This is a genomic window from Arcobacter sp. YIC-80 (assembly GCF_044841725.1).
GTDB lineage: Bacteria > Campylobacterota > Campylobacteria > Campylobacterales > Arcobacteraceae > Arcobacter_B.
In genome coordinates this window covers 1-57671 of sequence record NZ_JBJBSI010000006.1, presented here as the reverse complement: position 1 = coordinate 57671, position 57671 = coordinate 1, and the positions used below count along the sequence as shown (strand labels likewise).

48 protein-coding genes (1 of these 48 running past the window's edge) are annotated in these 57671 nt (G+C 28.5%); 35 read left to right on the top strand and 13 right to left on the bottom strand.

The features are described from left to right. The 3 genes from ACH5BK_RS09270 to ACH5BK_RS09260 all read left to right on the top strand — a co-directional run. Positions 1 to 181, top strand: the end of a protein-coding gene (locus tag ACH5BK_RS09270) for a hydrolase (RefSeq protein ID WP_404306670.1). It extends 362 nt beyond the left edge of the window; only the last 181 of its 543 coding nucleotides appear in the window; its start codon lies off the left edge, out of view; it ends in the stop codon at positions 179 to 181. A gap of 78 nt (positions 182 to 259) precedes the next feature. Next, positions 260 to 1360: a substrate-binding domain-containing protein gene (locus ACH5BK_RS09265; protein WP_404306668.1), complete on the top strand. Its 1101-nt coding sequence runs from the start codon at positions 260 to 262 to the stop codon at positions 1358 to 1360. Beyond that, complete coding sequence (locus ACH5BK_RS09260) at positions 1350 to 3482, top strand: PAS domain-containing protein (protein ID WP_404306666.1); 2133 nt, start codon at positions 1350 to 1352, stop codon at positions 3480 to 3482. Before ACH5BK_RS09265 ends, ACH5BK_RS09260 begins: the two co-directional genes overlap by 11 nt. Before the next feature lie 78 nt (positions 3483 to 3560). Here the strand turns inward: ACH5BK_RS09260 and prpF are convergent, their stop codons facing one another. The 4 genes from prpF to prpB form a co-directional block, all read right to left on the bottom strand. Then, on the bottom strand, positions 3561 to 4739 hold the full coding sequence (gene prpF, locus ACH5BK_RS09255) for a 2-methylaconitate cis-trans isomerase PrpF (protein WP_404306664.1): 1179 nt from the start codon (positions 4737 to 4739) through the stop codon (positions 3561 to 3563). Between the two features lie 108 nt (positions 4740 to 4847). Further along, positions 4848 to 7445 (bottom strand): Fe/S-dependent 2-methylisocitrate dehydratase AcnD, encoded by a 2598-nt coding sequence (gene acnD, locus ACH5BK_RS09250; RefSeq protein WP_404306662.1) that lies wholly within the window; start codon positions 7443 to 7445, stop codon positions 4848 to 4850. A 197-nt stretch (positions 7446 to 7642) separates the two neighbouring features. Next, positions 7643 to 8749 carry a citrate/2-methylcitrate synthase gene (locus tag ACH5BK_RS09245; RefSeq protein ID WP_404306660.1) on the bottom strand — a complete coding sequence of 369 codons (1107 nt, stop codon included), beginning with the start codon at positions 8747 to 8749 and terminating at the stop codon, positions 7643 to 7645. 65 nt (positions 8750 to 8814) lie between these two features. Then, positions 8815 to 9699 carry a methylisocitrate lyase gene (prpB, locus tag ACH5BK_RS09240; RefSeq protein WP_404306658.1) on the bottom strand — a complete coding sequence of 295 codons (885 nt, stop codon included), beginning with the start codon at positions 9697 to 9699 and terminating at the stop codon, positions 8815 to 8817. A 175-nt stretch (positions 9700 to 9874) separates the two neighbouring features. On the opposite strand from prpB, the gene ACH5BK_RS09235 reads away from it, so the two are divergent. From ACH5BK_RS09235 to ACH5BK_RS09190, 10 genes are all read left to right on the top strand, one after another. Next, entirely contained in the window at positions 9875 to 10852 is a 978-nt protein-coding gene (locus tag ACH5BK_RS09235) for a hypothetical protein (protein WP_404306656.1), read from the top strand. A 12-nt stretch (positions 10853 to 10864) separates the two neighbouring features. Further along, complete coding sequence (locus tag ACH5BK_RS09230) at positions 10865 to 11434, top strand: TetR/AcrR family transcriptional regulator (protein ID WP_404306654.1); 570 nt, start codon at positions 10865 to 10867, stop codon at positions 11432 to 11434. Positions 11435 to 11557: 123 nt separating this feature from the next. Then, positions 11558 to 15412 carry a di-heme oxidoredictase family protein gene (locus ACH5BK_RS09225; RefSeq protein WP_404306652.1) on the top strand — a complete coding sequence of 1285 codons (3855 nt, stop codon included), beginning with the start codon at positions 11558 to 11560 and terminating at the stop codon, positions 15410 to 15412. Positions 15413 to 15532: 120 nt separating this feature from the next. Next, the gene (gene recQ, locus ACH5BK_RS09220; RefSeq protein ID WP_404306650.1) at positions 15533 to 17641 is read left to right on the top strand and encodes a DNA helicase RecQ; all 2109 of its coding nucleotides are present in this window, start codon (positions 15533 to 15535) and stop codon (positions 17639 to 17641) included. Beyond that, positions 17638 to 18501 (top strand): thymidylate synthase, encoded by an 864-nt coding sequence (locus tag ACH5BK_RS09215; protein ID WP_404306648.1) that lies wholly within the window; start codon positions 17638 to 17640, stop codon positions 18499 to 18501. The genes recQ and ACH5BK_RS09215 overlap by 4 nt, the downstream gene beginning before the upstream one ends. Positions 18502 to 18515: 14 nt before the next feature. Further along, the gene (locus tag ACH5BK_RS09210; protein ID WP_404306646.1) at positions 18516 to 19022 is read left to right on the top strand and encodes a dihydrofolate reductase; all 507 of its coding nucleotides are present in this window, start codon (positions 18516 to 18518) and stop codon (positions 19020 to 19022) included. A 96-nt stretch (positions 19023 to 19118) separates the two neighbouring features. Beyond that, the gene (locus ACH5BK_RS09205; protein ID WP_404306644.1) at positions 19119 to 20045 is read left to right on the top strand and encodes a D-2-hydroxyacid dehydrogenase; all 927 of its coding nucleotides are present in this window, start codon (positions 19119 to 19121) and stop codon (positions 20043 to 20045) included. Continuing rightward, positions 20042 to 20830: a class I SAM-dependent methyltransferase gene (locus ACH5BK_RS09200; protein ID WP_404306642.1), complete on the top strand. Its 789-nt coding sequence runs from the start codon at positions 20042 to 20044 to the stop codon at positions 20828 to 20830. Before ACH5BK_RS09205 ends, ACH5BK_RS09200 begins: the two co-directional genes overlap by 4 nt. Before the next feature lie 90 nt (positions 20831 to 20920). After that, the gene (locus ACH5BK_RS09195; protein ID WP_404306917.1) at positions 20921 to 22816 is read left to right on the top strand and encodes a sensor histidine kinase; all 1896 of its coding nucleotides are present in this window, start codon (positions 20921 to 20923) and stop codon (positions 22814 to 22816) included. Positions 22817 to 22833: 17 nt separating this feature from the next. Continuing rightward, a complete protein-coding gene (locus ACH5BK_RS09190; protein WP_404306640.1) occupies positions 22834 to 23499 on the top strand; it encodes a response regulator transcription factor in 666 nt (221 codons plus the stop codon). Positions 23500 to 23544: 45 nt separating this feature from the next. Here the strand turns inward: ACH5BK_RS09190 and ACH5BK_RS09185 are convergent, their stop codons facing one another. Beyond that, the gene (locus ACH5BK_RS09185; protein ID WP_404306638.1) at positions 23545 to 25023 is read right to left on the bottom strand and encodes a hypothetical protein; all 1479 of its coding nucleotides are present in this window, start codon (positions 25021 to 25023) and stop codon (positions 23545 to 23547) included. 193 nt (positions 25024 to 25216) lie between these two features. Between ACH5BK_RS09185 and ACH5BK_RS09180 the strand changes: the two genes are divergently transcribed. The 10 genes from ACH5BK_RS09180 to ACH5BK_RS09135 all read left to right on the top strand — a co-directional run bounded on the left by ACH5BK_RS09180 (position 25217) and on the right by ACH5BK_RS09135 (position 39220). Next, a complete protein-coding gene (locus tag ACH5BK_RS09180) occupies positions 25217 to 26392 on the top strand; it encodes a linear amide C-N hydrolase (protein ID WP_404306636.1) in 1176 nt (391 codons plus the stop codon). 11 nt (positions 26393 to 26403) lie between these two features. After that, a complete protein-coding gene (locus ACH5BK_RS09175; RefSeq protein ID WP_404306634.1) occupies positions 26404 to 27318 on the top strand; it encodes a phytanoyl-CoA dioxygenase family protein in 915 nt (304 codons plus the stop codon). A gap of 45 nt (positions 27319 to 27363) precedes the next feature. Then, entirely contained in the window at positions 27364 to 27981 is a 618-nt protein-coding gene (locus ACH5BK_RS09170; protein ID WP_404306632.1) for a hypothetical protein, read from the top strand. A 104-nt stretch (positions 27982 to 28085) separates the two neighbouring features. Beyond that, entirely contained in the window at positions 28086 to 28793 is a 708-nt protein-coding gene (locus ACH5BK_RS09165) for an aspartyl/asparaginyl beta-hydroxylase domain-containing protein (protein ID WP_404306630.1), read from the top strand. Beyond that, a complete protein-coding gene (locus ACH5BK_RS09160; protein ID WP_404306628.1) occupies positions 28786 to 29271 on the top strand; it encodes a GNAT family N-acetyltransferase in 486 nt (161 codons plus the stop codon). Before ACH5BK_RS09165 ends, ACH5BK_RS09160 begins: the two co-directional genes overlap by 8 nt. 36 nt (positions 29272 to 29307) lie before the next feature. Then, on the top strand, positions 29308 to 29859 hold the full coding sequence (locus tag ACH5BK_RS09155) for a phage tail protein (RefSeq protein ID WP_404306626.1): 552 nt from the start codon (positions 29308 to 29310) through the stop codon (positions 29857 to 29859). 50 nt (positions 29860 to 29909) lie between these two features. Beyond that, entirely contained in the window at positions 29910 to 30488 is a 579-nt protein-coding gene (locus tag ACH5BK_RS09150) for a phage tail protein (RefSeq protein ID WP_404306624.1), read from the top strand. A 160-nt stretch (positions 30489 to 30648) separates the two neighbouring features. Then, entirely contained in the window at positions 30649 to 38328 is a 7680-nt protein-coding gene (locus ACH5BK_RS09145; RefSeq protein WP_404306622.1) for an immunoglobulin-like domain-containing protein, read from the top strand. A gap of 10 nt (positions 38329 to 38338) precedes the next feature. Next, positions 38339 to 38632 carry a hypothetical protein gene (locus ACH5BK_RS09140; protein WP_404306620.1) on the top strand — a complete coding sequence of 98 codons (294 nt, stop codon included), beginning with the start codon at positions 38339 to 38341 and terminating at the stop codon, positions 38630 to 38632. Positions 38633 to 38641: 9 nt separating this feature from the next. Continuing rightward, entirely contained in the window at positions 38642 to 39220 is a 579-nt protein-coding gene (locus ACH5BK_RS09135) for an outer membrane protein (protein ID WP_404306619.1), read from the top strand. 39 nt (positions 39221 to 39259) lie between these two features. Here the strand turns inward: ACH5BK_RS09135 and ACH5BK_RS09130 are convergent, their stop codons facing one another. Together ACH5BK_RS09130 and ACH5BK_RS09125 are read right to left on the bottom strand one after the other, a co-directional pair. Continuing rightward, positions 39260 to 40372, bottom strand: coding sequence for a glycosyltransferase (locus tag ACH5BK_RS09130; RefSeq protein ID WP_404306617.1), 1113 nt, complete (start codon positions 40370 to 40372; stop codon positions 39260 to 39262). Positions 40373 to 40440: 68 nt separating this feature from the next. Further along, the gene (locus ACH5BK_RS09125) at positions 40441 to 41322 is read right to left on the bottom strand and encodes a DMT family transporter (RefSeq protein WP_404306615.1); all 882 of its coding nucleotides are present in this window, start codon (positions 41320 to 41322) and stop codon (positions 40441 to 40443) included. A 163-nt stretch (positions 41323 to 41485) separates the two neighbouring features. Between ACH5BK_RS09125 and ACH5BK_RS09120 the strand changes: the two genes are divergently transcribed. The 9 genes from ACH5BK_RS09120 (at position 41486) to ACH5BK_RS09080 (ending at position 48121) form a co-directional block, all read left to right on the top strand. Then, positions 41486 to 42214 carry an amino acid ABC transporter ATP-binding protein gene (locus tag ACH5BK_RS09120; protein ID WP_404306915.1) on the top strand — a complete coding sequence of 243 codons (729 nt, stop codon included), beginning with the start codon at positions 41486 to 41488 and terminating at the stop codon, positions 42212 to 42214. Between the two features lie 38 nt (positions 42215 to 42252). Then, positions 42253 to 43071 (top strand): transporter substrate-binding domain-containing protein, encoded by an 819-nt coding sequence (locus ACH5BK_RS09115; protein ID WP_404306613.1) that lies wholly within the window; start codon positions 42253 to 42255, stop codon positions 43069 to 43071. Positions 43072 to 43100: 29 nt separating this feature from the next. Then, positions 43101 to 43934, top strand: coding sequence for a transporter substrate-binding domain-containing protein (locus tag ACH5BK_RS09110; RefSeq protein WP_404306610.1), 834 nt, complete (start codon positions 43101 to 43103; stop codon positions 43932 to 43934). Positions 43935 to 43937: 3 nt separating this feature from the next. Then, on the top strand, positions 43938 to 44903 hold the full coding sequence (locus ACH5BK_RS09105; protein ID WP_404306608.1) for an amino acid ABC transporter permease: 966 nt from the start codon (positions 43938 to 43940) through the stop codon (positions 44901 to 44903). After that, the gene (locus ACH5BK_RS09100) at positions 44904 to 45539 is read left to right on the top strand and encodes a MarC family protein (protein WP_404306606.1); all 636 of its coding nucleotides are present in this window, start codon (positions 44904 to 44906) and stop codon (positions 45537 to 45539) included. Continuing rightward, entirely contained in the window at positions 45532 to 46146 is a 615-nt protein-coding gene (locus ACH5BK_RS09095) for a LysE/ArgO family amino acid transporter (RefSeq protein WP_404306604.1), read from the top strand. The genes ACH5BK_RS09100 and ACH5BK_RS09095 overlap by 8 nt, the downstream gene beginning before the upstream one ends. Before the next feature lie 30 nt (positions 46147 to 46176). Further along, complete coding sequence (locus ACH5BK_RS09090) at positions 46177 to 46950, top strand: NUDIX domain-containing protein (RefSeq protein ID WP_404306602.1); 774 nt, start codon at positions 46177 to 46179, stop codon at positions 46948 to 46950. 39 nt (positions 46951 to 46989) lie between these two features. Further along, on the top strand, positions 46990 to 47373 hold the full coding sequence (locus ACH5BK_RS09085) for a RidA family protein (protein ID WP_404306600.1): 384 nt from the start codon (positions 46990 to 46992) through the stop codon (positions 47371 to 47373). 145 nt (positions 47374 to 47518) lie between these two features. Continuing rightward, on the top strand, positions 47519 to 48121 hold the full coding sequence (locus ACH5BK_RS09080) for a hypothetical protein (protein WP_404306598.1): 603 nt from the start codon (positions 47519 to 47521) through the stop codon (positions 48119 to 48121). A gap of 38 nt (positions 48122 to 48159) precedes the next feature. Here the strand turns inward: ACH5BK_RS09080 and ACH5BK_RS09075 are convergent, their stop codons facing one another. Beyond that, the gene (locus ACH5BK_RS09075) at positions 48160 to 50271 is read right to left on the bottom strand and encodes a Tex-like N-terminal domain-containing protein (RefSeq protein WP_404306596.1); all 2112 of its coding nucleotides are present in this window, start codon (positions 50269 to 50271) and stop codon (positions 48160 to 48162) included. After that, positions 50264 to 50998, bottom strand: coding sequence for a phytanoyl-CoA dioxygenase family protein (locus ACH5BK_RS09070; protein ID WP_404306594.1), 735 nt, complete (start codon positions 50996 to 50998; stop codon positions 50264 to 50266). Before ACH5BK_RS09070 ends, ACH5BK_RS09075 begins: the two co-directional genes overlap by 8 nt. A 186-nt stretch (positions 50999 to 51184) precedes the next feature. Here ACH5BK_RS09070 and ACH5BK_RS09065 point away from each other — a divergent pair, with 186 nt between their 5' ends. Together ACH5BK_RS09065 and gshB are read left to right on the top strand one after the other, a co-directional pair. Then, entirely contained in the window at positions 51185 to 51610 is a 426-nt protein-coding gene (locus ACH5BK_RS09065) for a hypothetical protein (protein WP_404306592.1), read from the top strand. A gap of 105 nt (positions 51611 to 51715) precedes the next feature. Continuing rightward, positions 51716 to 52747, top strand: a complete 1032-nt coding sequence (gene gshB / locus ACH5BK_RS09060) for a glutathione synthase (RefSeq protein ID WP_404306590.1) — start codon at positions 51716 to 51718, stop codon at positions 52745 to 52747. Between the two features lie 7 nt (positions 52748 to 52754). Here gshB and ACH5BK_RS09055 read toward each other — a convergent pair whose 3' ends face one another. Genes ACH5BK_RS09055 through ACH5BK_RS09045 form a run of 3 tightly spaced genes read right to left on the bottom strand, consistent with a single transcriptional unit; the run spans position 52755 to position 53967 of the window. Further along, complete coding sequence (locus ACH5BK_RS09055; protein WP_404306588.1) at positions 52755 to 52961, bottom strand: hypothetical protein; 207 nt, start codon at positions 52959 to 52961, stop codon at positions 52755 to 52757. A 10-nt stretch (positions 52962 to 52971) separates the two neighbouring features. Further along, a complete protein-coding gene (locus ACH5BK_RS09050; protein WP_404306587.1) occupies positions 52972 to 53727 on the bottom strand; it encodes a 2OG-Fe(II) oxygenase in 756 nt (251 codons plus the stop codon). Positions 53728 to 53736: 9 nt separating this feature from the next. Next, a complete protein-coding gene (locus ACH5BK_RS09045) occupies positions 53737 to 53967 on the bottom strand; it encodes a hypothetical protein (protein WP_404306585.1) in 231 nt (76 codons plus the stop codon). Between the two features lie 377 nt (positions 53968 to 54344). On the opposite strand from ACH5BK_RS09045, the gene ACH5BK_RS09040 reads away from it, so the two are divergent. Next, positions 54345 to 55919 carry a nitrite/sulfite reductase gene (locus tag ACH5BK_RS09040; protein WP_404306583.1) on the top strand — a complete coding sequence of 525 codons (1575 nt, stop codon included), beginning with the start codon at positions 54345 to 54347 and terminating at the stop codon, positions 55917 to 55919. A gap of 74 nt (positions 55920 to 55993) precedes the next feature. On the opposite strand, the gene ACH5BK_RS09035 is transcribed toward ACH5BK_RS09040, so the two are convergent. Then, positions 55994 to 57671, bottom strand: a 1678-nt coding sequence (locus tag ACH5BK_RS09035) for a T6SS phospholipase effector Tle1-like catalytic domain-containing protein (RefSeq protein WP_404306581.1), incomplete at its 5' end; no start/stop codon positions are given.

The following is a 57671-nucleotide window of genomic DNA, read 5'->3' as shown; positions in this document are numbered from 1 at the left end:
ACTACAACCAATATTAGTTACTGATTGTGTGACTTCAAGAAAACAAAATGATACTGATGTTGCAATTCAAAGATTAATACAAGCAGGTGTTATTCCTACTACTTATGAATCTATTTTATTTGAGTTAACTTTAAATGCTAAAAATCCAGTATTTAAAGAAATATCAAAACTAGTTAAATAAGTAAAAATATCATCATTAAAAGAATTGGTTTGTTATGGTATAATAATTGTAATTCAACTTTATTACTAGGCTAAAACAATGAAAAAGTACCTTTTCAAATTAATTATTTTAATGTTGGCATTTAGTGTTTGTAATGCCCAAAACTCAAAATATTTTGATATTGACGAATACATTGCATTTACAAATCAAGGAAAAATTAGTAAAGACTTTTTTTCTATAATTCAAAAAGATGCAGTAAAAATAAAACAAAAGAATGAAAAAGTAAAAATTGTTTTAGTTTATCCAGGAAAGCAATTGACTGATTATTGGATGAAAAGTAAAGTTTCATTTGAAAAAAGACTTAATGAGTTAGGAATAAACTACGAACTTGTTCTACACTTTACTAGACCTCATGTTGAGACAAGAGTTCAATCAAAACTACTTTTAAAAGCTATAAAAGATAATACAGATTATTTAGTATTTGTATTAGATGCAAGTAAACATGCTAAATTTATAGAAAGAATAATAAGTAGAGAAAAACCAAAATTAATTTTACAAAATATTACTACACCCCTTAGAAAATGGCAAAAAAGACAACCTTTTTTATATGTAGGGTTTGATCACATGATAGGAAGCCAAATGCTTGCTGATTATTATATAAAGCAAACAAAAGGTGAAGGTAAATATGCTGTGCTTTATACAGCAAATGGTTATGTAAGTTATATGAGAGGTACTAAATTTATTGATTATATTTCATCAAATTCTAATTTAAAAGTTGTTCATGAATACTTTACTAATACTAGTAAAGAAAAAGCAAAGTTAGCTACACTTGATTTATTAAAAAGAGATAAAGATATAAAGTTTATTTATGCTTGTTCTACTGATATTTCTTTAGGTGTTATAGAAGCACTTAAAGAAAAAAACTTAATAGGAAAAATTTTAGTAAATGGTTGGGGTGGAGGAACTAGTGAACTTGAAGCTATTCAAAAGGGACTAATGGATGTTACTGTTATGAGAATGAATGATGATAATGGTGTAGCAATGGCAGAAGCAATAAAACTTGATTTAGAAGGTAGTATCCATAAAGTACCTACAATTTTTTCTGGAGATTTTGCATTAGTTAAAAAAGGTATTGATAAAAAAGACTTAGAAAAGCTTAAACAAAGAGCATTTAGGTATACAGCGGATAATGAAAAATAAAAAATTATCACTATCAATACTTAATAGTTTATTACTCTTAGTTTTTTTTATAGTATTAAGTACTGCTTTACTTCTTTCTTCATATATTAATACACAAAAAGTTGTTGATAAAAATATTAATGACTATTTTAATCAAACATATAATATTACAAAACTAATTATTAAAAATGAACAGGAAAATTTAAAAGATATTGCTGTTGAAGTATCAAAAGAATTTAAAAGTATAGATAATTTAGATATTCCAAGGAATGTAACTTATAAGTTGGAAACAATGCCTTCTGTAGATACAATTGACTTATTATTTCTAAAAAAAGATGATTATTTTTATGATTATAGCAACTCTTTATTTGATTCAAAATCAATTATAAATAGTATTAAAAAATTACAGCCTTCAATCAATAATGAAATTATTAGAATTAATATAAATAATGAAAATTTAATTTTAATGTTTAGTAAAGAAAAAATAATTGATAGTACTACAGGAAGAGTTCAAGGTACAGTCTATGTTGGTAAAATATTTAATGATAATTTTAGTTTACTAAATCATATCAAATCAAAATCAAAACTATTGGATATTCACTTATATTTTGAAAATAATTTAATTGCTTCTACTAAAAATAAAGAAGCTATTGATTTATCTATTTTCAAAAAATCAAATGTTTTTGTAAAAGATAGAATAGTGTATTCAAAAATGAAATATGAAATTATGAATGTAAATAGTCTTGATATAGTATTTGTAACAAAAAATAACTCTTTTGAGGTCTTAAAAGAGTCTTTTATTCATCAGACTCTATTTTTAATATTATTAGTTGTGTTATGTTTTATAGTTTTATATTATTTATCAAATCGATTTATTATTAAACCTTTTTCAAAATTAGTTAATTATGCTTATAAAGTAAAAGATGATAAAAATATAAGCTATGAAAATACAAATGTTTTAGAGTTTGATACTTTTGCTAATGAATTAAATGAAATTATATCCGAACTTAGAGATGTAAAAGAACAATACTCAAGAGCTATTGATGGAGTACAAGATGGATTATGGGATATAGATTTAAAAAATAAAAAAATATTTTACTCACCTAGATTTTTATCAATGATAGGTTATGATTTTGATGATAAAATTGCTTATAAAAGTTTTTGGCAAAGAAGTATCCATAAAAAAGATTATGACAAGACTATGGAAGAATTAAGAAAGCATTTAAAAGGAGAATCAGAAATATTTGAGATAGAATATCGATTTAAATGTAAAGATTTTTCATATAAATGGATAAAAATTAGAGGAAAAGTTTTTTATGATTTAAATAACAAGCCTTCTCGTATAACAGGTTTTCATACTGATATAAATGATTTAGTTCTTTTAGAAAAACAAAATCAAGAAAAAGAAAGAATGTTATACCAGCAATCAAAACTTGCATCTATGGGGGAAATGATTGGTAATATTGCTCATCAATGGAGACAACCTTTAACTATAATAAGTGTACTTGCTTCTTCTATGAATATGCAGTTACAATTGGGTAAATTTGATAAAAATAAAGGTCAAGAAAACTTAGAAAAACTTCAAAGAAATATTGAATACTTATCTTCAATAATCGATAAGTTTAGGAACTTTTTTAATCCTAATAATAAGATTGAAGAGTTTTATGTTGATGAGGTAATAAAAGAGAATCTTGTTATTTTTGAATCTTCATATAAGTCAAGTAACATAAAGTTATTTTTAGATGTAGAAAATATAAAATTTAAAGGCTATAAATTTGAGCTAATGCAAGTTGTAATAAATATTATAAATAATGCAAAAGATGCTTTGGTTTCTAAAATGTCTATTAGAGATATGGATAAGTTTATTTTTATAAAATCGAATATAATTGAAGATAAATTAGAATTAATAATTTATGATAATGCAGGTGGTATTGAAGATAAAATTTCAGAAAAAATCTATGAACCTTATTTTACAACAAAACATAAATCACAAGGAACAGGACTTGGTCTTTATATGTCCAATGAGATTATAAAAAAGCACTTTAAAGGTAGTTTATCAAATAAAACTATAGAATATGAATATGATGGAAGAAAGTGTAAAGGTGAAGAGTTTAAAATAGAAATACCATTTTTGTGTGATTAAAGTTTTACTAATAAAAAAAGGGGATTTATAGAGTCAAACTCTGTAAATCCCCTTTTTATTTTATAAATATAGTTTACACTATATATCCATAGTTCCAGCAGGAACGTGAACATTACCATCCATGATGATTCTTGCACTTCTACTCATTGAAGCTTTTTCTACAATATATTTATCGCCATCTTTTGTAATTGTTGCACCAACTTTAATAGCACCACTTGGATGACCAAATGTTACAGTATCTCTTTCTCCTCCACCAGCAGCTAAGTTTACAAGCGTACCTGGAATTGAACCTGCAACACCAATAGCAACAGAAGCTGTTCCCATCATAGCATGGTGTAATTGTTGCATAGATAATGCTCTTACATGTAAGTCCATCTCATTTGCTTTTACCTCTTTTCCAGAAGAAGTTATAAAGTCTTGTGCAGGAGAAACAAATGCAATTTTTGGTGTGTGTTGTTGAGTTTTTGCATCTTCAGGAGATTTCATAACACCCATTTTTAAAGCACCTGCAATTCTAATTTTTTCAAATTTTTCTAAAGCTTCTGTGTCAGAGTTAATATCACCTTGAAGTTCAGTTCCTTTGTATCCAATTTCATCAGCATTTACAAATACAGTTGGAATACCTGCTGTAATCATAGTAGCTTTTAGAGTTCCTATACCTTCAACTTCTAAATCATCTACAAGGTTTCCAGTTGGGAATAACTCTTCACTTGGATCTACTGGCTCAACGAATTCTAAAACGATTTCTTCAGCTGGGAAAGCAACACCATCAATTTCATAATCACCCATTTCTTTAACCATTCCATTTTCCATTTTCACATAACAAAGAATAGTTTTTTTGATATTTGCTTGCCAGATTCTTACACAACAAACACCATTTTGGGGAACATTATCAACTAAACCCTCAGTAATAGCAAAAGGTCCAACAGCTGAGCTTAGGTTTCCACAGTTTCCACTCATATCTACAAAGTCTTTATCAATAGCAACTTGGCAGAAGTAATAATCTACATCGTGATTTGGAACATCAGATTTTCCAACTAAAATAGCTTTAGATGTTGATGAAGAAGCTCCACCCATTCCATCCATTTGTTTTTTATATACATCAGGAGAACCAACGATTCTTTGAAGTAATTTATCTCTTTTAGCTGGATTTTCTTGTGCTTCTTTAGGAAGATCAGCTATATTAAAAAATGTACCTTTTGAAGTACCACCTCTCATATATGTTGCTTTTACTTTAAATTGTGGTTGATAACTCATAATAATTTTCCCTTTTTAATTTTAAATATTTATAGAAAAATCTATATTAATTCTTCTATAAATATTTAAAAAAGAGGAGAACCTCTTTTTTAAATTTAGATGTTAGTCTTACTTAGTTTCAGCAACAACATCTTTAGCGAATTTTTGTAAAATACCACCATTTTTGTAAACTTCAACTTCAGCAGAAGTATCTAATCTACATAATACAGGGAATTTAACAACTTCACCATTTGCTCTTGTCATAACAACAGTTAAGTCACATCTTGGAGTGATTTCACCTTCAATATCAAAAGTCTCAGAACCATCAATATTGTAAGTAAATCTTGTATCACCTTCTTTAAATTGTAATGGTAATACACCCATTCCAACTAAGTTAGTTCTGTGAATTCTCTCAATTGATTCAGCAATTAATACTTCAACACCTGCAAGTCTTACACCTTTTGCAGCCCAGTCTCTAGAACTACCTTGACCATAGTTAGTACCAGCAATGATAATAAGTGGTTGTTTTCTATTGTTATACTCTTCAATAGCTTCCCACATTCTTGACTCAGTACCTTCTGGCATAATCTTAGTTAATGAACCTTGCTTAACATTTCCATTTTCATCTTTAACCATTTCATTGAATAGTTTTGGATTTGCTAAAGTTGCTCTACTAGCAGTATTGTGATCCCCTCTATGCGTTGCATAAGAGTTAAGGTCAGGAATTGGAAGACCTTTAGAGATACAATACTCACCAGAAGCTGAATCTGGTAAAATAGCATTTGATGGCGATAAGTGGTCAGTTGTGATATTATCAGGGAATACACCTAATGGTCTCATACCTTTTAATGCTGGCATTTGCATATATTCATCTTCCCAGTATGGTGGCTTTTGAATATAAGTTGAGTTTGGATTCCATTTATAGAATGGATCAACTTTAATATCTCCTAATGCATCTCTTGCGAACATTGGATCATAAATATTATTGTACATTTCAGGTCTTACAAACTCTTTTTCAACTGCATCAATCTCTTCATCAGAAGGCCAAAGATCAGCTAATTTGATGTCATTTCCATCTTTGTCTTTTCCTAAAACATCATTTTCAATATCAAATCTAACAGTTCCTGCTAATGCATAAGCAATAACTAAAGCAGGAGAAGCTAAAAATGCCTCTTTTACATAAGGGTGGATTCTACCATCAAAGTTTCTGTTTCCAGATAATACAGCTGTAGAGTAAATATCTCTATCTACAACTTCTTGTTGGATTTTTGGATCTAAAGCACCAGACATACCATTACAAGTAGTACAAGCGAATCCAACTACACCAAATCCTAATTTTTCCATTTCAGGTAATAATCCAGCTTCTTTTAAATAAACTTCAATTACTTTTGAACCTGGTGCTAATGAAGACTTAACCCATGGCTTTCTCTCTAATCCAAGCTCATTTGCTTTCTTAGCTAATAAACCAGCAGCAATAACGTTTCTTGGGTTTGAAGTATTAGTACATGAAGTAATAGCAGCAATTAAAATACCACCATCTGGAATTAAATCACCTTCTTGAGTCCACTCTTTTACAATACCTTCATCTTTTAAAGTAGAAGTTGGTACTAATTTATGAGGTTTAGAAGGCCCTGCTAATGATCTTTCAACTTTTGATAAATCAAATGTTAATGTTCTTGCATAAGTAGCATTTTCAAATTGGTCAGCCCATAATCCATTTGCTTTAGCATAAGCTTCAACTAATTCAACTTGTTTTTGCTCTCTACCTGTTACTTTTAAGTAAGAAATAGTTTGCTCATCAATAGCGAACATACCAGCAGATGCACCATATTCAGGAGTCATATTTGCAATAGTAGCTCTATCACCTAAGTTAAGGTATTTAATACCAGAACCAAAGAACTCTAAATATGCAGAGATAACATTGTTTTCTCTTAAGAATGAAGTCATTGAAAGTGCAATATCAGTTGCAGTAATTCCAGGGGCTCTTTCCCCAACAATCTCAACACCGATAATTTCAGGAACTCTCATATATGAAGGGTTACCAAGCATTACATTTTCTGCTTCTAATCCACCAACACCAACAGCAATAACACCAAGTGCATCAACGTGAGGAGTATGTGAGTCAGTACCAACTAATGTATCAGGGCTAGCAACACCATCATTTAAGTGTACAACTGGAGACATTTTCTCTAAGTTGATTTGGTGCATAATACCATTTCCTGGAGGAATAACATCAACATTGTTAAATGCTTCTTTAGTCCAGTTAATGAAGTGGAATCTATCAGCGTTTCTTCTATCTTCAATATCTCTATTTTTTTGGAATGCATCTGGATCAAATCCGCCACACTCTACTGCTAATGAGTGATCAACGATTAATTGAGTAGGTACAACTGGGTTAACTTTATCAGGGTTCCCACCTTTTGAAGCAACAGCTTCTCTTAATCCTGCTAAGTCAACGAATGCAGTAAGTCCTAAGATATCGTGACAGATTACTCTTGATGGATACCAAGGAAAATCTTTATCAGTTCTTTTCTCAATTAATTGTACTAGTGAATCTTCTAAGTCTTCACTAGGGCATTTTCTAATTAAGTTTTCAGCTAAAACTCTTGAAGTATAGTTTAATTTTTCAAATGAACCAGCAGTGATATCTTCAACTGCTGCTTTTACATCGTAAAATTTAACACCTTCAACACCATCTAGTTCTTTAAGATATTTTTCGTTTGTCATTATTTATATCCATTTTTTAAATTTAAAGGATGATATTCATCCTATTTTATATTTCCCAACAGTGCTAAATCTTTTCTTGAAATTTATCCACTGTATGTGGCACTTGTATATTGTATTAGCCTCATTATAGAGGCTAATTGATTTATTTTATGTAAGTTTTTATGTTTTCTTGTTTTCAAAGATAGAAGATAGAATTCTTATCTATCTTCTAATGCTACGAAATCTCTTGGCTCAGGTCCAGTGTACTCTGAACTTGGTCTGATAATTCTGTTGTTTGCTCTTTGTTCAAATGCGTGTGCAGCCCATCCAGCAGCTCTTGACATAATGAATAATGGAGTATAATATAATCTTTCGATTTCCATATAGTGATAAATTAATCCACCAAAGAAGTCAATATTATCTGGTAAACCTTTTTCAGCTTTAACTTTATCTCTAACTGCTTTAGCAATATCAAATAATTTAGGATCAGAAGTTTCTAACTCTTTTAATTCTTTTGCTAATTCAAATCCAATAGGAGATCTAGGATCTACTTCTCTATATACTCTGTGACCGAATCCCATGATTTTTTCTTTTTTAGCGAATAATTCATCAACTGAAGTTAATGCGTGTTCAACATTGTCAAACCCAAGTACAAATTTAATTGCAACTTCATTTGCTCCACCATGTAAGTGACCTTTTAATGTACCAATACCAGTAGTCATACAAGAGTAGATATCTGATAATGTAGAAGCTGTAATTCTGTTAGCAAATGTAGAAGCATTAAATTCATGCTCTGCATATAATGTTAACATTGCATTCATAGCTTTAACTTCAACATCTAAAGGTTTAGTCTCTTTTAATCTTTCTACAATGTATCCAGCAATTGTGTCTTCATCAGAAGCTAATTCAATTTCTTTACCATTTACATGCCAGTGATGCCAGTAAACTAAGAATGATGGGAAAGCTCCTAATAATCTTGTAATTTTATCCATTTGATCAGAGAAATCTTCTGCTTCTGGTTCAATACAACCTAAAGCTGAAGTAGCAGTCTTCATAACATCCATTGGGTGAGATGAAGCTGGAATAGCTTTTAATACTTCTTTTACAGAAGCTGGTAATTGTCTACCTGCAATAACTTTTCTTCTGAACATTTTAAGTTCATGTTTATTTGGTAGCTCACCATTTAAAAGTAAAAATGCAACTTCTTCAAAGTCAGCTTTTAAAGCTAAATCTGCAATATCATAACCTCTATAGTTAAGACCATTACCTAAACCACATGTACAAATAGCTGATTGACCTGCTGTAACACCTGCTAAACCACTCATATTCTCTCCTTATAATTGTGTTGTTTTTTTATTTTGTGCTTTTTTTGTTTTAAAGGTGAAGCTAATTACTTAGCTTTACCTTTTGAAAATAATTCATCCATTTTTTGCTCATAATCATGGTAACCTAACATATCGTATAGTTCCATTCTTGTTTGCATAGTGTCAAGAACTCCTTCTTGAGTACCTTTTTCTTTTAATTCTTGATATACATTTAATGCAGCTTTATTCATTGCTCTGAATGCTGATAATGGGTAAAGAACCATGTCAATACCAACTTCTGCTAATTCTTCAGTTGTGAACATTGGAGTTGCACCAAATTCAGTAATGTTTGCTAATACAGGTACAGACATTTTGTCTGTAAATTCTTTATATTCTTTTAATGTGTGAATTGCTTCAGCAAAAATTGCATCTGCTCCAGCTTCAACGTAAGCTAATGCTCTATCGATTGCAGCTTGTTGTCCTTCACTTGCGTGTGCATCAGTTCTTGCGATGATATAGAAATCTGGGTCTAATTGCATTTTTGCATCAACAGCAGCTCTAATTCTGTCACACATTTCTTCTGTTGATACTAATTCTTTATTTGGTCTGTGTCCACATCTTTTAGCAGCAACTTGATCTTCAATATGTAATCCAGCAGCACCAGATCTAATAAATTCTTTTACTGTTCTAGCAACATTAAATGCATGTCCCCAACCAGTGTCAGCATCTACGATAACAGGAGTATCACAAATAGAAGTAATTCTTCTAATATCAATACATACATCTTCAATCATAGTCATACCTAAATCTGGTAAACCGTAAGATGCATTAGCAATTCCTCCACCTGAAAGGTAAATAGCTTTATGTCCTACTTTTGTAGCTTGTAATGCTTGGTATGCGTTAATAGTTCCTACAATTTGTAAAGGAGATTCTTCCTTAAGTGCTTCTCTAAATTTTTTTCCTGCGCTCATACACATCCTTTAATTTGAAATTACTATTATTATACATGATTTAGACATTTGGCTAGTGTATAACTTTTGTATGAGAAAACACAATTTTTTTTAATAAAGGGATTTAATGTACAATATTTGTTCTTATGTTTTAAAATGGTACAATATAAGATAAAGTTAATTCTAAGGAATATAAATGGATTATAAAAATTCAATAGATAAGTTTATAGAGATTTTCAAAAGATCAAATTTAAGTATATCAAAGTTTGCATCATTAATCAATAAAGACAGAAGAACTGTGACATCATGGATAGATAACGTAACAGAAGTAGAACCAAGTAGTGATGTAAAAGATAAAATCTGTCAAATATTTAGATATCCAGATTATATTTGGGAAGATGGATGTGTAGATGAAGAGTTCTTAAAATCAATCACTCAAATTCCACAAAAAGAAGTTAGAATTATAGATGAAGACTATCATGGTAGATTAAAATACATCATGGATGTTGAGAAAAATAGAAGATTTGTTATTCAAGCACAGTTTCCTGGACCTATGTATAGAGATACAGCAGTACAAAAAGTGTACAGAACAAAAACATCTAAAGATATAGAAGATTTAAAACAAAAAAGAATTGAGCAGATGTTAAGATATGATTATGATACAACTGAATGGTACTCAATTAAGTCTGTTTTATCATTTTGTTTTGCATCTATTGGAAACTTTTATAGTAAAGAAGAGAAGATTAAAATTTTAGAGCTTATATATGAACTGTTTAATAATAACTATAATAAAAAGCTTTTTTTATTTGATAGTTTTTCAAGAAAAATATATGGAATGGAAACAACATATATATCTATAAATGTAAAACAAAAAATACTTTTCTTTAAGTCACCAATTGAATCAGTATTTATAGAAATTAGAAATAAGAATTTAGTTGAGAGAATGCACAAGTATTATAGTTCACCAATTGAAGCACCATCTCATGTAAACTTTTTAGAATCAGTTAAAATTATCAAAATTTTACAAGATGCACTAAAATATAACAATGATATAAAACAAGCTTATGAAACAATAAATAGAACAACAGATTATGGAGAACTTTTCTATCATAATTTGAGTTTAGATTTACAAAAAGAAGTAAGTGAACCAAAATCAGGACAAAGAAGAAACTAATCAAGGAAAATTATGAATAGTAGAGATAAATTATTAAAAGTAGCCTTTGAAGAAATATTTCAAAATGGTTATCATGCAACATCAGTAGATAAAATACTCAAAAAAGCTTCTATGAATAAAGGAAGTATGTATCATTTTTTTAAATCAAAAAAAGAATTGATTTTAGCAATTATTGAAGTTCATGTTGATGAATATATTCAAAATAAATATGGAGTTATCTTAGAAAGTGAAGAGAATATGATAGAAGCTATTATGAGTGTTTTAACTAATAAACCTTCTTATAATTTTTATTTTGGATGTAGGCTAAATAACCTTGTACATGAACTTTCAAACAAAGATGAGGATTTTAAAAAAGCACTTGAACAATCTTATTTTAAATTTGAAGCAATTTTCCAAAAAGCACTTGATAGAGCAGTGAAAATTGGAGAAATTAAAGAAGATACAGATACTAAGGCTGTAGGAATGTTCATCTTAGCAACTATCCAAGGTGGTTTAACAACTGCCAAAAAATCATCTGATTCAAAATACTATGATATATGTATAAAGCAACTTCATAACTATCTTAATCTTTTAAAAAAATAAAAATAAAGCAAGTCAATAAATAAGATTTGTTTTATTTATGATATTGATAATAGTTTTTAATATTAAGAATACTTTAAATATAACTTCATTAGAATTCCTTTTTAATATAAGAAAAGGAAATAAATGAATAATAAATTTAGAGAATTATTAGTATTGTCAATACTGATTCTTTTTTTTGCAGGTTGTGGAAACAGTAGTTCACAAGCTACTAATAAAAATGGAATATTTATTGATGATGTGGTATCAGGAATAAAATATGTAAATGGTAATAACACTGGTTTAACAAATGATAATGGAGAATTTCCTTATACTGGTGGAGTTGTAGAATTTTATTTAGGAAGCATAAAAATTGGAGAAGTGGAATCTTTAAAATCTGATGGAAAAGTATTTATTCAAGATATAGTTGGAATAGAAAGAAATAATATCGAGAATGAAAAAGTTTTAAAAATTGCTACTTTATTACAATCTTTAGACTCTAATAGTAAAACAGATAAAATTGAAATTAATGGTTCAGATTTTGAGAAATTTAATGAACAATCAAATAAAGATATAGATGATGTTGATGTTGATGCTTTATTAAGTGAGAAAGGTATTTCAAAAGTTTCTCAAACTGATGTAAAAAGACACTTAAATAATGTTTTAAAACATCATAAAGTAGTTAATGATGAGACAATCTTAAAAATAAAAAACACATCAGTAAAAAATGGAGACTATGAAGTTGAGTATGACTCATCTTTTGATATAGAATTTACTAAAGATATAAAAAAAGACGATATAAAAAAAGATATTTTTATATTAAAAGATTCTAAAGGAAATATTTTAGAATATGATTTAGAGTATAATTATGATATTGTTAAGATAATACCAGCACAAAACTTAACAGAATCTGAACAGTATATTATCACTATAAAAGTATCACAAATAGAAAAATATGATAGTAATAATAATGATGATATAACTATCTCTTTTAGTGCTAAATCTGTAAAACCAACACTACAAACAAATATGGATCAATCAAAGAATATTAGTATTTCAACTACAAATTGGACATTCTCTGGTATGGCTAGAGATGATAGTGGAATTTCTAGTATTAATTTGACTTTAAATGGTCTTTCTTCAAATATTGAGTTGAAAAATAATTTTTTTGATATTGATGAACAATTAAATATAGGTGAAAATAATTATAAAATTAGTGTTTTAGATATTGAAGGAAATGAGACTTTTCTTGAGGGTAAAATAACAGTTGATTTAGATAGTTCAAATAGTGAATATTTAGTAAAAACAAATGTTGAAAATTCAGATATTGTAAGTTTATCTTCAATTTGGAAGTTTCAAGGAGAATTAAATACAAACATAACTCTATCAAAATTAACTCTTGAGTTTAATGATACAGTTGAAGATATTAATCTTATTGATAGAAAATTTTTAGTTTCAAAAAGTTTAAACTTAGGAAAAAATAGCTTTAAAATTTTTGCTCAAGATAACACAGGAAAAAAAGAGATTAAACAAGGAACAATCTATTTAGGTAGTGTTACAACAGCAGGGGGTTCACACTCTGGTGCATTAAAAGAAGATAAACTTTATACTTGGGGTAGAAATAACTATGGACAAGCAGGCTTGGGTTATACTTCTAAATTAAGTGATGAAACAAATGGAATACATCCAAAAAAACCTATAGAAGTTACAACTCCTACTAAATTTGTATCTATTTCATTCATGCAAAACTTTTCAGTTGCTATTGATGAAAAAGGTGATGTATATACTTGGGGATATGATAAAAATGGTGAATTAGGTCGTGGTAAAGAAAATAGAGATAATTGTTCAAAAATAGCAGATTGTAGATTAAGTATTGGAAAAGTTGAAGGCTTATCTAATATTGTTGCAATTGATGCAGGATTAAGTCATACTCTTGCTTTAGATAAAAATGGTGATGTTTATGCTTTTGGTACAAATAATGATGGTGAACTAGGAAATGGCACAACTATATCAGATGCAACTGCTGTAAAAGTACTTTTCCCTCAAGATAATATAAAAATAGTACAAGTAACAGCTGGTTCTGATTTCTCTATGGCTATAGATGAAAATGGTGACGTTTGGGGATGGGGAAAAAACAACTATGGTCAAATGGCACAAGGAACTAAAGGTGATGATCAGTTAATACCTTTAAAAATAAAGATTGGTGATAATGAAAAAATAGCCTCAATTGCTGCTGGTACTGGGCATATTTTAGCTTTAACTCAAAGTGGTGATGTTTATGCTTGGGGAAATAATTTTTTAAGTCAAATTGGATATAGAGGTTATCAATTTAGAAATACTAATTATGCTTGGAATTCAGGTATTTATACTCCAACTAAGATTTTAACTAATTATAAGAACAATCCTGTATTACAAATATATGCTGGTGGACATTCAAGTTATATTTTAAGAGCCAATAGAAAAGTATATCCATGGGGAATGTATGGAGAAACAACACCTGATGGAAAACAAGAATATAATAATCTTGATTTTCCAGAAGATAAGTTAACTGCTATTACTTCTGTAAAAGATATGGCAGCAGGTGCTCTACATGTAACTGCAATTAAAGATAATAATACAGTATTTACATGGAGATGGAGTTTTGAAGGAAGTTTAGGTGGAGGAGATTCTACTACTAATATTTGGTTCTATAATTATCCAGTTATTCCAGAATTTCCAAATGAAGATAATAACTCAGGTGGAGATAATAGTAATAACCCAACAGATCAGTCAAAATTGACTGCCCCTGGGGGTAATGCTACTGTTGAATATACACAAAATAATCCTTTTTTAAAAATTTCAAATAATATTAGTGAAAATGAAATATCAGGAGTCTCTCAAGGAAGGGAGCTTTTTATTGCTCAATGGAATAAGGCTCCTGGAAATAGACCAATACTTGATGGTTTAGGTCCCCTGTTTAACGCAAATGCCTGTACTTCATGTCATATATCTGATGGTAGAGTATCTCCTTATAATAATGATGGAACTACTGATAAATCTTTTTTATTTAGAGTAGGAAATGAAAATGGTGATGTTCATCCAATCTTTGGAGGACAGTTACAAACGCAAGCTACAAATGGTTTAGCTGAAACTTCAATGACATGGGTTAAAAATAGTTCAAATGAAATTGAGTTTATATCTTCAAGTGACGTAAAAACAGGTGGTTTTAATATCGGTGGAAGAATATCTCCTCATTTAATTGGAATGGGATTATTAGACTTAGTAAGTGAAGAAACAATCTTAGAGTATGAAGATATTCATGATTCAAATAATGATGGTATATCAGGACGAGCGCATTGGGTTATGGAAGAAGGTAAGAGAAGAGTTGGAAGATTTGGTTGGAAAGCTATAAATTCAAGTTTGAGAACTCAAAATGCAGGTGCAATGCATCAAGATATGGGACTTACTACTCCTGTAAATCCAGAAGAGAATTGTACAGACACACAAACTATATGTAAAGATGAACCAAATGGAGGAGAACCTGAAGTAAGTGAAGTAGCATTACAACAAGTTGTTGATTTTATGACAGCATTAAGTGTACCTGATAGAAGAATAAATAATCAAGAAAACTTTGATGAAGGATCAAAAATATTTGAAACAATTGGTTGTGCTTCTTGTCATAGACCTACAATGACAACAGGAATAAGCAATAAATTTTCTAGCTTAAGTAATCAAAAAATATACCCTTATACAGATTTACTTTTACATGACATGGGTGAAAAATTATCTGATGGTGTAAAAGAAAAAGATGCTAGAGGAAGTGAGTTTAGAACAGCACCTTTATGGGGAATAGGAATTGTTGAACAAAAAGAAGGAGCTAGATTCTTACATGATGGTAGGGCAAGTTCTATTAAAGAAGCAATTGAAATGCATGGTGGAGAAGCTCAAAATGCAAGAGATAAATTTATGAAACTTGAAGTAACTGATTTAGAAAAACTAATGGAGTTTATTAAAGCAATATAGATATATAGCTTCTTATTCTAATAAGTTTAAGAAGCTGTTTTTGATACTTTTTGTAAATTTAATCTCATTCTTATCTTAAATATCTTATTTTCTACTATTAGAAAATATATAGGGAGATTTATGGCAACTAAGTATCAAATACTAAAAGATATATTCGGACATGAGAAGTTTAGGTCTTTTCAAGAAGATGTTGTTGATACTATTATAGGTGGAAAAGATGTTTTAACTATTTTGCCAACTGGTGGTGGAAAGTCACTTTGTTATCAACTTCCAACTTTACTTATGTCTGGTGTTACAGTTGTAATCTCTCCACTTATTGCACTTATGCAAGACCAAGTTAAAGCACTAAATGATTTAAATATAAGTGCTGATATGATTAGTTCTCTACAAAGCAGTGATGAAAACAGTTTTACTCTTCAAAAGCTTTTACAAGGTGAGCTAAAGTTTTTATATGTAGCTCCTGAGAGATTTACTTCAAATGAGTTTGTAGGTGTTCTTCAAAGAGTAAATATAAACTATTTTGTAATAGATGAGGCTCACTGTGTTTCTGCTTGGGGACATGAGTTTAGAGCTGAGTATAGAAATCTTGATAGATTAAAACAGTTTTTTCCAGATACACCTATAAGTGCATTTACAGCAACTGCTACAAAAAAAGTAGAAGCTGATATAGCAAATAGTTTAAGACTAAATAACCCCAAACATTTTAGAGCAAAAACAAAAAGAGATAACCTTGATATAAAAGTAGAACCAAGAGTTTCAAATGGAAAAAGACAAATATTAAACTTTCTAAAAACACACAGAGGAATGTGTGGAATAATCTATACTTTTACAAGAAAAGAGGCTGAAAGTATTGCTAAGTTTTTATGTGATGAAAACTATAAAGCAGCAGCTTATCATGCAGGTCTTAGTGTAGATGTGAAAAATAGAGTTTTTGAAGATTTTGTATATGAAAGAGTTGATATAGTTGTTGCTACTATTGCTTTTGGTATGGGAATTGATAAATCAAATATCAGGTTTGTAGTACATACCTCTATGCCTAAAACTTTGGAAAACTACTATCAAGAAATAGGGCGTGCAGGAAGAGATGGTGAGATGTCTTATGTGTATTTACTTTATTCAAAAGCTGATGAGGTAAAAAGAAAAATACAAATAGAAGAAGCGATAGATGATGGTTATAAATCAACATCTTTAGAAAAACTAGAATTCATGTATAGATATTGTGTTTCAAATAATTGTAGACATAAAATCATAGCTTCATATTTTGAAGATGAGATACCTAAGTGTGAAACTTTATGTGATAACTGCACAAAAGGAGAGGTTGAGCAAGTAGATGTAAGTGTAGATGCTCAAAAACTTCTTTCAGCTATTTTTAGATGTGAACAAAGATTTGGTATCAATCATATAGTTGATGTTTTAAGAGGTTCGAAAAATCAAAAGCTTTTAGAATTTGGTCATGATAAGTTAAGTGTTTATAATATAGGCGCTCAAAAAAGTAAAAATGAGTGGATAGCTATTTGCGATAAACTAATAGACATACAAGCCTTAGAATTAGGCGAATTTAGAGCTTTAAAAATCACTGATTTAGGAATGAAGATACTAAAAGGAAAAGAGAAACTTTTCATAGATAGTGATAAACTTGGACTTTTAGTAAAACAAGAAGAGGAAGAATTAGAGTTAAGCTTTGATGATAAGGTTTTTGAAGAGTTTAAAACTCTGCGAAGAGAAATAGCAAATGAAAATGAAGTTCCTGCTTATGTGATTTTTGGAGATAAAACCCTAAAAGAGTTAAGTCAAAAACTTCCTATTACAAAAGAAGAGTTTCTTGAAATAAATGGAGTTGGAAAAGTAAGATTTGAAAAGTATGGAAATGCTTTTTTACAAGCTTGTCAGAAAATAAAAGAAGAGAATAAAGAAGAGCTTGAAAATAAAGCTCCTTCAAAGAAATTGACAAAGACTTATTTGGAAACTTTAGAGTTAATTGAAAATGAAAAAACACTAGAAGAAATAGCACAAATTCGAGATTTAGGGATTAGTTCGATATTAAGCCATATATCACTATTATACGAACATAAAAAGCTTTCAAAAAACAAAAAACAAGAGTTATTAGAGCCTATTAAAATTCCAAGTGAAATAACACAATGGATAGAACAAGGCTTAGAGTATGAAAGTTTAAAAGAACTAAGACAATACTTATATTTGTATGAGTATTTTAAGAAGGAAAATAATTGAAACAATATTTAGATTTATTACAACATATTTTAGACAATGGAGTAACTAAAGAGGATAGAACAGGTACAGGAACTACTTCTGTATTTGGTTATCAAATGAGATTTGATTTAAGTGAGGGTTTTCCACTTGTAACTACTAAAAAAACATTTTTAAAAGCAATTATTTCTGAGCTTTTATGGTTTATAGAAGGAAGTACAGATGAGAGAAGGCTTGCTGAAATTCACTATGGGGATAAAGCTTCTAATCTAATAGGTAAAAAAACAGTATGGACAGCAAATGCTGATGCACAAGGTAAAGATTTAGGATATGTAAATACTGATACTATTAAAGAATTAGGCCCTGTATATGGAGCTCAATGGAGATCGTGGAAAGCAGCTGATGGAAAAGCAGTTGATCAATTAAGTGAACTTATAAATCAAATCAAAACAAACCCTGATTCAAGAAGAATGATTTTATCAGCTTGGAATGTAGGTGAGTTAGAAAAGATGGCTTTACCACCATGTCATACTTTTTTCCAGTTTTATGTAGCAGAGGGAAAATTATCTTGTCAACTTTACCAAAGAAGTGCAGATGTATTTTTAGGAGTACCTTTTAATATTGCTTCTTATGCTTTACTTACTATGATGATTGCACAAGTTTGTGATTTAGAAGTAGGGGATTTTGTACATACTTTTGGGGATGCTCATATATACTCTAATCACTATGAACAAGTAAATTTACAGTTAAGTAGAGAACCTTATGAAAAGCCTATTATGAAAATCAATCCAGCTGTAAAAAATATAGAAGATTTTAAAATGGAAGACTTTGAGTTAGTTGGATATAAATCTCATGAATCAATAAAAGCTGCTATGGCAGTATAATCAAAGGCAAGTAAATGAAAATATCAATGATTGTAGCTTATGGTAAAAACTGGGAAATTGGTCTTGATAATCAAATGTTATGGCATATAAGTGAAGACTTTAAAAACTTTAAAACTATCACATCAGGTCATCATATCTTAATGGGAAGAAAAACTTTTGAAAGTATCGGAAGACCACTACCAAATAGAACTTCACTTGTTTTATCAAGGGGAGATTTTTCCCATGAAGGTGTAGAGACTTTTAGTAATGCACAAGAAGCTTTTGATTTTGCAAGAGCAAATGGGGAAGAGGAACTATTTGTAATTGGTGGAGCAAATATTTACGAAACTTTATTTGACTATGTTGATAAGATGTATTTATCAGAGGTTGATTATGAAGGAAAAGCAGATGCTTATCTTAAAGAAATAGACTTTTCAACTTGGGATTTACAAGAACAAAGAGAGTATGAAGCTATAAAAGATGAAGAAGGAAATATAACTTCTCCTGCTTGGAACTTCAAGGTATGGGTAAAAAAAGACTAATCTAAAGCTTGGCATTATGTCAAGCTTTTTTTATATAAATTTACTTGACTAAGTAGTCAAAAGAAGATAAGATTAAAAAAATAGTAAAGGAAAAAAATGAAAATAGCAATATTAGATAGAGCAACACTTGGAAATGATGTAGATGTATCTATTTTTGAACAGTTTGGTGAACTAATAGTTTATGATATGACAAGTGAAGAACAAACACAAGATAGAGTAAAAGATGTTGATATTGTTCTTACTAATAAAGTAGTTATAAATAGCTCACAGATGGATAACTCAACTATGAAACTTATTTGTATAACTGCAACTGGTATGAATAATGTAGACTTACAATACGCAAAACAAAAAAATATAGCTGTTAAAAATGTAGCAGGATATTCAAGCTCTTCTGTTGCACAAGTTGCTTTTTCTATGATTTTTCATTTTGTTACAAAACTTGATTATTATAAGTCTTATGTTGATAATGGCAACTGGCAAAAGTCACCAATCTTTACTCATATAGATAAACCTTTTTATGAACTAGATAATAAAAGAGTAGGTGTTATAGGTCTTGGAGATATTGGAAGAAACTTTGCTAGAAAAGCAAAGGCTTTTGATTGTGAAGTGGTTTATTATTCTACTTCTGGAAAAAACTCAAATAGTGAGTATAAAAGAGTCGAGTTAGATGAGCTTTTAAGTACAAGTGATATTATCTCTATTCATTGTCCTTTAAATGAAAACACGCAAGATTTATTAAACTATGAAAATATGTCAAAGATGAAAGATAAAGCTATTTTATTAAACCTTGGAAGAGGTGGTATTATAAATGAAGAAGATTTAGCAAAAATCTTAGATGAAAAAGAGATTTATGCTGGAATAGATGTAGTTTCAAAAGAGCCAATACTTGAAGATAATCCACTTTTAAAAGTAGAAAATAAACAAAGATTATTACTTACTCCTCATATTGGTTGGGCAAGTATTGAAGCTAGAACAAGACTTCTTGAAATGGTGGCTGATAATATAAGGGAGTTTTTAAAATGAACTATGAAGATATAAATTTTAATGAGCTTTATATAAAACAAAAAGAGCTTACATCTTTTAAAGCAAAAGGAAAAGAAGCGTGGGATGAAAAGGCACCTTCTATGAACAAAAAAGTACATAAGTCTATCTATAATGAACAGTTTTTAGAAAAACTTGATTTAGATGGAATAAATAGCTTACTTGATGTAGGATGTGGAGTTGGAAATCTATCTTTAAGGCTTGCACCAAAACTTGATGAGGTTTATTGTTTGGATTATTCATCAAAAATGCTTGAAATTTTAAATCAAAATGCAAAAGAACAAAATATATCAAATATAAAAACTATAAATAAATCTTGGTATGACTCTTGGGATGATGTACCAAATACAGATTTAGTAATAGCCTCAAGATCAATGGAAGTAAAAGACATGAAAGAGGCTTTAACAAAACTAAATAATAAAGCAAATAAAAAAGTAATAATTTCATATAAAAAAGGTGGCTCATTTGTATCAGATGAAATACTAGATATAATGCAGCGAAAAATAATCAAAAAACCAGATTATATTTATGTGTTAAATATTTTATATCAAATGGGGATAAATGCCTCAGTAAATTTCATACAAAGTGAAGGAAGAAACACTATATACACATCAAAAGAAAAGTTTATACAATCAGTTTCATGGAGTATAGATGGACTAAGTGAAGATGAAATAAAAAGACTTGAAGACTATTATGATACTTTAGATTTAGAAAAAAAACAAAAAGAAGAGTTTGTACAATGGGCTTTGATTTCTTGGGAGAAGTAATAATCTGACTAAATAATAAATTATTTATGCTTTTTATAGTGATAATATAATTATTGTAGTATTATATTAAAACTTTTATATTAAGGATAAATAATTTATAAATTAGTATTAATTTTTATTTTACATATTTCTTTATTTGCACAAGGTTTTGTTGAAGTCCATGATAATAAAGTTGAAATAAAAGATTTTAAAGTTGACTATTTTATTGATAATTCTAAAAAAATAAAATTTCCAGAAATAAAATCTCAAACTTTTAAACAAGGATTAAATAAAGACTCTTTAGGAGTTGATGTTACAAATACTTGGATAAGAATAAAGGTTAAAAATACTTCAAAAAATAAAAGAGTTTTATTTTTACATCAATCAACAGCATATTTAAATACAAAGATTAGATACTTTGAGTTAGATAGCAATGACAATCTTTTAAAAAAAACTTCCTTTTCACTTATTGATAATAAATCAAAAGATGAAATGGATGGAGCTAATAGTATTTATAAGTTTACTTTAGAATCAAATGAATTAAAAACAATATATATAAATCAAGAGACTTTAGCATATCATTTTTATAATTTTACAATTTTTAGTGAAAAAGAGTCTAGACAATATCTAATTTCTGAAAAAATCGATGCAGTATTATTTGTAGGCTTGTTATTATCTTTAGGAGTCTATAACTTATTTATATATCTCTCTTCTAGATATAAAGAGTATTTATACTACTCTTTGTATTTGTTTTCTGCAACTATTTGGATTTTTTATATTTATGGAGCATTGGCTCACTATTTTAATATCTATGGGAATATTTCATATAAGTTTAACTTTGGATTGATTTTTATACCTGTATTTCTTGCATTGTTTGTGCAAACTATTTTTAATACAAAAGAAAAATATCCTATAGAAAATAAATTTCTAAATAGTATTATTGTTGTTTTATTTATCAACTTTATATATGCTTTATTTGATTTTACTAATGCCTTAGCTTTTATCGCATTAACTTTAAATTATGCACTTTTAGTTTTTATGGGAATTAGTATTAGCATTTATAAAAAGGGTAATAAAATCATCAAAATCTTTTTATATGCACACACTTTTTATTTGATTTTTAATAGTTACTCTTTACTTTTTTATATGGGATTAGTAGAGTACTCTTATTTTGCTTCACATGGAATAGGTATAGGTATTATTATTGAAGCTTTAATGCTTTCATATTTAGTATCATATAAATTTAAAATAATCGAAGCTCAAAAAGAAGAAGAAAGACTATCAAAAGTTGAAGCTGAAAAAGAACAAGCCAAATCAGAAGTTTTACTATTACAAAAATCAAAAATGGCAGATATGGGGGAAATGATAGGAAATATTGCCCATCAATGGAGACAGCCTCTTGCAATAATTGGAATTTCAGTAGGTATTCTAAAAGAAAAAAAACTACTTAATCGTTTAAGCAATAAAGAGTTTGACGAAGAATTATCCCATATAGAATTGAACCTATCTCACATGTCTCAAACAATCGAGGATTTTTTAAGTTACTTTTCTCCAAGTAAGAAAAAAGAAGAGTTTTTTATTGAAGAGAGTGTAAATAAAGCTTTAAAGATTATAGATAATTCAATCAAAAAAGAAGCTATAGCTGTTTTATTAGATTATGAAAATAGACATAGTGTTTATGGCTTTAAAGAAGAGTATATCCAAGTTTTAATAGCCATTCTTTCAAATGCTGTTTATGCCCTAAAAAATCAAAAAAGTTCTAAAGAAATTGTGATAAAAACATACACTAAAAACAATAAAGTAAGCTTAGAAATAATTGATAATGCAGGAGGAATACCCACAGATATAATAACAAAGATTTTTGATCCATATTTTACAACAAAAAATCAATCAATAGGTACAGGCTTAGGCTTGTATATATCAAAACTAATAATCGAAAAAAGTATGCAAGGAACTTTAAGTGCATCCAACACAAAAAATGGAGCAAAATTTACTATAAGTATATAATTTCACATAGGATAAATATGAATAAGATAACAGTTTTAGTAGTTGAAGATGAAGTAGAGTTATTAGATAGGTTAGTTAAATACATATCAATTTTTTGTGATGATGTATATCAAGCACAAGATGGAAATGAAGCACTAAATGTATATGAAAAAGTCAAACCAGATATTATTATCTCAGATATAAATATGCCAAATCTTTCAGGACTAGAGTTCATAGAAAAAATAAGACAAACAGATAAAACAATTCAGATAATAATCTTATCAGCATATACTAATACAGAAGATTTTTTAAGAGCAATTCCTTTAGGATTAGTTAGTTATTTAGTTAAGCCTATAAAAATGGATGAGCTAAAAGAGACTATTTTAACAGCAGTTTCAAAACTTATGAACAAAAATCATGTTCTTTTAAACAATGGATACTCATGGAATAAAGAGAATAAATCCTTGCTTTATAAAGATGAAGTAGTATTTCTTACTTCTTATGAAATAGCCTTTGTAGACTGCTTGGTATCAAAGATCAATCAAAGAGTTTCTTATGAAGAAATACACAATCATATCTATGATTATAATGACTACTCACAAGATGCAATTTTTACACTAGTAAAAAGACTAAGAAAGAAAACCCAAAAAGATTTTGTTAAGTCGTGTTTTAAGTTTGGGTATAAGGTTGAGTCAGAAGTTTAATTTTTAAAGAGGGTATAGTATTACAATTCCCCCTCTAAAATATAATTATTTTTCTTCTCCACTTATTTGAATAAAACTTGGTGCATCAACATAGTTTATTTTAAAATTAGAAAATGAATAATAGCCTTTAAATTCTTTATTAAAGTCTTCAATTATTTTTTTTACATTTTTCTTTATGATACTACAAGTCGTTCCACCTGAGCATTTCCCTATATTATTATCAAAAGTTAATTTTAATTTGCCATTATCTTCTGAAAAACTGATAAGTATTTCAATTGGAAAAGTATGCCAAACTCCAATTATAACTTCAGTATATCTTAAATGTAAAAGTATTCTAAGATGTGAATCTTTTACATAATTAATAAAATTACTAGATAGTCCATATTTGTCTATTTTAACTGTTGCATTGCATTTTTTATCTGTAGCTTTTGAGTCTTTATTATTGTATAGCTCATAAGGGTAAGTATTTTTACTTACTGTTAAAAATTCATTACCTTCGAAAATTTTATTTTTTACTAAAATTTTATCAAATATAATTTTAAGAGAATTCATAATCAACAAGTTTGATAAAATAATTGATTTATCATCAGAGCCATTAATTATTTTATCAGATATATTCTCTCTACCTTCATTTCCATTTAATCCTATAAGTATAGCTAAAAAGCTTTTTTTATTTTTTTGTATAAATTTAAATTTAATGATATTTTTATTAATGTTTAATGGTATATTTAAATTTAATGGAATCTTTATTGGTGAATCAATAGATTTAAGTATATTTTTGATAAGTTTTTGGATAATAAGTGAAGGTGTATTTATATCTTCAATAATATTCTTATTAAAATCTAGAAAAATATAGTATTTTTCTTTTTCCTCCTTAATCGTTGCTTTCAAATTATCAAGGTTAATTTGAAAACTATATTTCCCACTTAAATTAACTATCTCTTTGCCTTTTAGTTCTAAGTTTATTTTTAGTGTTTCTTTTTCTTCTGAAAAATAAGGACAAGATATTTCTATATTATCTATTTTATGAGGGAATTTATTATTTTTGTATAGTTCTTTTACTTTTTTATTTAAAAGTTTTATGGTCATAGCACTAATAATATCCCAACCAGCTGATAAACAATCCTTTACAATAAATATACCACTTAATGGGTGACCACTTCTTTTAACAAGATGATTGTATCCATTAGGAATATTTTCTAAATATCCTTTTTTATTATTTCCATAGTATTCAACTTCTAAATCAATTCCTTTAACACTAGGATATAGAATATTATTTTTTGAACCATAAGGACAATCATAATAAAAATCAATACCAGAATTTTTAGCTATTCTATATTTTGTATTACCTGTACTTCCTGCAGGCCCTGCTTTATCTGATAATCTAAACTTTGTATTTTCATTGGGCTTTATAACTTTTGCTGGTTCTGATTTATATTTTCCAAATGACTTATTAAAAGTACCATCTTCTAGTTTTACACTAGACTCATTTTTTATATTTATATAGCATGAAAAATCACTCATAATATCCCTTTTATTTTTTATTTAGATCATAAATTTTGATCCATAAAAAATTATAAGATAAAAAATAGGCAAACTTTGGCAATAGGTTTGAATAAACAATTTATATATAAAATTGTATGTATATTATAAGTTTTTGCCAGAAATTGACAAAAGTTGACAGTAAAATATAAGAACAAAAAACTAAAGGGAAAAAATGAAAAAAATAATTGCTAACTTAAGTTTATCTGCGTTTTTATTTACAACGGTTTTATCTACTAGTTCACAAGCTTGTACAAGAGTTATGTGTACTGAGGGTGATAGAGTTATTACTTCTAGGAGTATGGATTGGAAAAGAAATATTCCTACTTCTTTATGGGTATTTCCAAGGGGTATGAGTAAGGAAGGAGGAGTTGGTAAAAACTTTTTAAACTGGACTTCAAAATATGGAAGTGTTGTAGCTGTAGGATACAATGCAGTTACAGCTGATGGAATGAATGAAAAAGGTTTAGTAGCAAATTTACTTTGGTTAAGTGAAGCAAAATATGGAAAATCAAATAAGCCAAGCCTTTCTATTGGTGCATTTGCTCAATATGTTTTAGATAGTTATGCAACTGTAGAAGAAGCGGTAAAAGGTTTGAAAGAGACTAGTTTTCAAATAAAATCAGCATCATTACCAGGAAATGAAATAACACTTCCAAAAGGTACTCCTATTCCTACAGGTAAAGGAAATATTGTAAAGTTACCAAAGGCCTTAACTATTCATCTTCCAACAACAATGCACCTAGCAATATCAGATGCAAAGGGTGATTCAGCGATTGTTGAGTTTATAAAAGGTGAGATGGTGATAAATCACTCTAAAAAATACAAAGTTCTTACAAATTCACCAACTTTTGAAAAACAATTAGCAATAGATTCTTATTGGAAAGAAGTTGGAGGAAATGCTATGCTTCCAGGAACTCACAGACCAGCTGATCGTTTTGTAAGAGCTGATTTTTATACAAATCATCCAGTAGTAGGAAAACAATCAAAACTATATACAACAGATGAAAAAATGGCAGTGGCAAAAGCCTTTAGTATAATAAGGGAAGCTAGTGTACCTTTAGGTATTAGTATTCCTTTGGTTTCTCTTCCAAATGGAATAAACAAACCTTTTAGAATTCTTCCTGCTTCTTCAACTATTTGGAGAAGTGTTGCTGATCAAAAAGCTTTAAAGTATTATTTTGATGGAGCTATTTCACCTTCTACATTTTGGGTTGATATAAATAAACTAAACTTAAACAAAGGTGCAGATGTTAAAAAACTTGATTTATCAGACTATCCAAATTATGCAGGGGAAGTTTCTGAAAAGTTTGTAAAATCTAAACCTTTTGAGTTCTTAACATCAAAATAAATAGGTTAAAAATGTCAACATTTAAGATTTCTCAAGAACAAAAAGATGAGTATTTTGGTAGAGGGTACACAGGTATAAAAAATGCCATATCTTCTGATTTATTAAGTCGTTTACAGCAGATGGCGAAAAAGTTTGAAGATAATATTATGGCATCCCATAAAAACAATATTCAAACGCATGGTGCGTGTATTGTAAATGATCCTGTAGGTGATAGACTTATGAGATATGATGATATTTTTTCAATTGATTGGGATACAACACTTGATCTTTTGGCTTCACCTCCTATGATGGCAATATTTAGAGATATTTGTGGAAGAGGTTCTGTACCTCTTCAAGTTGATATTCTTTATAAACATCAACATCCTCATCCTGTAGTTATTTGGCATCAAGGTGCACAACACTCAAGAGTTCATCCTTATTTAAATGTAGGAGTTTTTTTAGATGATTCTAAAGAAGGAGATGGATGTTTAAAATATGTTCCTAATACTCAACATGAAAAACAAGATATTCAAAATTTATCACAAGAACATGGCTGGGAAATACCAGGTGTTATTGAATACCCAGCAAATGCAGGAGATATAAATATTCAAGATATGATGATTTTACATGGTTCTGAACCAAAAAGAACCCCTGGAGTAAGACGAACTATTTATATAGAAATCCGTCCTTATGAAGGAATTATTGAAAATAATGAACAGTCTAAAAAATGGGCAGATTTAAGAAAAAGATTTATGGGATTAGTTCTTCGACGTGCCAATCCTGATGACTGGCCAGAAGAATGGAAAGCTGATTATCCAAGTGATCTTAAAAGTGATAAAGAAGAGATTGAGAATATCATGAACTTAAGAGAACCTCCCACACCTGCTTATTATGCTACATTTCCAGTAAGTCATGAAAATTATCCAGTACCTAAAGATCTTCGTTGACTAGATACAATAAAGCAAATGAATATAGTAATAAGGAGCATAAAAGTGAACATAGAAGAAAAATCAAAATTTTTTAATGAAAATCTATATATAAAAATAGATAATCTAATCTCTTCAAATACCTGTGAAGAATTGATAAAAAAATATGAACAATTTTCATTTGATAATCCTATAGAAGTAACAAGTGAGAAGATTATTGAAGAGTGTTCAAGTATGATTTTCACTAAAGAAATGCATAGAGTTTTATCAAAATATTTTGAGAGTGAATATAAAGTATTTTGGTCTTCTTTTGATGTTGTAGAGTCAAATGCACTTGAAAGTAACTATAGTACTCTTTGGCATCTTGATGGTGGAATATCTAAAACCTTAAAACTTTTTATTTATCTAAATCCTGTATCAGTTCATGGTGGAAATACTTTGATGATAGATAAAGATAGAACAATATTACTAAGACAAGCAGGTTTTTTACCAATTGAAAATGAAAAAAGAAAAATTGATTTATCTTCTAGTTTAAAAAAATTAGACCTTGATACTAGTATTATATCTTATAGTTATGAAGTAGGAGATGCCCTGCTATTTAGTCCACTTTTATTGGCACATAAATGTTTGCCACCAAAAAATAATCAAAAAAGATATACTATTTGCTTTACTATAACAAAATAGTGATACCTTAAATAGTATTATTAGAAAATAATATTTGTACTTTTGACAGAAAATGACAGAACTTTATTGTAAAGTATGGTAATAATTTTTTGTAGGGATAAATAATGAGCTTGAAACAAGACTTTTTAAAATTACCTTTTGAATTTTCAATAGATAAATTAGTAAAAGATTTATGTCTTGTTGGTTTAGATGAATGGACAGCACATCCAAATAAACAAGCTTATAGTGGAATCTGGCAAATAACTTCTTTAAGCTCTCCTAGTGGAGATGTAAAAGACATAGTAGCTATAGAAAATCAAGATTATATACCTACAAAACTTTTAGAAAAAACTTCATATATACAAACAGTTTTAAATACTTTTCAAACAAAAATTGAAGCAGTACGATTCATGAAACTTGGTGCTAACTCAATAATAAAAGAGCATTGTGATAAAGGCTCATGTTTTGAACAAGGTTATGCAAGATTGCATATTCCTATTAAATCAAATGACAATGTTGAGTTTTTATTGTCAGGTAAAAATGTAAAGATGAACTTAGGCTCTTGCTATTATATCAATGCAAACAATCCTCATAGTGTTATAAATAACGGGGATAAAGATAGAGTTCATCTTCTCATAGATTGTCATGTCAATACTTGGTTGAAAGAAGTGTTTATAAAAGCAGGATTTGAAAAGAGTGTTTATAAGTACAAAGACAAAAGTATAACAGATGATAATGTAGATGATGTTATTGCTTCTTTTAAGGCTATGGGTACAGATATAGCTTTAAAAATGGCAAAAGAACTTGAAGAAAAAAAGGTTACTTATGTTTAAAAATATAGGTAAAAATTTAGTTTTTAAATATCAAAATGCAAATGATAGGGGCTTTTTATTTTCTCTTTACTCTTCCACACGTGAAGATGAATTAAATATGACTTTAATGAAAGAGATAGAAAAAAGAACTTTTTTGAAACAACAATTTGATGCAAAGGAGTTTGATTATAGTACTAGATATGAAGATGCAGAATTTTTAATTATTTACAGAAAGAAAAAAGCTATTGGTAGAGTAGTTTTTAGAATTACTGAAAAGGTACACCTTGTAGACATTGCATTTATAAAAAAATTTCGTTCACTTGGTTTTGGAAAAGAGGTATTAAATGTCTTAATATCACATGCAAAACAGAATAATAAACCTTTTGAACTAAGTGTTGCAAAAGATAATATAAGAGCTTTAAAATTATACAAAAAATTAGGGTTTCAAATAGTTGAATCTTACGGTTATTATTATAATATGAAATTACTAATAATGTAAATACAAAAGAATAAAATAAAAAATAAAGGATTTAATATGGCAGAACCATTTGTAGGAGAGATTAGAACAGTAGGATTTAACTTTGCACCAAGAGGATGGGCATTATGTGAGGGACAGTTATTATCAATTGCTGAACATAATGCATTGTTTGCTTTATTAGGCAATATTTATGGTGGTGATGGACTAAGAACATTTGCTTTACCAGATTTAAGAGGAAGAACTTCAATAGGTGTTGGAAAAGGAGCTGGTTTATTTCAAAGAAGGTGGGGAAATAGAGGTGGTTCTGAAACGACAACCCTTTATACTTCACATTTACCAAATCATAATCACACAGTAGATTCAAGTAATTTATATGTGTATAATGATATTGGGGATCAAAATATAATAGATAGTTCAACAAAATCACTTGCAATATCAGCAACAGCAGATAACTCTTTTTCAAATGAGCCTGCAACAGCAGTTATTAATAATTCAGTTAGTTATGTCACTGGAAATACGGGAGGAAATCAAGCATTTTCTAACATGCAACCATATTTAGGTACGTATTATATTATTGCTTTGGCAGGAATATTTCCATCAAGAAACTAAAATAAATAAAAAGTAGATTATAAAAACAAAATAAAAATAAAGGATTTAATATGGCAGAACCATATTTAGGAGAGATTAGAACAGTAGGATTTAACTTTGCACCAAGAGGATGGGCATTATGTGAAGGTCAGTTATTATCAATTAATCAATATCAAGCGTTGTTTTCTTTGTTAGGCACTACTTATGGTGGTGATGGACGAACAACATTTGCTTTACCAGATTTAAGAGGAAGAACTTCAATAGGTGTTGGAAAAGGAGCTGGTTTATCTCAAAGAAGGTGGGGAGAAAGAAGTGGTTCTGAAATGACAATCCTTAATCTTAGTAATTTACCAAGTCATAATCACCTAGTAGTTCCAGGTAGTTTACATGTGCATAATGCTGCAGGGAACCAAGATACTATAGATAGTTCAACAAAATCACTTGCAATATCAGCAACAGCAGATAGAACACCAGTGCTCGCTAATAACTCCTTTTCAACTGAGCCACCAACAGAAGTTATTAATGATGCAGTAGCTAGTTCAGTCACTGGAAATACAGGAGGTACTCAAGCATTTAATAACATGCAACCATATTTAGCTTTATATCATATTATTGCTTTAGTAGGAGTATTTCCATCAAGGAATTATTAGTTAATTATAGATTAAATATACTGAATAAATTCATTTCATTCTTTTTTTTAGGAGGGTGAAATGAATGAAAATATTCAAAAATTATGAATTAAGAAAATTTTATAAAATTTAGGATTTTTTTAGTTTAGTTAATAAAAAAATTTTAAAAAGGAAGATATGAATGAATAAGTTAAAACAAATATTTTATACTCTAGCATTGCTGATTTTTACTATAAATGCTTTTGCAGTATTACCAGCTAATGGAGAGAAAGATATTACCGATACAACAGTTGGTGGATCATTTATCTCAGGATTTACTCTTGCTGTAGATCAATCTTACAGCGGTGATAGTAGTGGCACAAAAGGACTTTATTGTAATTCTGGACCTACTAGCTGTACTTTTACAGTATCCTCAGATAATATTAATCTTAGTAGTTTTGATTTAACTGGAATCAATTTCTTTAAATTTAGTAGTAATGGGAACTATACATTTACAATTACTGGAACTAAAACTGATATGTCTACTGTACAAACTACATTTACAACTAGTAATGGTTCTACAGCATATACATCAGGTACATATACATCTTTTACAGGATTAAAAAAGTTTAGCATACATATTAACAAAGATAGTACTAATCATATTGATCAAAATACTTTTGATAGTTTCACAATAGCAAATGCCACACCACCTTCTTCAGGTCCAACTATCACAAACACTTCATACAACGCAAGTGCTGGTACTTTAGTAGTAACAGGTACAGATTTTGAAGCAAAATCAGGTGCTTCAAATGATGTAACAGCAAATAAGTTTACATTTACAGGTGAGGGTGGTAGTACTTATACTCTTACAGATACACCTGATGTAGAGATTACTTCTGCTACAGAATTTACTTTAGTTTTAAGCGCTACTGATAAAGCAGCTGTTAATCAAATACTAAATAAAAATGGTACATCATCAACATCAGGTACTACTTATAATATATCAGCAGCAGATGATTATATGGCAAATGTGACAAGCGATGATACTTCTTCTGCTACAAATGCCTTGACAGTTAGTAGTATACCAGCTTCTGCAATTACGTCAGCAACTTATGATGCAACTACAGGAAGTTTAATCCTAACAGGTACAAATTTTGTAAAAAAATCAGGTGCTACAAATGATATAGATGTTACAAAACTTACTTTATTGGGACAAGACAACAATAGCTATACATTGACAAGTTCAAGTGTTGAGATTACAAATAGTACAAGTGCTACTATTTCATTAAATGCAACAGATAAACTAAATGTAAATGGTATTTTAAATAAAGATGGAACAACAGCTGTAAGTGGAACTACATATAATCTATCAGGAGCAGAAGATTGGATGGCAGGATATACAGGGACAGATGCTGATACCTCAAACAATTCAGTTACTGTAAGCAATGTATCAACTCCTACTATTACATCAGCTACTTATGATGCAACAACAGGTGTATTAAGCGTAACAGGAACAAATCTTGTAAAAATATCAGGAGCTACAAATGATATTGCAGTTTCATCTTTAACTCTTACAGGTGAGGGATCAACTACAAGAACTTTAACAACTTCTGATGTAGAAATCACATCAGCAACAAGTTTTTCTATTACTTTAAATTCAGCAGATAAATCAGCTGTAAATCTTATCTTAAATAACAATGGTACTTCATCTACAGATGGTACTACGTATAACTTATCAGCTAGTGATGACTGGAATAGTGTTATAGGAAATACTGATATTTCAGACACTTCAAATGGCATAACTGTAAGCAATATATCAAATCCAACTATAACATCTTCAACTTATTATGCAAAAACGGGAACTTTATTAGTTAAGGGTACAAATTTTGTAAGCAATGCAGGAGCTACAAATGATATTGATATTACAAAATTAACAATCCTGGGAGAGGGTTCTAATACTTATACTTTAACTAGTTCAAATGTAGAAGTAACAAATGATACATCATTTAGTGTTATTTTAAATGAGACAGATCATTTAAATATAAATGGGATTCTAAATAAAGATGGTACAAGTTCAGGAGATGGTACAACTTACAATTTATCAGCAGCTGATGGTTGGATGCAAGGTTCATTAGCTTCAAATGATATATCTGATACAACAGGAAATGGTATAATTGTAAATGATGTATCAGCTCCAAAAATTATATCAGCTACTTATGATGTAAGTAGTGGTGTTTTAGATGTAACAGGTATAAATTTTGTAAAAAAATCAGGCGCTTTAAATGATGTTGATATTTCAAAACTTACTTTAACAGGAGAGGGGTCTGCTACAGAAACCTTAACTACAACAAATGTTGAGATTTCTTCAACTACACGTTTTACAGTTACTTTAAATCAAACAGATAAAACAGCTGTTAATAGTATCTTAAACAGAAATGGTTTAGCTTCAAAAGATAATGTAACTTATAATTTAGCTGTTGCAGATGATTGGATGCCTGCTTTTGATTCAAGTGTAAATATTGAAGATTTAACATATAATAAAATAGCAGTTTCAAGTGCTACAAATAATGCTCCTACTATTTCTAGTACAGCAGTTACTAGTATTGATGAGGATACAGCTTATAGTTATACTTTATCTGGAAATGATATAGATGGGGATGAATTAACTTGGAAATTAAAAGATGGTACTAGTTTACCAAGTTGGCTAAGTTTATCTTATTCTCCTGGAGGAAATGTTTCTACTTTTGCAGGAAATGGGTTAGCAGGTACAAAAGATGGTACAGGAACAAAAGCTTCTTTTAACGGACCACAAGCCCTAATAATAGATAGTAACGATACTTTATATTCAACAGGTTTTGATTCTCATAAAATAAGAAAGATAACATCTTTTGGAGTTGTAACAACTTATGGAGGAACAGGTCAATCAGGTAGTTTAGATGGTTCTTTATTAAATGCTACTTTTAATCGACCTCAAGGAATAGCTGTTGATAGTAAAAATAACATCTTTATTGCTGATCAAGGAGGACATATTATAAGAAAAATCACTCCAAGTGGAGATGTAACTACTTTTGTTGGAAAAGGAGTTATTGGAGATTCAGATGGTACTGGTACAACAATTGCTTTTAATAATCCTTCATCTATAGCTATAGATAGTAATGACAATTTATTTGTTGCGGATACTAAGAATCATAAAATAAGAAAAATCACTCCAGATGGAAGATCATCTACTTTTGCTGGACTAGGAGTAATTGGTTCTTCTGATGATATTGGAATAGCATCAACTTTTAACACACCTTATGGAATTGATATTGATTCAAATGACAATTTATATGTAGCTGATTCAAGTAATCATAAAATACGAAAAATTACCCCATCAGGAAATGTGATAACACTTGCTGGAAGTGGTTCAGCAGGTTTTGCTGATGGTACAGGTTCTTTGGCAACATTTAGATATCCTGACAAGTTAGTAGTTGATAGTGACAATAATATTTATGTTGGAGATTATAATAATCATAGTATACGAAAAATTACTCCAGCAGGTGTTGTGACAACTATAGCAGGAAATGGTTCTGCTGGTTTGACTGATGCTTTTGGTAAATTAGCACAATTTAATGGACCTACAGATATAGCAATAGATAGTAAAAACAATATATATATAGCAGATCAAAAGAACCATAAAATTAGAAAAATCAAACCAAAAATAACATTAGTTGGGACACCAACAAATAGTGATGTAGGATCTCATAATATAAGTTTTGTTTTAACTGATGGAACAAATGAAATAGAACATAATTTTACAATAACAGTTAACCCTGTAAATGATGCACCAACTAATATATCTTTATCAGGTTCTAGTGTAGCACATAGTTCAGAAGCAAATGCTGTAGTAGGGACATTGAGTTCAGTTGATATTGATGATAATAGTTTTACTTATGCTTTAGTTTCTAAAGGAACATCAGCTAATGGTTCTTGTTCTTCTGATACAGCAAATTCTAGTTTTGAGATAAGTTCAAATTCTCTAAAAGCTAAAAATCCTACACTATTGAGTGAAGGAAATCATAATATATGTATTCAAACAAATGATGGGGATACTACTTTTGAAAAAATGTTTACAGTTGTAGTTGATGATGATGTTTCTCCTACAGCAAACCTAAGTTCATTGGCTGATAATATAGGAAGTATAATAGGAAGCTTACTTTCTGGTAGTACTACAGATGACTCATCTCTTGTTTTAAGTGGAACAAATGAAGCAGGATCTACTGTAAAAGTTTACAATGGAAGTTCTTTACTTGGTAATGCTACTGTTACAGGTACAACTTGGACTTACACAGCAACAATTGCAGATGGCACTACATATCAGTTTAATATCAAAGAAACAGATACAGCTGGTAATGAAAGTACAAATTCAACAACTACTACAATTACAGGAGATATGACAGCTCCAACAGTTCAAATTGCTATTGATAAAACAGCATTAAAAGCAAATGAAACAGCAACTGTGACATTTACTTTAAGTGAAGCTAGTTCAAATTTTGTTGAAGCTGATATTAGTGTAAGTGGGGGTACTTTATCTAATTTTACAAATACAAGTTCAAAAGTTTATACTGCAAAATATACTCCAAATTTAAATACTACAAGTTCAGGAGCAATTACAGTAAATGCTTCTAAATTTACTGATAGTGCAGGAAATAATAATACAGCTGCATTACAAAAAACAGTTACAGTTGATACTATTATTCCAACACTTTCTGTTTCAAGTTCAAAAAATACAGCGATAAATGGGGAAGTAATAGACTTAACATTTACACTATCAGAAGAGAGTAGTGATTTTACAGTTGATGATATAAGTGTAGTTGGTGGTAGTTTAAGTGAGTTTACTCAAAGTACATCAAATGCAAAAGCATATACAGCAAAATTTACTATAGATAATACAACAACTACACAAGCAACAGTTGATGTAAACCAAGATGTATTAACAGATAGTGCAGGAAATACAAATAGTGCAGCAGCTCAAAAAGTTATCACTATTTTCCCAAGTGTAGTAAAACTAACACCTGTAAAAGATAGTACAGACGCAGCATTAAATTCTGACTTAAAAATAGAGTTTAGTGAAGAAGTAGTAAAAGGAACAACAGGTTCAATAAATATATATAAAACTTCAGATGATGGCTTAGTTGAAACTATAGATATTAATGATAGTAAAATTAGTATAGAAAATCCTAATTCAACAAATGGATTAACAAATACAACAGTAACAATAGCTAAAGCAACACAACTTGATTTAGTTACAGGATATTATGTAACTATCTCAAATACAACCTTTAAAGATGTAAATGGTAACTTATTTGAAGGAATTTCAAATAAAACAACATGGGCATTTACAACTACAGATAACCAAGCACCAACTTCATCAAATAATAGCTTTACAATAAATGAAGATACAACAAAAACATTTGCTTCAACAGACTTTGCATTTAGTGATGTGGATAATACAAATACTTTAAACTCTATAAAGATAGTGACTTTACCAAGTAAAGGAAGTTTACAGTTAAACTCAAGTGATGTAGTAGTAAATCAAAGTATTTTAAAAGCTGATATTTCAAAGCTAACATACACACCATTAGCAAATGAAAATGGAAGCTTTTACTCTTCATTTACATTTAAAGTAAATGATGGAAACTTAGACTCTACAAGTGCATATACAATGACTGTAAATGTAACAGCAGTTGATGATGCACCTGAAATAACAACAACTTTAGATAATCAAACACAAGTAGAAGATGGTGAAGGATTAGTTATTTCTTTAGCTACTTCTGATATAGATTCAGATGCAAGTACTGCAACATACGCTGTAACTTCATCAGATGAAAATATAGCAAAGGCATATATAAGAGATGGAAAACTAATAGTAGTACCTCAAAAAAATGCAACAGGAACTGTAACTATTACTTTAACATCAAAAGTTGGTGGAAAAAGTACAAGTAAAACATTTACTTATTCACTTACAGGTGTAAATGATGCACCAATTATTTCAAGTATTGGAGATATTTCACATAAAAGTAAACCAACTATAATAGATGAGACGATTACTTTTGACATTTGGGATGATGTGGAAGTTACTAGTTTAACTGCTACAAGTTCAAATCTAAACTTATTGCCATTAGATAATATTTCTGTATCGAAACTATCTTCAACTAAAGGTGAACTTACATATACTATTTCAGCTGCTAATGCAGGAAAAGCAGATATTACAGTTCTTGCAAAAGATGCTCAAGGTTTAGAATATAAAGAATCATTTAAAATAACAGTAGAACAAGAAAATACAGCACTTTGTGTAGAAAATGTAAAAACTGCACTTACATTTGATACTATAAAATTAAATAATAGTTTCCAAAATGCTATAGATTCTAATCTAAATCTAATTACAAATATGAATTCTATTTGTTCTGCAATTATTTCTTGGGAAAGTACAGATAGTACTGTTATAGATGCAAGTGGTGCAGTTACAAAAGGAAGTGATGATAAAACTATTATGCTTACAGCAAATATCTCAAAAGATGAATTTAGTAGTAAAAAAGAGTTTTTATTAACGGTTATTTCAAGTAGTGTTTCAAATACAGTAGCTTTAGATAAACTTACATTTGAAACTATAAAAGAAGAAAATAGTTCAAAATCGACTATAATTTCAAAACTGAATCTTCCAACATCTATCTTAGGTAAAGATATAGTATGGACAAGTAATGATGATAGTGTTATATCTCCATACTCTGGGTATGTAACAAGAAGTACAACAGAAGATAAAGTAGTTACACTAACAGCAACAATAGGAAGTGAAACTAAAACATTTGCCCTTACGGTTTTAAAAGAAGAAACAAGTGATGCTAATTCAGTTAATAAAGATAAAGAGTTATTAACTCTTAGTTCAATATTAGGAGATAATACAGATAAAAACTCTATTATTTATAACTTATTTAAGCCTCTTCCAAGTAGTGGAGCAAATGGTTCAACTATTTCATGGTCTTCTTCAAATGAATCATACCTTACAAATGAAGGGGATGTTTTAAGAGATGCAAATGCTAATAAAACAGTTGTATTAACAGCAACTATTACAAAAGGAAATGAAACAATTACAAAAGAGTTTAACTTCCAAGTAATGCAAAATAAAATAGAGACTGAAACTTCAAATGAGTTTAAAAATGCAGGGGAAACAACTGATGGAACACAAGTAACTACAACTTCAAGTGGAGTAGATACTCAAACTAAGTCAAACTTTGCTTCTAGTATTTTAAATACAGTTGAAAGTATAGTATCCCAAGGAAGTATTAAAAGTATTGTTGAAGTTGCACAAAAAATTGTAAATGTATATCTAAATACAGATGGTACAACTAAATCAACACTTCAAACAAGTACAGGTTTAGCCTCTCTTGAAAATAAAAATGTAGGTTCAACTACAAATGTAGAAGATGATGGAGATATTGTATCTTCAAATAGTGATGATACTATTAGATTAAAGTTAAATAATGATGGTTCAGTTACTCATGAAGTAGTAAACAATACAGTAAGTAAAACATCAACAGCAACATCATCAGTAGAAGGTTCAAGTGTAAAATCTGATAAAGATGGAAATGTAGAAACAACATCAGAAGTTAAAAAAGATGGATTTATATACAAAGCAGTTGTCACAACAAATAAAGAAGGACAAACAATGACTAAGTTTGTTAGAGTAGATTTATCATCAGGTGAACAAAATAATGTAGATAATACAGTATCACCAAATACTCCATTTGAAGTAGGAAGTGAAGTAGAAATAAGTGAGATTGATGGAAGTTTATATATAAAAACAACAACACCATTAGATGGTAGTTTAGAGATTGAGTAAGGAATAAAAAATGAAAAAGATATATTCAATAGTTTTACTAATAGCAGTAGCCTTGGGGTTTACTGCTTGTGGAGGAGGTGGAGGAAGCTCTTCATCCTTTAAAAACGCAATAGTAGATATAAATGTAACTTGTGTAGCAAGTCCAAGCTCAAATGACTTTGATACTTATATTACTCTTTATAGTGGAGATAAAATAGTAAATGATGAACCAGGAACACAAGTAACTACTTATCATAATATAAATGGTGAAAAAAAAGTTTGTTTAGTTGCTAATAGTGGTAAAGCTCATATCGTAAGAAAATAGGATGATTTTATGAAAAAAATTTTAATAAGTACAGTAGCTTCGACACTTTTAGTTACAAGCCTAAATGCAAATATGTTCACCTCAATCCAATATGGATTTACTCATATAAATAGTGATAAAAAAGATACAGCAGGAACAGTAACTTTAGCAGAAGAACAAGATAGTAGTTCTGAAAGTATAAATTTAGAATTTGGATATGAGTATAGTAAAAATATAGATTTATCAGTAAATTATCAACTTATTTCAAGTGATGATGTAGATTTAAATAACATTTATTTACAGTCAAAATATAAGTTTGAAAACAAAAACTTCACACCTTATGTTGGAGCGATACTAGGATATTCACAACTTGATTGGAATAAAACACCAATAAATACAGCTAATAATGATACAAAATCAAGCGCTTATATAGTAGGAGCAAATGCAGGTATATTATATCCTATGTCAACTAGTACAGATTTAGTTTTAAATTATACAATAGCATATATGGGACATAAAGCAGAACTTTCTACTAGTTCTTCAAATAGTGCAGATTTAAGACATGATTTATTAAATTCTGTATCATTTGGTATAAGATTTAATTTTTAAGATTAAGAAGATAAGAAGTAAGAGTTAATCTCTTTCTTCTTATAAAATATTTAATTGATGAGCAAAATCAGCTGCGATTCTTTCGTAGTTTCTTACATCAAGTAATCTTTTTTGACCATTTACTCCAACTTGTGCTACTTCATCTTTATTTAAACCTAAAATATAATCAAGTTTTTCTTTTATATCTTTTTTAGTAAAGTTACTAAACCAAGCACTTTTATCATCTTCAAAAATAGAGCTGTTATTTTCATTTTTTGACATGATACAAGGTACTGCTGATGAATAGTAATCAAGTACTTTCATAGGTGTTGATGAATTAAATAGTGAAATATCAGGAAGTAGTCCTATTCCTATATCAGCTTTTGCGATTAACTCTAAAAGTTCACCTTTTGTTTTAGCATTGTATATTTCAATATGATCTTCAATATTTTTATACTTTGAAACTAAATCTTTTGCATATTCTGGGTCTTTTGTAGAAATCATAAGTTTATATGTCCCATCATTTAACTCACTAAAGGCATCTAGTATAGTTTCAAATTCTCTTAATTTATCAAGAGTTCCAGCGTAGAAAAATCTTTTCTCAATACCTTCATGTTGGATATTCTCTCTTAAAACATCAGGATCAATTGCTGATGGAATTACAAAGGTTCTTGTTTTTACATCTTTGAAATAGTCATTTTTCATTTGAATTGATGTTGGTAGGAAGATGTCACATTCGTTTATTAAAGCTGTTTCTGTAAATGTTTTGATTTTATTATTTATAACATCTAGGAAGCTTACTTTTTTATTTGCTTCATCAGTTTGAATTTTAGCAATTCTTTTTGGGAAGGATAGTCTAAATGCCAATTTAAAATTGCCAGTTTTTCTATACTTTAGAGCATCTTTTAGTATATCTGTATCATTTCTTACAGCTACTACTTCATATTGTTCTAATTTATAACCATTTTTTTCTAACTCTTCTATAGGATTTTTTTTATATTTATCAGGAAGAATCAATTTATTGTCATTTTTTACTTCAAATTCTTGAGAAAATTTTGAAAAGTAAACAATATCAATCTCAAAATGTTTATTTAAATATTTTTCAAATAAAGGGCCTATGAAACTATGTTCATGATACTCTTCTTGGTCAGTAATATATAAAAATTTACTCACTTGCTACTCCTTAATTTTTTTATTTAAGAATAGTAGCAAAGTAGTATCGCATTAAAAGAGCATAAATATTATTTGTTTATTTTTTCAAATCGTAACTCTGCAACTAAAGTTGCTACGATAATTAACACTGCACCAAAAATTTGAATTTGACTTAGTATCTCTCCTCCTACAAAATAACCATAAATAGCAGCACTTACAGGTTCCATAGTAAAAATAACAGCTGTTTTAGTAGCAGTTGTGAATTGTTGCATATATGTTTGAATTAAAAAAGCATAAACAGTAGCAAATACAGCTGTTACTATTACTGCTTTAAAAAAATTATAATCATAAGGTAAATCAAATGTTTTATCATCTAAATAAAGTGAAAATAAAAGTGAAAGAATTGCAACTGTTGTAAATTGTACCAATACTAAAATAAATACATTTACTTTCACAGAAAATTTTCCTGTAAAGATAATATGTAATGCAAATAATACAGCGCAAATTAAAGCTAAAAATTCTCCATTTCCTAAACTTAAAGTTCCACTCATAGAGAGAAAATATAGTCCTACTACAGCTATTAAAGAAGCTATAAATACATTTTTCCTTACATGGTCTTTGAATATAAAATAAGCTAAAAAAGGAACACAAACTACGTTAAGTCCTGTGATAAAAGCTACAATTGATGTTTTTGTAAATATAAGTCCAAAAGTTTGAGTAGCAAAAGCTGAAAAAAGAATTATACCCAATGTAATACCAAAAATAATTGTTTGCATATTTGTTTGTTTTAAAAATTTATAAGCAATTATAAACATTAAAAAAGCTGCAAGGGCAAATCTATAAAATAAAAATGCATAAACAGGTGTAGTATTTATAGCTTCTTGAACCATAAGAAAACTTATTCCCCAAACTATAGCAACTGTTAAAAGTAATAAATCTGCTCTATATTCATAAAGTTTTGATTTAGTCATAAACTCTCCTAAAAAATAAAAACGGAATTATATCATTTTATATACAATTTATTTATATAAATGGTATAAAATATACATATAATAAACAGTTAATGTAACTTTAAAACTATTTTCAGTAATATTTAAGCTTCAATTAAAAAAGAGAGAGTATATGAGTGATAATATAATTTCAATGACAAATATCGATAAATACTATGACGATTTCCATGTTTTAAAAAATATAAACTTTAGTGTAAAGCAAGGTGAAATAGTTGTAGTTTGTGGTCCCTCTGGATCTGGAAAATCAACATTAATTAGATGTATAAATGGCCTTGAAGAAATAGATTCAGGTGAAATTATTGTTGATGAAATCGATATTCATGCTAGTAAAAAAAATCTAAAAGAGATTAGAAGTGAAGTAGGAATGGTATTTCAACACTTCAATTTATTTCCACATTTAACTATTTTAGAAAATATTACTATTGCACCTACTTTGGTTAAAAATATGTCAAATGCCGAAGCTTCAAAAATAGCTATGGGTTTACTTGAAAAAGTAAAACTTGATCATAAAGCAAACTCTTATCCTGCTGATTTATCAGGTGGTCAAAAACAAAGAGTAGCAATTGCTAGAAGTTTAGCAATGAAACCAAAAGTAATACTATTTGATGAACCAACATCAGCTTTAGACCCTGAAACAATTGGTGATGTTTTATCTGTTATGAAAGATTTAGCAAAAGAAAACTTTACACTTGTTTGTGTTACTCATGAAATGGGATTTGCAAAAGAAGTTGGCGATAGAATTGTGTTTATGGATGAAGGAATTATTGTTGAAGAAAATACTCCAAGTGAGTTTTTTAATAATCCAGAATCTCCAAGAGCCAAAAAATTCTTAAATGAAATTTTAGTTCACTAATTCAAATTAAAAAATACCAAATTATAGGAAAAAATAGAATGATAAAAAAGATTGTAGCTTTATTTTTATTAGTTGTATCAACAAGCGTATTTGCGGATGATATTAACCTTTGGAAAAAATCAACATTAAACAAGATAATTCAAAAAGGTGAATTAACTGTAGCTTTAGAACCTGGATATATGCCTTTTGAGATGAAAGATAAAAGAGGAAGAATTATAGGTTATGATGTTGATATTGCAAAAGCAATGGCAAAAGCAATGGGAGTAAAACTTAAAATAGAAGAGACAGCATTTGATGGGATTATTGCAGGTTTACTTACAAATAAATATGACATTATTATTTCAGGTATGACTATTACTCAGCAAAGAAATTTAAAAATAAACTTCTCTGATCCATATATTGTAGTTGGACAAACAGTTTTATTAAATAAAAACTATAAAAATGAAATAAAAACATCTAAAGATTTAGATAATTCAAAATATACAATCACAGCTGTTTTAGGTCAAACAGGAGAAATTGCAGCTAGAAAGTTTTTTAAAAATGCAAAAGTTGTTACTTTTGAAACAGAAAGTGAAGCTGTATCAGAAGTATTAAGTGGAAGAGCAGCAGCTTTTGTAAATGACCAACCATATAATACTGTATTTATGGATGGAAAAGGTAAAGACTCTTTAATTCATCTGGATAAACCTTTAACTTTTGAACCTTTAGCTTTTGCTATTAGAAAAGGTGATCCTGATTTTTTAAATTGGTTAAATAATTTTTTAAGACAAATAAAAGAAGATAAGGTAATCAATCTACATGACAGACTATATCAAAAATGGTTTGTAGATACAAAATGGCTTAAAAGAGTGCAATAAGTCAATCTTAAATTAAGGAGAGAGATAAGATGAAAAGTATAAAAAAACTGTTTGTTGCATTCTTTGTAATAAGTGTCTTTGCTAGTGTTAATTCACTTGCAGATGATATTAACCTATGGAAAAAATCTACCTTGAATCAGATTTTACAAAGAGGGGAATTACAAGTTTGTTTAGAGCCTGGATATATGCCTTTTGAGATGAAAGACAAAAGAGGAAGAATCATAGGTTATGATGTGGATATGGCTAAGAGAATGGCTAAAGAGATGGGTGTTAAACTAAGTCTTAAAGCTACTGCATGGGATGGGATTATTGCAGCTCTTGTAACTGGAAAATGTGATATTATTATGTCAGGTATGACTATTACTCAACAAAGAAACTTAAAAGTTAACTTTGCTAACCCTTATGTGGTTGTAGGTCAAACTGTTATGATGAAAAAAGAGTTACAAGGAAAAATAAAATCTGCAAAAGATTTAGATAAACCAGAATATACAGTAGTTACAAAACTTGGAGTAACAGGTGAAGTTGCGACTAGAAAATTCTTTAAAAATGCAAAGATTATTACATTTGAAACAGAAGCAGACGCTGCTAGTGAAGTTTTAAATGGTAAAGCTGATGCAATTGTTTATGACCAGCCTTATAATATTTTATTTATGAGTGATAAAGGTAAAGGGAAATTAGTACACCTTGATACGCCTTTAACTTATGAACCATTAGGATGGGCTATTAGAAAAGGTGATCCAGATTTCTTAAACTGGTTAAACAATTTCTTAAGACAAGTAAAAGAAGATAAAGTAGTAGATTTCTATAATAAATTAAACCAAAAGTGGCTAAAAGACACTGACTGGTTAAAAAGAGTTCAATAATAAATGGCAAGAAAAGAATCGTGGACACAAAATAAAAATCTAGGGCATTTTATTGCCCTAGCATTTTATCTAGCAATTGGGTATTTTTTCTATTTAGCTGCGGCTAATATGAATTATGTATGGAAGTGGAACTCTGTTCCAAAGTATTTTGTTTATGAACAAACAATAAGTGTTGAAGCACCAATAGATGGAAAACTAGTATTAGAAAATGGAAAGTACTATATCAAAGGTAATGATAAAGTAGAACTTAAAAATTTAGATAGTAGTTTTTTATTTGATTATGAAGTGGGAAGTGATGTATATCAATATGATTATATTGCTTCAAAAACTGAAACAAAAGCAGGACCTATTTTAAATGGACTTTGGGTAACTCTAAAAATATCATTTTTTGCTGCAATACTTACGTTTGTAATAGGTATAGTTGTTGCGATGATGAAACTATCATCATTAGTATTTTTAAGGGATATTGCATCCGTATATATCACTATAGTTAGAGGAACACCTCTTCTTGTTCAAATATTTTTATTCTATTTTATAGTTGCGAATATTTTTGAACTTGATAGATTTATTGCAGGTGTATTATCTCTGGGTATCTTCTTTGGTGCTTATATGGCTGAGATTTTAAGAGGTGCAATACAGTCTATTGATAAAGGACAGTTAGAAGCTGCAAATTCACTAGGTATTTCGAAATATCAAGCTATGAGATATATTATTTTACCTCAAGCTTTCAAAAGAGCATTACCAACACTTGTTGGTGAGATGATAGCACTTATTAAAGACTCATCTTTAGTTTCTGTTATTTCTATTACAGATTTAACAAAAGTAGGAAAAGAGATTGTTGCTAATACTTTTTCTCCCTTTGAAACATGGATAGTTGTTGCAGTTCTTTATTTATGTATAACATCAACACTGAGTTATATAGGACATAGACTAGAGAAAAAAATGAAAGCAAAAGGTGGGATGAGTTAATTGGAACTTGTCTCAACTTTCTTACAACAATCTATAACGTTTTTTGCGATTATGGATCCAATAGGGATAAGTGCTATTGCACTATCTTTATTGAGTACAAATATCACTAAAACACAAGTTTCTAAAGTAGCTTATAAATCAACACTTACAATCGTAATTGCATTTTTTGTAGTGATAATAACTGGTGAAGCTATCTTAAAACTTTTTGGAATTGATGAAAATTCATTAAAAGTTATGGGTGGATTAGTTCTTATTCTTATGGCTATTTCTATGGTAAATGGGCCATCAAAACCTAAAAGTAATGGTAATACAGAAGAGCAAAAAGATGATGAGGAATTAGCAATTATTCCTATTGGAATACCAATTGCATTTGGTACAGGTCTTTTTACTACTATTATTATTTTTAAACATCAAGCTAATACTTTTGTAGATTTAGTATCAATTACTTTAGCTTTCTTAGTAAATGCAGCATTGTTTTATATAATTTTAAAAAACTCAATATATATTAAAAAATATTTAGGTCTTACAGGACAAAATATTATTACAAAACTTATGGGATTAATAGTGGGTGCTATTGCTGTACAGTTTATAATAAGTGGTATAGTAAATCTTGCAAAAGGTTACTGGGGTGCTTGATATATATCTTAAAGGTTTTATTGTAACTATTTCTTTAATAGTAGCAATTGGAGCTCAAAATGCTTATGTTTTGAAGCTTGGACTTTTAAGACAATATGTTTGGGTTGCTGTATTAATCTGTGTTGTAGCTGATTTTTTACTTATATCAGCTGGAGTTTTAGGACTTGGGTTTTTTATAAAAGGAAATCAACTTTTAATCAACTGCATTGCTATAATTGGAATAGTTTTTTTAAGTGTTTATGCTCTTTTATCTTTTAAAGCTGCTTTAAAAAATGAAAGTATGAAAATAGATGATGAAGTAAAAACTAATCCTTTAAAAAAAGTAATTACTATGCTTTTAGTTTTCACTTTTTTAAACCCTCATACTTATCTTGATACAGTACTTTTGATAGGTGGAATAGGTGCAAATGTAGAAGATAGTATGAAGCTTTACTTTTTACTTGGTGCTGTGAGTGCTTCTGCTTTTTGGTTTACACTTTTAGGTTTTGGAGCAAGGGCTTTAATACCACTTTTTAAAAAACCAATAACTTGGAAAATACTTGATATTCTTATTGGTATTTTAATGCTTGTAATAGCATACTCTTTAATAGATTTAATTTCATTTTAGTTATCATATTATCATTGAAGAGGTGATAATATGAATAATTCTAGTGTTGAAAAAATAGCTTGTTTTTCTACTGTTCTTGATCCATACAATGGGATTACAATAGACTCAAAGGATTTGCCGAAATCTAAAGAAGAGTTTGAATTAAATCTTGACTTTTTAATAGAAGAAACAATAAATAGAAGAAATTTAATTTGGATATATATAGATATAAAAAAATCAGATTTTATACCTATTGCAACTAAAAGAGGTTTTTTCTTTCACTCTTGTGATGAGGATTATATTTTAGTTGTAAAAAGACTAAAAGAAAATGCTATTGTTCCAACATCTGCTAATCATACTTTAGGAGTAGGAGCAGTTGTAATAAATGATAATAATGAACTCTTAGTAATAAAAGAAAAAATATCAACTATAGGCTTTAAACTTCCAGGTGGTCATATAGATAATGGTGAGATGATTTCAACTGCTTGTGTAAGAGAGGTTTTAGAAGAAACGGGAATAGATGTAGAGTTTGAGTCTATAATCTCACTGGGTCACTTCTATCCACATCAGTTTCATAAGTCAAATTTGTATGTACTTTGTCTAGCAAAACCACTATCTTTTGAAATAAATATACAAGATACTCAAGAAATATTAGATGCAAAATGGGTAAAAATTAATGAATATCTTGAAGATGAAACAGTTTTAGCTTATTCAAAAGCAGTAGTAATAGCTGCCTTAGAGTATAAAGGTTTTAGGTTAGCAAATCAAGAAACACTTTGTCATATAAAAAGAGATTTTGAATTATTCTTTCCTTTAGAGAAATAAAAGTATAATCATATTTTAAAAATATAAAGGATTATAATAATGAAGAAAATCATATCTACAAATAAAGCACCAGATGCAATAGGACCATACAATCAAGGAACATCTTTTGGTGATTTAGTTTTTACATCAGGACAAATTGCATTAGTTCCTGAAACTATGGAATTAGTTGAAGGTGGAATAAAAGAACAATCTATTCAAGTAATGGAAAATTTAAAAGCTGTATTAGAAGAAGCAAATTCTTCTTATGATAATGTTTTAAAAACAACTTGTTATTTATCAGATATGGATAATTTTGTAGCTTTTAATGAAGTATATGCACAATATTTTAAAGCAGAAGATGCACCAGCAAGAGCTACTGTAGCAGTAAAAACTTTACCTAAAAATGTTTTAGTTGAAGTAGATGCAATTGCATTTAAGAACTAGAGAATTTTTTCTCTAGTTTTAAAAAATAATTTTTTAATTGTAAATTTCAATAATTGTAATCAATATCTTTAAATTACTAATAAATTAAAAATTCTTTTAAGTATCCCTTGCTAAAATTCTAAGGAATTTATATTAAAGGAAAATCTTGAAAAAATTTTTATCTGTAATGGTAATTTTATCATTTAGTATTTCAGCAGTTATTGCTAACCCTGTAGATGAAATAAAAAAAGACATTTTATCTATGATAACAAAAACTCATAAATCCTCACTTGAGAGTACAAAAAAAGGTATTTTTTTAAAAACAAATCATTGTGAAATGTCAAATGAACAAATCAATGAATTAGAATCAGAGCTTTTAAAAAAAGAAATAAATGAACCTAAAAAACTAATTAATAAATTAAGTAAAATAATTTGTTCTAAAGAAAGTACGCATATAGTTATTCCAAAAGATTCAAAAGATTATATTCAACCTTTAGCTATTGGAAATGATATGTATAGTGGAAGTAAAACATTAGGTGATTGGACTTGTACTACTAAAGCTAAAAATAATAACACTGAAAAAATTTCAATGATTGGTATTTTTATGACAAAAACACAAGTTTCTTTATGGCAAACAAATGCAAAAGATTCTCTTACAGTTTGGTTAGCACCTTTTAAAGTAGCTCCTAGTGATGCTGTAAATTTTGAAGTTAAATATCAAGATAATGATTGGAAAATATCAGGTCTTTGCTATTCTATGAGACTATAAAGTAAACAAAAAATAGAAGTGAGTTTTAATACTCACTTTTATTTCAAACTCAATCCAACTCTTTGTTTCTCCAAATCAACACTTATAACTTTTATTTTCTCTAAGTTTTGATTGATACTTAGAACTTCGCTTGGGTGATTTATTCTTTTATTACTTATTTGTGAGATATGAAGTAGGGCATCGTTTTTTAGTCCTATATCTACAAAAGCTCCAAAGTCTGTGATGTTTCTTACTATTCCACTTAGGATAAAGCCTTCTTTTAACTCTTCTATTGATGTTACATCACTTGCAAACTGTACTTGGTTGAAGTTTTCTCTTATGTCAAAACCTGGTTTTTTAAGTTCTTGGATTATGTCTTTTAGTTTTAGTGGTGTTGTGTTTAGCTCTTTTGATATTTGCTCTATTTGTGAATCAATAATACTATTAATATCATAAGATGTTTGTAGTTTTTTAGTTAGCTCATAATCCTCTGGGTGAATTGCTGTATTATCTAAGATTGATTTTCCATCTTTTATTCTTAGAAATCCTACTGCTTGGATGTATGCTTTTTCACCTATACCTTTTACTTTTAAAAGCTCTTTCTTACTTGTGTATTTTTTGATTTTATCTCTATGTTCTACTATGTTTATTGCAAGTTTTTCACTAATCCCTGAGATAAAAGATAATAGTTTATATGAAGCTGAGTTTAAATCAACTCCTACTTTATTTACAAGGTCAATTGTTGTATTTTCAAGTTTTTGGCTTAACTCTTTTTGATTTACGTCATGTTGGTACTGACCAATACCCAGTGATTTTGGGTCAATTTTTACAAGTGCAGCCATTGGGTCTCTTAATCTTTGGGCAATAGAAATAGCACCTCTTATTGTCACATCTAGGTTTGGATACTCTTGTATTGCTATTTTTGAAGCTGAGTATACACTAGCACCTATTTCACTAACTATGGCATAGTTTATATCTAAGTTTTTTTCTTTTATTAGATTTGCTATAAAAGAGGCTGTTTCTCTTGAAGCTGTTCCATTTCCTATGGCTATTGCTGTGATATTATGTTTTTTTATTAGTTCACATACTACTTTTGAAGAGTTTGTTATATCCTCTTTTGGTTTTGTAGGATAGATTACATTTGAGTCTAAATATTGTCCATTTTCATCTATGACTGCTAGTTTACATCCCGTTTTATATCCAGGATCCATTCCTAAAATTACTTGATTTATAAGTGGTGCTGTTTGAAGTAACTCTTTTAGATTTTTTCCAAAAAGCTCTATTGCTTCTTTGTTTGCTTTTTCTTTTAGATTTGCTATTGCTTCTCTTTTTAGACTTGGAAGAAGAAGTCTTTTAAGACCATCTTTGTAGGCTTCAAAAACTATATCTTTTGAACTGTTTGCCCATGATGGAATTTTGTATTTTTTGATATTTTCTAATATATGTTTTTCATCAATATCAACTTTTATACTAAGTTGCTTTTCATTTACAGCTCTTAAAATAGCAAGAGTTCTATGGGCTTTAATATATTTTATTTTTTCATTTTGACCTGCAAAACTTGAATAAACACCATTTTTATCAAACTCTTTTGCTTCTTTTACTTCTAAGCTTCCCCAGTTTGAAATGATATTTCTAATAATCTCTTTTGATTTAAAATCATCTGCATATCTTTGAGCTATTATATCTTTTGCACCTTGTATTGCATCATCAGTTGATTTTATATTTTTATTTAAAAACTGTTTTGCTTTTTGATTTATCTCATCATTTGTATATTTTAAACACTGGATTATATTTGCTAAGGGTTCTAATCCATTTTCTATTGCAGTGCTTGTTCTTGATGATTTTTTATCTTTAAATGGAGTGTATATATCTTCTAAAGCTTGAAGTGTTGTAGCTTCTTCTAGTTGTTTTTGAACCTTTTCATTTAAAAAGTTTTTCTCTTTTAAAAGGTTTATTATCTCTTCTTTTCTTGATAAAAGCTTTTGTGAGTATTGAAAAACTTCTTCAAAAACTCTAAGCTCTTCATCTGTAGCTCCACCTGTAAAATCTTTTCTATATCTTGCAATAAATGGAATAGTACAACCTTCTTCAAGAAGGTTGATTATATTTGTGATTGATTTTGAACTAAGGTTTGTTTTTTGGGCAATTAATGTTGTGATTTTACTAGTCAAGTATAACTTCCTTAAAATCACTTCTTGTATCTTTTAAAGGTTTGTTACTTTGAGCTCTTACTGTATAAACAAAAGAGATTTTTGCTTCATCTGTTTTATTTTTACTTGCATGGTGAAGTGTTTTACAGTGAAAAAGTACTACATCTCCTTTTTTTAGATTTTTGTGGGTTTTTTTAGCAATGATTTTTTTGTTTTCTTCATGGTCATCTAAGAAGTTTGAGTCTTCATCAAAACACTCTTTACAGAAGTTGATTTTATGACTTCTGGGAATAAACTCTAATAAACCATTTTCTATAAACTCATCACCTAGACTTAACCATACAGACACTAGATTGTCATTTTCAAAGTGCCAGTATCTTCTATCTTGATGCCAGTAAGTTCTTGTACTTTCGTGTGGAAGTTTTGTCATGATTGAGTTATGATGAGCTAGTGTTAAAACAGGAGTATCATTTAGTACTTGTTTTAAAATAGGTCTTATATCTTTATTTGTCATCCATTCTTTAAAAATATCTTCTCTATCATAAACTTGTCTTAGTCTTCTAACCGTAATATTTTCATCACTTAGTTGCATATACTCTTGTTCTGTTTCAATAGGTGCTTGCTTTTTGTTCAAGTGTTCTTTTGCTTTTTCTAAAATCTCATCACAAAGTTTTTCATCTACAAAGTTTTCAATGATTAAAAAACCATTTTCATTAAACTCTTCTAGTTGTTGTTGTGTTAGTTCCATTTATACTCTTAGTTGCTAATTTTTTTGTATTATAGTCAAAAAAGTATTTTTATTTGTTTATTTTAAAATATATGGGGTCTTTTAAATTTAATTATTATAAAATTTACTTATATTAATAAAATTAATTTTAATTATAATATAAGCTTTAAACTATATAATTAAATCACAAATTTTTAAGGAGTATATATGAAGAAATTATTAGTTGCTTTTTTAGCAGGAATATTTTTAATAGGTGCAAATTTATTTGCAAATGATACTAAAGGATTAAACGTTATTTTAACATCAAAAGATGCACAAACACAGCAAATGGCTATGGTTTTATCTATGATGACATTAAAACAAGGCAAAGAAGTAAAAATGACTCTTTGTTCAAGTGCTGGAGATTTAGCTGTAAAGGGTAAAAAAAGTGTTGTTTTAAAGCCTATGGATAAGTCACCAAAAATGATGTTAAAAGCTATTATGAAAAAAGGAGCACAAATTCAAGTTTGCCCTTTATATTTACCAAATGCAAATTTAAAAGAAGATGTATTATTAGATGGAATTACAGTTGCAAAACCACCAAAGGTTGCAGCTTCATTACTTGATTCAAATTACTCTACTTTAAGCTACTAAATAAAAGTATAAATGGGTTTTATAACTCATTTATACAAAAAAACCTGTCTAAATTTTTTTTATTTATTGTATAATATCTTTTTAATTTAAAATAAGGATACTCAAGTGCATATTGCATTTATTATTGAAAATTGGGCTAATATAGAGCCTTTAAAAAGTTCAACTCTTGCAGTTATAAAAGAGTGTATGCAAAGAGGTCATAAGGTTTCTGTTTTATATACTTATGATTTAACTGTAAGAAATAATATTGTTCATGGTTTTGCTAAGAATCTAAAAATTGAGGGAAAACTTCCAGAATCAGCAACTGCTTTTTATAAAAAAGTTACTTATGATATAAAACTAACAGCTCTTCATGCTTTTGACTGTATTATGATTAGGAAAGATCCTCCAATTTCACCTTTGGTTTTTAATTTTTTAGATTCAGTAAAAAATGAAACATTAATAATAAATGATATAGATGGTATTAGAAAAGCAAACAATAAACTTTATACAACAACATTTCATGATCCATCAAATACATATCTTCCTAAAACTCATGTTTCAGGGAGTAAAAAATATATAAAGAAAATTATTGAAGAATCAGAAGAAGAAAAGATGATTTTAAAACCTCTTGATGGTTCAGGAGGAAGAGGTGTGATTGTATTAGAAAAAAATGCAACATCAAATATTAACTCTTTACTTGATTTTTATATTGATGATTCAGGTGAAAACTATGTTATTTTACAAGAGTATATTCATGGAGCTGAAAATGGTGATGTGAGAGTTATTATGCTTGATGGTAAAGCTATTGGTGCTTATCATAGAAAACCTGCTGATGGAGAACATAGAGCAAATATCCAAACAGGTGGAACTGCTCATAAATATATTTTAACTGAATCACAGAAAAAGATTTGTGCAAAAGTAGGAAAAAAACTGGCTTCTGATGGTATCTTCTTTGCAGGACTTGATATGATTGGAGATAAAATCTTAGAAGTTAATGTTTTAAATCCAGGAGGAATAACAAATATCAATAAACTTTCTAAATTAAAGCTTCATAAAAATGTAGTTGATTTTATTGAAGAAAAAGTTCATGAAAAAATAGAAAAAAGAGCTGAACTTGAATATCTATTAAAAAGACTTAGTGAGTTAAGAGAGTAAGTAGTTTCTACTTACTCATGATAATTTTATCTGCAAGAATCGCTATATCTTTTTCTTTTAATTTATATGTGTGATTTACTAAAGTACTTAATTCTAAATTGTTTTCTATCATTATTTTTGCGGCATTTTCATAATCTTCTTTTGAAGTGATTAAAAACACAACTTGTTCAATAATGCTTTTAACTTGTTTATTTATATTTGGATTAATACTCATTACTATTCCTTTAATTTAAAATTGCATCATGCCATTGAACTAAAGATATTCTTCTTCCATCATTTACTTTTTTTACTTCATGACAAAATATAGGATTACTTGGAAATATAAGCATTTGTCCAGCTTTTGGTTTTATACTTATATTTTCACCCTTTTTATCATATAGAAAGTTAAATAGTAACTCTCCACCATTAAAGCTTTCATCATTTTTTATCTTTTTATCATAAGTTGTGGTAAAAAGAACAGTTGAAAGTTTTCTATTTTTTGCAACGGCTTTAAATCCTATAAGTTCATCTTCATTGAAAATCATACTTGAATCATCACTATGTATGCTATAAAAAGAGCCTTGTAAATACTCTAAAGCTTGAAGTTTAGAAGCCATTGTTAAACACAAGTTAAAATAGTTTTCAATTTTAGCTTGATTTTCTTTAAATCTTTGATTATAGATATTCAAATAACTCTTTTTGATTTTATAGATATTTGTTTTTCTAATCTCTTCATCTAATTGACTATCGGGGTAATTTTCTAAAGTCTTTAATTTAGCCTTTTCATAATCAGAACTATCTTTTAAATCTTTATTAATTAAGGAACACTCTTCTTTTGTTAAAAAGTTATCAATAATTAAAAAAGGATAGTCATAATATGTATTTGGAATTAGTTTAGTTTCAATATTTAAATCAAATAAAAACTTTGAACAAAATACATTATTACTTATTTGAATAATATTTATATCTAAAATATTAGATAATGTTTTTTCAATTTTCATTTTTTTTCTTTATTTAAGATATTTTATAACATAGTCTGCAAATTCTGTAAGGTCTTGTAGTTTTAATTTTTGTGTTCGTGATACTATGTTTTCAAAAGATAATTGGTGTTCTTGCATAAGTTTATATGCATTATCATAGTTTTTTCTTTTTATATTAAAAACTATTTCATATATAGTTTCAATGATAGGATCTTCTATCTTGTAACCATCAATATATTTATCTAAAAATAAAATTGACAATTTAATCTCCATATTAATATAAAATAAGAAGTCTATTTAATGAAATTATAAACTATAAATCAATATAAAAAGCTAAAAATAAACTTAAAGTGATTTTAATACTCAAAAAGACCTATTTATAGAGCTTTCTTTTTATAAAAAGCTAAATCTACAAAACTATTTTTTTATAAAATATTATGAAAATATCTTAAAAATTGCTATACTTAATAATATTAATCAAGTATAAATAAAATCTATAAATACTATAAAAATGGGTTTTGATAAATAATATACTAAATTAATCAAGATTAATTTTAATGACATTTTTAGAAAAAGTAGCTATAATGATATTAAAATTTGATATATTAAGTTAAAATTTAACTAATCAGGAGAGTATTATGGCAGAAAAAGAGTTATCAGCTTTAGAGCAGTTAAAGGCTTCAAGAAACCCTTTAAAAGTTGTTGAAGATATGTATAAAGAAGCACAAGAAGGAATACCCTTAAAAGATGAATATATAGGACTTTTAAAATGGTATGGAATGTATCCACATATAAATGCAGAGGGTATAGAAGATAAAGCATATTTTATGAAAAGAATCAAATTAACAGATGCAAAAATGACTACAGAGCAATTAGAAGTAATGGCAAAAATTGGTCAAGATTATGCACAAGGTTTAGTTGATTTTACTGATAGACAAAATGTACAGTTTCATTTTATAGAAATCAAAGATATTCCAGCAATTTTCAAATTATTAGACTCTGTTGGTTTAACTTCAAGAATGGCATCAGGTGATGGCCCAAGACCTATTATGACTTCACCTCTTGGTGGAATTGACCCTGATGAGATTATCGATGCAAGTATTATTGCTAAAGAAGTTGATACTTATTTTGATGAAAATGAAGATAGATTCTGTAATTTCCCAAGAAAGTATAAAATAGGAGTTTCTGGTTGTTCTACTCATGCAGCTGCTCATGAAATACAAGATGTTGCATTTACTGCATTTAAAGATGAAAAGGGTGAAGTATTATTTGACTTAACACTTGCTGGTGGACTTTCAAAATCAAAACAAATTGCATATAGAGCAAATAGATATGTAAAACCAGAACAAGTAAAAGATGTAGCAGTTGTATGTGCTGAAATTTTTAGAGATAATGGAAATAGACATAATAGAAATAAAGCTAGAGTTAGACATCTTGTAAATGAGTGGGGCTTAGAAAAATTTGTTGCTGAAATTGAATCAAAACTTGGATATTCTTTACAAGAAGGTTTAGTTGAACCAAAAATAACTCCAATAGAAAATAGACATCAATTTGGAATTCATAAAGCTAAACAAGAGGGTGAATCTTTTATAGGTTTTGCTACTAATTCAGGAAGAGTTGCTGGTGTTGATTTTCAAGTGATGAGTGATATTTGTAAAAAATATAATGCAGGTGGAATTGCTTTAACTTCTACTCAAAACTTTATTGTATATGGTGTAAAAGATGAAGTAGCAAAAGCATTAGCTGATGAATTTGATGCACTTGGTTATCCTTATGAACCATCAGTATTTAGAGCAAGACTTCAATCATGTACAGGAAGAGAGTTCTGTAAATTTGGTATTACAGAAACAAAAGAGTATGCAAAAAAAGTTGTAGTTGAACTTGAAGAAAAAAATCCTGATTTTCAAGAGCCAGTTATGATTGCTATTTCAGGATGTGGAAATGGATGTTCTCAACCTCAAATTTCTGATATTGGGCTTGTTGGTACTAAAGTTAGAGATGATGATGGAAATAGAGTAGAAGGTTATGATGTACTTCTTGGTGGTCACTTACAAGGTGAAAAAGGAAGTAGAATAGCTCATAAGGCAGGTGTAAAAGTAGAAGCTACAAAAGTAGTTGATTTTATTTCTGATTTAATAGCTTCTTATAAAGCTGATAATTTAGGTCAAGAAAATTTTAAAGACTATTTAAATGTAGTTGAATTAGATAAATAGAAGGTATTTCTTCTATTTATTTATCTATTAAAATAAGCTTATAAAACTTATAATAATAGTTGTATAAAAAAAACTCAACCCCTAGTAAACTTAACACCACTAGCAGAATAAATAACCCTTTTCCCATAAAAATCATTAGTTTCTTTATCTTCATAAGAAGGCTTATTTACAAAACTTAATTTAGATGAATGATGTAGATAAGTATGTTTTAACTTTCTATATAAATCTTGGTTTTCAGTTTTTAACTCTTTTCTTTCTTTTAAAATATCATAAACCTTATCTAATGTATCATCCCTATAAAAACAATAATTATCTAATCTTCCTAAAGGAACCCTTTCAAAATCATCTTTTAAATTCTCATTGTCTAATGATCTAGAAATATCTTTATATAAAGCTCTATCATGCATAAGTCTTAAAGCTATGTGTTCATATTTATTTGAAACTTGTTTCTTATACATATAAACAAATAAAGTATTAACACTATAGTTTGTTCTATATTCTTGTTTTATATAATAATAAAATCCATCTTCATTATTTAAAATATCTTTTTTTGAATTTACTTGATTAATAGTTGTTTTCTCTAACCAATTATATTTTCTATTCCAAGCCTCAAGTTTAGCTTTTATAAATGAAATATCAAAACCACTAACTCTTCTTTGTGTTAAAAGAATTAATTCATCTTCTATATTATATCCACCACCAACATCTGCATGAGCTCCAGGAATATAATACTCTTCAAACTTCTTTCCTTTACTTGGGCTTTCTTCTTTAGTTTTATAAAACTCTTTATTTATATCTGTAAAAATAGAAGAAGTATCAAAGTTATATCTATACTCATCATCAGCCATAAGATGAACTACTTGTCCTATTTTTTCTTTATTCTCAAAAAAATCAATATTTAAATCTTTAAAATCATTTGATTGTATGACACCATGATGAGTTACAGTATCATAGATACCTATAAACCTAAAAGATAAAGAGTCTATTTTAATCTCTTTTTGTCCATAGTATGGATTAGCAATTATATCTCTTCCCTGGTTATAAGTTTTATTTTTAGTATTAAAGGGATTAAATATTTTATTTCCATTATATATTACATAACCATCTTTGAAAAAAGAAGAAAAGATATTTTTATCTTTTTTTGTTTTAACACTATATTTCTTATTTCCATTTTCTACTAATTCACAATCTTTTAATATACTATTTACAAAATGCCTAGCAGCAGAAGCACCTCTACTAAATCCAAAAACATCTAAAACTAACTCATCAATATGATTTATATCAGAAGCTCTTAATTGTTCTGCTATTTTTAAACAACTATAGATGATATGAGCTTTAACACCTGTATAACCAAAATCAAGTCCTAAACCAAAAATTCCATCTTTTCCATAATCTTCATTTATAAAAGGATTACTTGTTCCAGCTCCACTTTCATAAAGTTTAAATCTAGTAGGAACTAAAGCTTTTTTATTTCTTTTTATATCATTGCCATTGTAAATATTATATAACCTACTTATATTTGTTTCACCATTTGTGTAACTGCTATCTTCATCTTTATCTACTAAGATTTCTTCTCTTACAAACTCTTCTCTATCTTCTTTTTTTATATTTTTTTTGCCATTTTTAACATCAAGAAGATACTCAAATACTTTTGAAGAATGCTTAGCTTTAGAACTATCTAGGATTTCTTTCTCTTCTAAGCTTAGATTAGATTCTTTATCAAAATATATTATTTCTTTTTTTGTATTATTT

Excerpts from the sequence above, each read along its gene's own strand:
- ACH5BK_RS09140 (WP_404306620.1), top strand. The coding sequence starts at position 38,339 with ATGAAAAAGATATATTCAATAGTTTTACTAATAGCAGTAGCCTTGGGG.
- ACH5BK_RS09210 (WP_404306646.1), top strand. The coding sequence starts at position 18,516 with ATGAAAATATCAATGATTGTAGCTTATGGTAAAAACTGGGAAATTGGT.
- ACH5BK_RS09090 (WP_404306602.1), top strand. The coding sequence starts at position 46,177 with ATGAATAATTCTAGTGTTGAAAAAATAGCTTGTTTTTCTACTGTTCTT.
- ACH5BK_RS09145 (WP_404306622.1), top strand. The coding sequence starts at position 30,649 with ATGAATAAGTTAAAACAAATATTTTATACTCTAGCATTGCTGATTTTT.
- ACH5BK_RS09155 (WP_404306626.1), top strand. The coding sequence starts at position 29,308 with ATGGCAGAACCATTTGTAGGAGAGATTAGAACAGTAGGATTTAACTTT.
- acnD (WP_404306662.1), bottom strand. The coding sequence starts at position 7,445 with ATGACAAACGAAAAATATCTTAAAGAACTAGATGGTGTTGAAGGTGTT.
- ACH5BK_RS09225 (WP_404306652.1), top strand. The coding sequence starts at position 11,558 with ATGAATAATAAATTTAGAGAATTATTAGTATTGTCAATACTGATTCTT.
- ACH5BK_RS09160 (WP_404306628.1), top strand. The coding sequence starts at position 28,786 with ATGTTTAAAAATATAGGTAAAAATTTAGTTTTTAAATATCAAAATGCA.
- ACH5BK_RS09070 (WP_404306594.1), bottom strand. The coding sequence starts at position 50,998 with ATGGAACTAACACAACAACAACTAGAAGAGTTTAATGAAAATGGTTTT.
- ACH5BK_RS09260 (WP_404306666.1), top strand. The coding sequence starts at position 1,350 with ATGAAAAATAAAAAATTATCACTATCAATACTTAATAGTTTATTACTC.
- ACH5BK_RS09105 (WP_404306608.1), top strand. The coding sequence starts at position 43,938 with ATGGCAAGAAAAGAATCGTGGACACAAAATAAAAATCTAGGGCATTTT.
- ACH5BK_RS09165 (WP_404306630.1), top strand. The coding sequence starts at position 28,086 with ATGAGCTTGAAACAAGACTTTTTAAAATTACCTTTTGAATTTTCAATA.
- ACH5BK_RS09115 (WP_404306613.1), top strand. The coding sequence starts at position 42,253 with ATGATAAAAAAGATTGTAGCTTTATTTTTATTAGTTGTATCAACAAGC.
- ACH5BK_RS09065 (WP_404306592.1), top strand. The coding sequence starts at position 51,185 with ATGAAGAAATTATTAGTTGCTTTTTTAGCAGGAATATTTTTAATAGGT.
- ACH5BK_RS09150 (WP_404306624.1), top strand. The coding sequence starts at position 29,910 with ATGGCAGAACCATATTTAGGAGAGATTAGAACAGTAGGATTTAACTTT.
- ACH5BK_RS09185 (WP_404306638.1), bottom strand. The coding sequence starts at position 25,023 with ATGAGTGATTTTTCATGCTATATAAATATAAAAAATGAGTCTAGTGTA.
- ACH5BK_RS09245 (WP_404306660.1), bottom strand. The coding sequence starts at position 8,749 with ATGAGTGGTTTAGCAGGTGTTACAGCAGGTCAATCAGCTATTTGTACA.
- ACH5BK_RS09135 (WP_404306619.1), top strand. The coding sequence starts at position 38,642 with ATGAAAAAAATTTTAATAAGTACAGTAGCTTCGACACTTTTAGTTACA.
- prpF (WP_404306664.1), bottom strand. The coding sequence starts at position 4,739 with ATGAGTTATCAACCACAATTTAAAGTAAAAGCAACATATATGAGAGGT.
- ACH5BK_RS09055 (WP_404306588.1), bottom strand. The coding sequence starts at position 52,961 with ATGAGTATTAATCCAAATATAAATAAACAAGTTAAAAGCATTATTGAA.
- ACH5BK_RS09200 (WP_404306642.1), top strand. The coding sequence starts at position 20,042 with ATGAACTATGAAGATATAAATTTTAATGAGCTTTATATAAAACAAAAA.
- ACH5BK_RS09190 (WP_404306640.1), top strand. The coding sequence starts at position 22,834 with ATGAATAAGATAACAGTTTTAGTAGTTGAAGATGAAGTAGAGTTATTA.
- ACH5BK_RS09180 (WP_404306636.1), top strand. The coding sequence starts at position 25,217 with ATGAAAAAAATAATTGCTAACTTAAGTTTATCTGCGTTTTTATTTACA.
- ACH5BK_RS09110 (WP_404306610.1), top strand. The coding sequence starts at position 43,101 with ATGAAAAGTATAAAAAAACTGTTTGTTGCATTCTTTGTAATAAGTGTC.
- ACH5BK_RS09125 (WP_404306615.1), bottom strand. The coding sequence starts at position 41,322 with ATGACTAAATCAAAACTTTATGAATATAGAGCAGATTTATTACTTTTA.
- ACH5BK_RS09265 (WP_404306668.1), top strand. The coding sequence starts at position 260 with ATGAAAAAGTACCTTTTCAAATTAATTATTTTAATGTTGGCATTTAGT.
- ACH5BK_RS09230 (WP_404306654.1), top strand. The coding sequence starts at position 10,865 with ATGAATAGTAGAGATAAATTATTAAAAGTAGCCTTTGAAGAAATATTT.
- recQ (WP_404306650.1), top strand. The coding sequence starts at position 15,533 with ATGGCAACTAAGTATCAAATACTAAAAGATATATTCGGACATGAGAAG.
- ACH5BK_RS09040 (WP_404306583.1), top strand. The coding sequence starts at position 54,345 with ATGGCAGAAAAAGAGTTATCAGCTTTAGAGCAGTTAAAGGCTTCAAGA.
- ACH5BK_RS09205 (WP_404306644.1), top strand. The coding sequence starts at position 19,119 with ATGAAAATAGCAATATTAGATAGAGCAACACTTGGAAATGATGTAGAT.
- ACH5BK_RS09085 (WP_404306600.1), top strand. The coding sequence starts at position 46,990 with ATGAAGAAAATCATATCTACAAATAAAGCACCAGATGCAATAGGACCA.
- prpB (WP_404306658.1), bottom strand. The coding sequence starts at position 9,699 with ATGAGCGCAGGAAAAAAATTTAGAGAAGCACTTAAGGAAGAATCTCCT.
- ACH5BK_RS09050 (WP_404306587.1), bottom strand. The coding sequence starts at position 53,727 with ATGAAAATTGAAAAAACATTATCTAATATTTTAGATATAAATATTATT.
- ACH5BK_RS09175 (WP_404306634.1), top strand. The coding sequence starts at position 26,404 with ATGTCAACATTTAAGATTTCTCAAGAACAAAAAGATGAGTATTTTGGT.
- ACH5BK_RS09235 (WP_404306656.1), top strand. The coding sequence starts at position 9,875 with ATGGATTATAAAAATTCAATAGATAAGTTTATAGAGATTTTCAAAAGA.